Genomic DNA, 47,140 nt, shown 5'->3' with positions numbered 1-47,140 from the left:
CGGCCCACCCCGTAGGCCGGATGAGACGAGGAACGAGACGTTATCCGGCATTTGTGAACCACCAGCAACCATAAACACGTCCAGAAAAACATGCAGCCCATCGCCGTAGGCCGGATGAGACGAGGAACGAGGTGTTATCCGGCATTTGTAAACCACCAGCAAGCATACAACACGCCCAGAAAAACATGCAGCCCAACCCGTAGGCCGGATGAGACGAGGAACGAGACGTTATCCGGCATTTGTGAGCCACCAGAACCCATAAACACCCAGAAAAACATGCAGCCCAACGCCGTAGGCCGGATGAGACGAGGAACGAGGCGTTATCCGGCATTTATAAACCACCAGCGACCATAAACACGCCCAGAAAAACATGCAGCCCAACCCGTAGGCCGGATGAGACGAGGAACGAGACGTTATCCGGCATTTGTGAACCACCAGCAACCATAAACACGTCCAGAAAAACATGCAGCCCATCGCCGTAGGCCGGATGAGACGAGGAACGAGGTGTTATCCGGCATTTGTAAACCACCAGCAAGCATACAACACGCCCAGAAAAACATGCGGCCCATCGCCGGATAACGGTCGTGCCTCCCTCATCCGGCCTACAAAACGTCATGAAATCACTAACCACATTACCAAACACCAAATTCGCATGAACCACAATTTTCTACGGCACCACAACCTCACACTCTGGATGGGCCATTTCAATCAATCCCTTCAATGTCCGTTTGGCGTTATCATCTCCATGCACCAAATGTATTTTTTGGGGCTTTACTCGCATACATTTAATGAAATTCAATAAATCCCGTTGCCCTGCATGGGCGGAGTAGCCGCTGATTTGTTGTACCTTGGCGTTAATGACATAACGCTCCCCGTCAAACATCACATAACCATTTGGCTTATCATGAAACCGCAGAATGTCCCGTCCTGGTGTGCCTGCCGCCTGATAGCCCACAAACAACACATCGTTACGCTCACCGCCCAACAAAGCTTTTAAATAATTCACAATGCGTCCGCCAGCACACATGCCAGAAGCAGCAATAACAATGGCGGGGCGGGTTTGGCGTTGTAGGTAAGAAACAGTTTGTAAATGAGTGGCGTGATCATCAATTGTCGTGACTTGCTCAAAACTTAACGGATGGCGACCCGAACTCACGCGTCGTTTTGCTTCATCATCCCAATAATTCGCTAAAGATAGATACACCTTAGTAAAACGACTCGCCAAAGGTGAATCGATAATAATGTCAATATCTTCCCAATTTAACGAAACACCAGAACGCGTTTGGCTCACGGCTTTGTGTTTATTTTGATGAATAATATGCTCCAGCTCGTACAATAACTCCTGAGTGCGGCCGATGCTAAACGCTGGAATTAACACCGTACCTGAATCACTTAATGCATGTTCTAAACTTTGCTGTAAATGCTTGCGCCGAGTGGCGCGGTTTTCATGGTTTCTGTCGCCATAAGTACTTTCTAACACAAGCTGATCGGCGCGATAAGGTGACTGCGGTGTACATAGCAAAGGTGAATAGGGCGCGCCTAAATCCCCAGAAAACACCACATCGTGATAGCGTTTCCCTTGCGTTTTTACCTCGGAATTTTTCACCCGAAAAACCACATACGCCGAGCCCAAAATATGCCCCGCACGACACAAACGTAACTGAACGCTAGAACCTTTTCCTGCAAGCGGAATGCTCGTCCACTCTTTATATTCCAACGGCACCAACTGCGATGCCAAACGATCCAAACACGCCTTAATAATACTGGCATTGCGCGTCACGCCAACTTTTAACGCATCTTCAATCACCAAAGGCAACAACGCTGCACTCGGTTTAGAACAATAAATCGGCCCAGTAAAACCAGCCGCCAACAAATACGGCAAACGCCCAACGTGATCGATATGAACATGAGTAATAACCAAAGCCTGCACAGCAGAAAGATCAAAATCTATTTCTAAACTGTTTGAATCTGCCCCAGACCCAGACGTCTCCGCCCCCTGAAACAACCCAATATCCACCAACACAGATTGATCAGAATCAACAAACAACTCATGACAAGACCCAGTCACACCCTGCACAGCACCATGATGCTTAATATCTAACATACAAATCCTTATGTATCGTTTTAAAGAATAATCAAGATTAAACCACAACCCTCACCAGCATCAACCTAACTGTTCCTTTCCCCACTCACTTGTAGGCCAGATGAGCCGAGGCACGAGGCGTGATCTGGCGAATGATCATAACCAACATATCCTTATACCCAAAAATGCTTAAAAAACCTCCATTTTACAAACTCTTTTCAAACACATTCTTTGCATAATTGCTTTTGTTGAATTATTATCGTTCACCAAATGAACATGGTCAAATAAACAACGATCAATATCAAACGAGGCAAACGCATGGAAAGCTTACTCACACTACAATACACCACTTCTTTCCGTGCCTATTTCCCCTTGTTAACACGCATCGCCAAGGTGCAAACATGTTAACCGACGAATATCGCTACAAAATTTTAAAAGAATTACAGCAAGACCCAGACATCAGTCAGCGTGAGCTTGCCAAACGACTGGGAATCAGCCTAGGCAAAGCCAACTTTTGCCTAAAGGCCCTAATTGAAAAAGGCTCAATAAAAGCAGACAACTTTAAAAATAGCGCCAACAAAACCGGTTACTTATACCTACTTACCCCAAAAGGCATAGAAGAAAAAGTAACCCTGACGCAACGATTTTTACAAAGAAAACTAAGAGAACACGAAGCCCTAGAACAAGAAATAGAACAACTGCGCAAAGAAGTAAAAACATAACTCGTCTCGTGGGCTGCATGAACCAAAACACGAGGCGCAAGAACAACCCGCCCGTAGGCCGGATGAATCGAGGAACGAAGATGTAATCCGGCGTTGAAGGATTAGCCGAGGAACGAGGCGTGATCTGACGATAACAGGTAAAATAGACACGGCATAATGCCAAGCCTCAGAAAATTCTCTGCGAGTAGAGATAAATGTAATAAGCAGCAATAACAAAATTTAGTTAAATTATTGGATGAAAAATGAAAAAAATTGCAGTAATTGGTTTAGGTTACGTTGGTTTACCGCTCGCAGTAGAGTTTGGGAAAAAACAGCAAGTCGTTGGTTTTGATATTAATCAAGCGCGCGTGAGCGAGTTGTTGACTGGAGTTGACTCAACATTGGAAGTGACTCCTGAAGAGTTAAAAGAAGCAAGCTTTCTTAAGTTTTCTTCGGCTATTGAAGATATAAATGACTGCAATATTTATATCGTAACCGTACCTACTCCTATTGATGAAAGTAATGCGCCAGATTTAACACCACTTCGTAAAGCTTCGGCTATGTTGGCTGCAGTTATTAAACCAAATGATGTTGTGATTTATGAGTCTACGGTTTATCCAGGTGCCACCGAAGAAGTGTGCATCCCTATTATTGAAAAAGCCTCGGGCCTAAAATTTAATGTGGACTTTTTTGCAGGTTATAGCCCTGAGCGTATTAACCCTGGTGATAAGGTAAATACTCTTACAAAAATCAAAAAAATCACTTCTGGCTCTACACCTGGAATAGCAAAATTTGTTGACGATCTGTATGGCTCGATTATCACTGCTGGCACTCATTCAGCGAGTTCTATCAAGGTCGCTGAAGCGGCAAAGGTGATCGAAAATACTCAACGAGATTTGAATATTGCCATTATCAATGAGTTCGCCAAAATCTTTAATATCTTACAGATTGACACACAGGAAGTGCTTGATGCTGCCGGGACTAAGTGGAATTTCTTGCCGTTCAAACCAGGCTTAGTGGGCGGGCATTGCATCAGTGTTGATCCTTACTATCTGACGCACAAAGCTAAAGAAGTGGGTTACCAGCCGGAGGTCATCTTGGCTGGGCGACGTATTAATGATGGCATGGGGCAGTACACGGCAACACAACTCGTTAAAGCTGTTTCAAAGCAAAAAATACATGTTGATGAAGCTAAGGTCTTGGTGCTCGGCTTTACTTTTAAAGGGGATTGTCCGGACGTACGCAATACAAAAATAGTGGATATGGTAAAAGAATTAAAAAGCTTCAATATGCATGTGGGCGTGTATGATCAATGGGCGAGTTCTGAAGAAGTCAAACATGAATACGGTATTGAGCTGATAAGTGAGCTTAAAGAAGGGTACTACGACGCTATTGTTTTAGCTGTAGATCACTCTGACTATAAAAACTGGGGCGAAGAAAAGATTCGTAGTTTGGGGAAAGAAAAACACGTACTTTATGATGTTAAACATGTATTAAAAATATCAGAATCGGATATTAGGTTGTAATTTTATGAAAATAGTAACTGTTATAGGTGCGAGGCCGCAGTTTATAAAAGCAGCCGTTATAAGCCGTGCTATACGTAGGTATGATCAGATTGAAGAAATAATAATTCATACAGGTCAGCATTTTGATGCGAATATGAGTGATGTCTTCTTTGAGCAGATGGGTATTCCAAAACCACATTATCAGCTAGAAATCGCTTCGCTTAGCCATGGAGCTATGACAGGAAGAATGCTAGAGAAGATAGAGGAAGTATTAGTAAAGGAGCAGCCAGACTGGGTGCTAGTTTACGGTGATACCAATTCTACTTTAGCTGGGGCTCTAGCGGCCGCTAAGCTACATATTAAAGTTGCGCATGTTGAAGCCGGCTTACGCAGCTTTAATATGCGAATGCCGGAAGAACAGAATAGAGTTTTGACAGATAAAGTTAGTAAAATTTTATTTTGTCCAACGCAAGCAGCTAAGTGTAATCTTTTACAGGAAGGGTATGTTGATAATATTAATTACTTGCCAGTAGTTGGTGATGTAATGTTTGATGCCGCTAAATTCTACTCGCGACATAGTCAACGGCCTAGAGAGCTACCTTCGGATATAGAGATTGGTAATTTTATTTTAGGTACCATTCATCGTGCTGAAAACACTAATGACTTATCAAGATTGAGGTCTTTAGTTGAGGCGCTAAATGAAATTCATCAAACAGAGCCTGTGATCGTACCATTACATCCACGTACTAAATCTATTTTAGATAAAAATGGTATTGTTGTTGATTTTAAAGTATTAAAGCCTGTTGGTTATCTAGAAATGATCTACTTACTTAAGCATTGTAGTCTTGTTGTCTCAGATAGTGGTGGTGTTCAAAAAGAAGCTTATTTTTTTGAAAAATCCTGCTTAGTTACTCGTGATGAAACTGAGTGGACAGAGTTAGTTGAGCACGGAAGTAACTATTTAGTTGGAGTAGAAAAAGACAAGATACTAGCTGCTTATGATAAATCAAAGTCTGCAAAAATTGATTATTCAGTGCCATTTTACGGTAATGGTTATTGCGCTGAAGAAATTATTAGTTATTTGTTAAAAGATGGATGTAACTAGCATGAAAAAATTTGTATTAATAGGTGCAGCGGGCTATATCGCGCCTCGCCACTTTCGTGCGATTAAGGACACAGGTAATGATCTAGTTGCAGCAATGGACGTAAACGACTCTGTCGGTATCATGGACAGTCATTTTCCGAATGCGGAATTTTTTACTGAATTTGAAGAGTTCGAAGGATTTGTTGAAGATCAAAAATTGAAAGGCGAAACTATTGATTATGTTGCGATATGCTCGCCTAACTATCTACATCTACCTCATATGAAATATGCTCTAAAGAATGGCATTGATGTGATCTGTGAAAAACCATTGGTACTAAATGTAGAAGATTTAGATACACTCAAACTGTATGAAGAAAAATATGGTGCAAAAGTAAACTCTATTTTGCAGTTGCGTTTGCACCCTTCGATCTTAGCGCTCAAAGAAAAAGTGGCTAATGCACCCGCAGGTAAAATATTTGATGTGGAGCTCACTTATCTGACCTCGCGTGGAAAATGGTACATGAAGTCTTGGAAAGGTTTTGATCACAAGTCCGGTGGAGTAGCAACAAATATTGGTGTGCATTTCTACGATATGTTGCACTTCATCTTTGGCGATATTGTTAAAAACGAAGTGCATTATCGTGATGAGAAAACCACAGCAGGGTATTTGGAATATGAGCGCGCCCGCGTACGTTGGTTTCTGTCTATTGATGCCAATCATTTACCTGAAAATGCTGTACATGGTGAAAAATCAACTTTTCGTAACATTACGATAGAAGGTGAAGAGCTAGAGTTCTCAGGTGGCTTTACTGACCTACATACGCAAAGTTATCAGCGTGTACTGGAAGGCAAAGGGTATGGGGTAGAAGACAACCGTGCCGCGATTGAAACGGTTGCTGTAATTCGCAATAAACCAACTTCTGTTCCTGGTAAATACGCTCATCCTTATTTGTCTAAGGTGCTGTAAGCATGACCGACTATTTTAAACATGAAAGTGCCATTGTAGATGATGGCGCACAAATAGGCGCTGATTCACGTGTTTGGCATTTTGTACATGTGTGTGGTGGTGCCCAAATAGGTAAAGGTGTATCCCTAGGGCAAAACGTCTTTGTGGGGAATAAAGTCACGATAGGCGACCATTGCAAGATCCAAAATAATGTCTCGGTTTACGACAATGTCCATCTTGAAGAGGGCGTGTTTTGTGGTCCCAGCATGGTGTTTACCAATGTCTATAATCCTCGTTCATTGATCGAACGCAAAGATCAATACCTGGATACCCTAGTTAAAAAAGGCGCAACGCTTGGCGCAAACTGTACGGTTGTATGTGGTGTGACTATTGGTGAATTCGCCTTTGTTGGTGCGGGTGCTGTGATTAATAAAGATGTGCCTGCTTATGCCTTAATGGTTGGGGTGCCAGCAAAACAAATCGGCTGGATGAGTGAGTATGGCGAGCAACTTGATTTGCCGTTAGAAGGCAATGAAGAGGTGGTTTGTTCTCATACAGGTGAACATTATCAACTAACAGGAAAGTTATTGAGTAAAAAGTCATGATGCAATTTATCGATTTAGCAGCACAATATAAGCATTTAAAAAATAAAATCGATAAACGTATTCAGGCCGTTTTAGAACATGGTCACTACGTCATGGGGCCTGAGGTACAAGAATTAGAAGAGAAGCTCGCAGAGTATGTAGGTGTTAAACATGTAATTACTTGTGCAAATGGAACTGATGCTTTAACACTTACAATGATGGTTCTTGATATAAAGCCAGGTGATGCTGTTTTTTGTCCAACCTTTACTTTTTTTGCTACCGCAGAGGTAATTGCCTACGAAGGTGCAACCCCTATATTTGTAGATTCAGACGAGGCAACCTTTAATATTTGTCCAGCTGATTTAGAGAAGCGCATTCAGGCGACAATAGTGGAAGGTAAGCTAACACCCAAAGCAATCATTGCTGTGGATTTATTTGGACTGCCTGCTAATTACCCCGAACTTCAGAAAATTGCTGATAAATACAATTTAAAACTAGTTGAAGATGCCGCGCAAGGTTTTGGTGGCAGTATTAATGGTAAGCGAGCAGGAAGTTTTGGTGATATTGCGACAACCAGTTTTTTTCCTGCAAAGCCATTAGGTTGCTACGGTGATGGTGGTGCTATTTTTACCAATAATGATGAATATGCGGAACTTTTAAAGTCTTATAGAGTGCATGGTAAAGGTAAGGATAAATACGATAACGTTCGCATTGGTATAAATAGCCGTTTAGATACGATTCAAGCGGCTATTTTGCTTGAAAAGCTAGTTGAGTTCCCTGCTGAATTGATTAAACGAAACAAAGTTGCTGAAAATTACAACAAAACACTAGCTAAAAAGTATAAAACACCATCTGTACCATCTGGTTATGTTAGTTCTTGGGCACAATATACGGTATTGTCTGATAATCGTGATGCCGAAATGATGAAGTATAAAGAACAAGGTGTTCCTACTATGATTTATTATGGCACTTGCATGCATCAACAAACAGCTTTTAGATACTTGGCTTGTCAGAGGCTAACCTTTCCAATTGCAGAAATGCTGGCAAGCAATGTTTTTAGTTTACCAATACATGGTTATATTGAACTATGAATTTTTTTTTATTACTTTCAAAAAATTTCATAGCCCAATTTTTATTATTATTATCTTTACCTTTAATATCGCGATATTTTATACCTGAAAGTGTAGGTGCGTTAGGTGTTTTTACGGCAACAGTGTCAATTATATCTACAATCAGCACTTTAAGGTTGGAGTTGGTTTTGGCTAGGAAGCCTGAAAATATTAAAAGTAATTATGTGTTTTCATTGTTTCTGATTTTTATATCATTGCTTTTAAGTCTAGTGATGTCTATTTTATATCAGATGATTTCTAAATATATTGGCTTTAATTCAATAGAGTTCAAATGGCTTTTTTTATCTTCTTGGTTGTTTTCTGTTTCAAATGTATTTTTATATTATTATAATGGGAAAGGGCAGTTTGATATATCTGGTAATAGCAAGGTTATAAGGGTTTTAGCTTATTTGCTTTTTATTTGTTTCTTTATTTTTTTTGATCTATATAAATATGAGTATTCTTTGATTTATGCCTTTTCTTTTAGTTATTTGATTGTTGTTTTTTATTATATTAATTTCTTTGGCCTCTCTTTGTTTCTTTTAAGTGGTTTGAGGAGGGTTTCTTTTTTATATATTAAGAAGTATAAAAACTATATTAAATTTACGTTTCCGCATCATTTGATAAATGTTACAACATCTAATTTTCCAATTATATTATTAGGTTATTATTTCTCACTTGAGGAGGTTGGTTATTATACATTAGCACAAAAATTGATGCTAACACCTCTTGGTGTTATTAGTGCAACATGCTCCAGCTATTTAGCTAATAAGGTTTTTTCAAAAAAGATTAAAAGAGAAAAAAAAATAATAATATTTAACAACTTTTCAACTCTTTTGTTTTTGGTTGGTGCTATTGTTGTTGTATTTTGGGTTATATTTGGGAGGCCTTTAGTTATTATTATATTGGGCGAAAGTTGGGAAGGAGTATACCATATGGCGATTTATATGATACCTTGGATTATATTGCTTCCATTGGCTTCTAGTATGTCGGTTTTTCCAACACTTCTTAATCAAAACAAAAAAGCTTTAATCGTTGAGATAGTAAGCTTTTTATTGAGAGTAAGTTCATTGGCTATAGGAGTTTATAATGATAGCTTCAATTTATCTATCATGTTATTTTCAATTGCCTCTTTAGTTGTTATGTTGTATCAATATTTTTGGGTAAGAGGTATGGTTATTAAGGGAATTGAGCATGATAGAGTTTGACTTTATTTATAGTAATGGTGAAGTTTTAATAAAACTGGATGGGGTTGATAAAAAAGTCAAGGTTGGAGAGGTTGTTGAGATTATTAACACACCATTTAAAGATAGAAAGGTTAAAGAACTTATTGATGAGCGTTTACAATTTCAGTCTTTGTTTTTCTCTGAAAACACACTAGAAGTATGTACTGATATTTTTTCTACTTATGATACATTTATATATCACTCTGCTGATAGTGACTTTCTTATGGTATCTACCTCTCTTTTTCGTATTACTAAATACCTCTATGCGATTAATAAAAAAATTAGCATAGATATGGATGGTGTTAAAAGTATGATTTCAATAGGTTATATGATGAGTGATTTAACCTATGTGAAAGATATTAAGCGTTTGCCAGCGGCTTCAAAACTTTTTCTCGACCTTAGGAATTATGAGATAAAAAAAGAAGTTTATCACTTTTTTTCTTGGAACCCATCCAGTAATAATGTTCCTATCAGTACAGCCATTTCAGATGTAGATGATATTTTAATTGATGAAATAAAAAAACTAGAGGTTTTGTCTGGTGAGCAAGTTTATTCATATCTTAGTGGAGGATTAGATTCTCGAGTCACTACATATATGCTAAATGATGTTTGTGAACAAAAAAACTTAAACACAATAACTTTTTCTAATTCATATTCTTCAGATGAAATTATTGCTAGGAGAATAAGCAAGGATATTAGGAGTTGTCACATTCAAATACCTTTAACTGATGGTAATTTTATATCCCAATTGCTGGAAGAAGTGGTTTATAAAAATAGTGGTATGGTTAACCTAATGGGAGCTATAGCACAGCGTTATGCAATTTCCAAAATTAATATAAAGTCTTCAGTTATATTTTCTGGTCAAATTGGCGACCTTACTTTTGGTAGCTATGCTAATAATTCTAGTGCTTTCTCACTAAAAAATCATTTCTATTTTGATGATTTTTGTGATACTTCCTCTTACGAAACAATTAATAAGTTATATAATTCTGATTTTGAATATGGGATTAACGAAAAAACACCTCGAGCTGTTACAAATGGTGATAAATTGGTTCGCGATAGCGCTAAAGTACTTTCACCTTTTTATAATGCTGAACTAAATCATTACACTATGGGATTACCACATAAGTATATGAATAACTCTTTTCTTTATCGTGAATGGATGAAGAAGAGACACCCTGAGATGGTTAAATTCAAATGGGAGAAGACTGGCTTTAAACCTAGCGGTAATTTAAGGACAAAGTACGGATCCCTATATAAAAAATATAAAAATGGCGTGATGCATCGGCTGTCTTTACCCCATGATGATATGAATCCATTTCAGTATTGGTTCTCTAGTAATGAAAAGTTATCTATTTTTATAAAAAAGTCTTTTGAATATGAAATTCAAAAGATTGATGATGAATATTTGAAAAGACGTTTAACTCTTCTTTTTAATAGTCGAACTAAGCATTGGATGCTTGCCTATACTATTGCTAAAAGTATAAATTTGATATTTGGACGCTAGAATGATTTTAATTAAAGGGTTGCCTGTTTTTGCTAAAAGAGTATCAAAGCTTTTGAATCGTTATGATATTAAGGCTCAGGTTTTTGGATCGCGCTTTATTGATAAAGTGTGTTTTTTATTTAATATTCCATTCTCTCAAAGTGTGATAAGTGTTTCGGGTAATCACAAGTCATTTTTTTTACCCGTTTATTGTAAGGTGTTTAGGAAAAAATATATTGTTTTTTGGTGTGGTAGTGATGTTGATAGAGCTGTAGTTGACTACAAAAATGATAAGTTTACTTTGAAAAATAAAATTGCTCTGAAATGTAGTAAACATTATTGTGAGGTTCCTTGGATAAAGGAGAAATTAGAGTCAATAGGAATTGAAAGTGAAATCCTTATTAATGGTAACGTTATATTTCAAGAAGAAGAGTTCAGCATAAGCCCATTTCCGGAAAAGTTTAAGGTCTTTACATATTTAGGTAAAGGTAAAGAAGAGTTCTATGGCCTCGGTTGGTTAAAAAAACTAGCTAAAGATTTTTTTGATGTGGAATTTGTTGTTATCGGAACTGATAATTATTCTCTTTTCTGTGATGCCAAAAATATAACTTTATTAGGTTGGGTTGATGATGTTGATAGAGTTGTTAAGGATAATGTAATTTATTTGCGACTTACGCAACGCGATAGTATTGGTAATTTAGTTCTATTTTCTGCTATTAATGGGCGTTATGTTATAAGAACCAAATACATTGATAACATTTCTATAACAGTAAAAAGTTATGATGAGCTTTATCATGCTATAAATGAAAAAATTCAAAATTTTAATTTTAGCTCTCTTCCTCTTAATGATAAGTGTGCTGAATTAAAAAAGTATAGAGAAAAGAATGTTATAAGTAATATTTTGGAGGTGTTGTGAAAGTAATATTCATTTTTTACGGGAGGTGGCTAATAGCTAGTGATTGAGCTGTAAGATTTTTCAAAGATCAGTAACCCTGTTATATGTAAAATACCTGAATGTATGATTTTTTAACTTTATATAATTCCGAATTAAAAAATATTTTCTTTTTTTAATTTGGGTTGGAAAGGATAGGCCGATATTCTAGTGCTGTTCTGAAAGCATGATGATGAAAATTTTCATGGCGATATCTCGGATATTTTTTTAATGAGTTAAAACTTGTCCGCCCAAAGTATAACCTTGACGTTGATGAAGGATTCCGCGTAAAAAAACGCAGGTTTAATGATTAGTCGGATTGAAGAAATTATCTTGCTTCAGAAAACCACAAGTAGTCCTTTTATATGGTGATACAGATTCAGCATTAGCAGGCGATTTTTCATCAAGTGAAATTTTTGGAGGCAAGATAGCATATGTTAAATGAGGTGGGGTGGTCATTAAGTGGAAATATACCTAAATAAATAAATCTTATACTGATAGATGATGCTTCTAATATCTTGTTTCTACCTAAAGATGATGTATTGTAAATGTTGTTAGAGGGACTAGTGATTGGAGGTATCATGCAAAATAATTTATATCTCAGATCTTACTAATTAAAGAAGCTATTAATTGCTTTTGCACTGTTCACCTTACAGGAAAAGTCAATAACCTCGGTGTTGTTGGAGGTGACCATTTATCAGTTCAAAAGCGCGAGGTCGAAATTATCGTTTTTTTGTAGGCGTGCATCCTAGAGTTAAGGGTAGGCTTATTAAACAAGATATAGAAGTTGATTATCTGGATAAAAACGAAATCGCTTTCTTATTTTGATACATTAAAGCAAATCCAAGCATGTAGATAAGTTATCAGTGATAGTGGAAGGGCAACATGAAGAAGTATGCTTTGCTAATCGCCATTGATAACTATACGTGGCGAAACAGAATAGTCTGATCTAATTAGTGCTGGAGTTATTTTTTAATTCCACCATTCTTTGTTGGATTATATGAAAAAAGTTAGAGCTATAATTAACTCAATTATTTATTGTTCTATTATGAAAATGAAAAAGCATCTGAAAAGATTGCATTTATACTGAGTCCTGAATTATGAAAAACAAAATAATTATAGTTGGAGGTCTGGTGGACTTTCAGAAAAGTGGTAACCAAAGTATAAAACAGACAGTTAAGGGTTTTTTAGAAGAGTACGATGTCTGTTTTTTAAGTGCATTGCCTAAAAATAAAAAAGGCCTTGATAAGGAATTTTTAAAAAATCATAGTGATTTAACTGTTTATAGATTGCCACGATTTCTTGGCTTTTTCTTTTTTTTATTCGGAAGAATCTACAAAGCGAATCGTAAAAAAAATAAGGCTGGAGTAAAAACTATTTCCAGTGAATTACCACAATTTGAGGAAACGGTTGATTATTTTGATACAGTAAGTAGTGAAAGTATGAAAAAATATCGTTTTTTTCAGTTAATTTATGTGTTATTCGAGTCTATCAGGTTGATTGTTTTGTGTTCCTTGAGAAGACCTTTATTTTTATATGGTGTGGAAACATATGGTGGACTTGCCGCTAGTGTGGTTGGGCGATTATTAGGAATTCAAGTTATTAAGAGATTCCAAGGTACTCCTTTGGTGGTGACAAATCAAGGTATTCATAATCAAGAGTCTCTTTATTCATTTATATCTGTTTATAAAAAAAATAAAGAGAGGGATCTTGTTGTTATGGCAAATGATGGTACTAAAGGGGATCAGGTTTTGAGTTTTCTTGGTATAGATATATCCCGTACTTTCTTTCCTGTGAATGGGTTTACAATGGAGAATTTAAATCATGTTCATACCAAGTCTTTAGGGCCTGGGAAGCATGTAGTAATGTTAAGTAAGTTGAAGGTCTGGAAAAGGGTAGATCGTGGCCTGAGAGCCTTAGCTTCTTTACTTGAACTAGATAATGACATTACACTTCATATTATAGGTGATGGAGAAATGAGAGAGCAACTAATAAGTTTAGCTTCGAAATTAAATATAGAGAGTAAAGTTAATTTCTATGGGGCGATTAGTAATAAGAATGCCCTTGAGCTGTTAGCCTCATGTGATTTATTTTGGAGTTTTTATGATATTACTAACCTTGGAAATCCAATTCTTGAAGCTGCGTATTTTGAACGGCCAATTCAAACCCTTTACGAAAGCTCTATGGCGAAATTAGTTCCCAAGGAGTGTATGTATTCTCTTGATGATTTTGACACAATTGTTTCTGATGCTTTTATGATCCTGAACGATGACAAGAAAAGGTTGTGTCATATTGAAAGTTCAAAAAACCTAAAAAGTAAAATAATTACATGGCCAGAACGCATGAGTGAAGAAATCCAATGGATCAAATCGAAAATAGTTATTAAGGAAATATAAACCAATGTTGGTTGTAAGGTGTTTTTTTATACCTCTTTGTCTTATAGCTATAAGCTTTACTCTTATGAATCTATTAGGACCTAACGGAGTTGATTGGCCTGCCTACAGCACTGTGGGAATAAATTTCGATAGGTTTTATTTCTACAGGGAGCCTGTAGGTTGGGGTTTTATATTATTATTAAGAGACTACGGTCATATCTATCTCTCAGGACTCTTGTTATCTTTTTTATCTCTAAGTGCCTTCTGCTTCTCTTATGAAATAAGCCGCTCCGCAACTCTATCATTTTTATTGGTGATAATGCTTATGGGGTCGAGTTTGTTTCTATTGCTTTCAGTGAATGGGATGCGTCAAGGTCTGGCGCTCGTATTTATTATGTTGAAATTTTGGGCGTATTGTAAAAAAAATAAGTATGCTATTTTTTTATTTTATATACTTGCTATTTTAAGTCATAATTCAGCAGCAATTTTTGGTATTTTTTTTGCTTTTTATTTTTTTAGTTTTGTTTGGTTTCGGTATTTTATTTTAGTTTTTTATTTTTTTTCTAGTAGTCTTATAATAGAGGTTGCATCTAAAAATTCAAACCCTACTGTAAATAATAATACTTTTATTTTTTTTATGGCTTCTATTTTTGTGCTTGTTTTTTCTTTGTTTCCTAGGGGGGCTCTGCATAAGCGTGAGCTTAACTTTTTAAGCTTTTCAGTGTTTTTTCTTGCGAGTTCTTTTATGTGGTCATCTTCAGTTTACGAAAGGTTGATATATTATACTTTGCCAATAGCTATTGTTTTAAGTGGTAGTAAAATTATAGTTTATAAACCAAAAATGATTCGTTATATTTCCCTTTTTTTTGCTATATTAATAGTTTGGACTTACTCCATATCGCATCCATCAGTCATAAAGAATTTTTTATACGCAGGAGGTAATTTACATTGATTACAATTATCACTCCATTTTTTAACAGTAAGGAAACGTTTAATAGAACTTTTCTATCTGTTATCTCACAGAGTTATTCCGATTTTAAGTGGTTAATAGTGGACGATGGATCGAATAGTGATCAACATCAATGGCTGTTGAAACTTACGAGTCTGGATCCGAGAGTTGAAGTTATGAAAAATCAATGTGGTAAAGGGGCTGGAGGAGCAAGGAATACTGGACTAAAAGGCTGTAAAACTTCTTTTGTGACTTTTATAGATAGTGATGATACATGGGACAAGGATTTTTTAAATACTGTTGTTTCAGGTTTAGAGGCAGGATTTCCTGCTATCACAACAGGGTATAGACGGATGGATGAAAACGCCGCTTCCCGTGGAGAATTTCTTCCAAAACGCGTTGTGTATTTAGAGCAAATTGGTAGAGGATGTGACGTTTCTTGTTTATCGACAGCGTACAATTTGGATTATTGTAACGAATTACCCCTTTTCGGTGAGGTGAAAGCGCGAAACGATTTATATTTTGTTTTTAATTTCTTACGCCAAAATAATTACGTTGTACCAGTTCCAATAATATTGGCGACTTACTATGTTGGTCAGTCTTCCATATCATCTAATAAATTTAGATTAGTCAAATATATGTATCAATACTCAAGAAGCTTGGGTTTTGGGCCGTTTAGATCATGCTTTGAAGTTTTAATTTGGGCAATCTATGGTGTTAAAAAATATTGGCGGCGCTATTGGCCACTGAAATAGCTGATTGTATTTTTTTGTACTTTAGTTCTTACACATTATTATTTTTAATAAAAAGTGTAGAAACAACAAAAGGGGTTAGTTTTGGTGTCTATATCTAAAGATAGAGTGGTTTTATTGACGGGAGCTTCAGGCTTTGTTGGTTCAGTTTTATTATCCGCTTTACCGGCTAGTAGGATAAGTCTTTTCGGGCGAAGAGATTTGGGCATCCCTGATGCTCACTTTGTTAGGGGGGAAATACAACCAGACACTCAGTATTTAGGGGCGTTTAATAATGTAGATGTGGTTATCCACCTCGCCGCTCGCGTCCACATAATGAATGACTCTTCTTCTGATCCGCTTGCTGAGTTTCGAGCTGTCAATACAGAAGGTACGTTAAACCTTGCTCGCCAGGCCGCCGAGGCGGGTGTGAAACGCTTCATTTTTTTAAGTTCGATCAAGGTCAATGGTGAATCTACTTCACATTGTGCGGCATTTAATGCTTTTGATCAGCGTTTACCTGAAGACCCTTATGCTATATCTAAGTCCGAAGCCGAAGAACAGTTATTGGCGTTAGGCAAAGAGACAGGCATGGAGATCGTGATTATTCGCCCACCACTTGTTTACGGTGAAGGTGTAAAAGCCAATTTTGCCTCTTTGATGAAACTGGTTGGTAGAGGTTTCCCATTGCCGTTTCGTGCGATTAATCAGAATAAACGCAGTTTAGTTTCTGTGTATAACTTGGTGGATTTGATTAAGGTCTGTATTGATCACCCTAAAGCGGCGAATCAAGTGTTTTTAGTGTCAGATGATAATGATTTATCTACTGCTCAAATGGTCGCTCTGATGGCTAAAGTGCAAGGTAAAGTAAACTTGTCACTGCCTGTGCCTGTATGTTGTTTTAAACTGGCGGGTAAACTGTTTAAGAAAGATGATGTGGTAGATCGTTTGGTTGGGTCTTTGCAATTAGATATTGAGCATACGAAAAATACGTTAGACTGGGTTCCGCCTTATTCTGTTGAACATGGTTTTGCCTTGGCAGCGAAGAAAAAAGATTAAAAATTGGATAAAGTGAATGATTAGATTATTGGATTTGGTGTTTTCTCTGTTGGGCTTGGTGTGTGGCTCTCCTGTGTTGCTGGTGATTTATCTGGTTGGCTTATTTGATACGGGTTCACCTCTTTTCCGTCAAGAGCGCGTAGGGCGTAATAAAAAGCCCTTTGTGTTGGTTAAGTTTCGTACCATGCCGGTGGATACGGCTTCCGTGGCGAGTCATTTGGCGTCTACGGCTTCCATTACTAAGCTAGGTGGCTTTTTACGCCGTACCAAGCTAGATGAATTGCCGCAGCTTTGGAATGTTCTAAAAGGCGAAATGAGTTTAGTTGGCCCGCGTCCTGGTTTGTTTAATCAAACTGAGTTGACCCAAGCGCGTGATGCAAAAGGTGTGTTTGCTGTGCGTCCTGGTATTACTGGGTTGGCACAAATTTCGGACATTGATATGTCGACGCCTGAGCTGCTGGCGGAGACGGATGCGAAGATGATTCGAGATATGTCTTTGAAACACTACTTTGTTTATATCATCAAGACGGTAACGGGTAGCGGTTCTGGGGATAGAGTTAAGGGATAGTCATGATTTTCGCAAACCTTACATGCATATTGTTTGCAAAATTGGTGTAAAATGTTTTTACTTAGGTTTGTTGTGGGTTTTGCGTCAGATTATGCTTCGTTGCTCGGCTTGTTTTCATTGCCGGATAACGCCTCGGCTCGTTTTCGTTGCCGGATAACGCCTCGGCTCGTTTTCGTTGCCGGATAACGCCTCGTGCCTCGGCTCATCCGGCCTACGAGTGGTTGGGGGGGGCGCCGGATTACATCTTCGTGCCTCGGCCCATCAGGCCTACGGGTGGTTGGGGATTCGCCGGATAACGCCTCGTACCTCGATTCATCCGGCCTACGAGTGGTTGGGGATTCGCCGGATAACGCCTCGTGGCTCGGCTCATCCGGCCTACGGGTGGTTGGGGGGCGCCGGATTACATCTTCGTGCCTCGGCCCATCAGGCCTACGGGTGGTTGGGGATTCGCCGGATTACATCTTCGTGGCTCGGCTCATCCGGCCTACGGGTGGTTGGGGATTCGCCGGATTACATTTTCGTGCCTCGGCTCATCAGGCCTACGGGTGGTTGGGGATTCGCCGGATTACATCTTCGTGCCTCGGCTCATCCGGCCTACGAGTGGTTGGGGGGGGCGCCGGATAACGCCTCGTGCCTCGGCTCATCCGGCCTACGGGTGGTTGGGGGGCGCCGGATTACATCTTCGTGCCTCGGCCCATCAGGCCTACGGGTGGTTGGGGATTCGCCGGATTACATCTTCGTACCTCGGTTCATCCGGCCTACGGGTGGTTGGGGGGCGCCGGATTACATCTTCGTGCCTCGGCCCATCAGGCCTACGAGTGGTTGGGGATTCGCCGGATAACGCCTCGTGCCTCGATTTATCCGGCCTACGGGTGGTTGGGGATTCGCCGGATTACATCTTCGTTCCTCGGCCCATCTGGCCTACGGGGAGTGTTTTTTTAATGGATAGTTACATTACATGATGTTTGGTTTTAGTACATACAGGGTGTATAAGATGGTAAAAAAATTGGATTTTCTTTGGTCTCTCCCTCGTTTTTATAAGCGCCTTATTAGTTTGGCGGTTGATTCTGTTTTTGTATATTTAGCATTTGTTTTTGCCTACTGGGCTCGTTTGGGTGAGTTTAGTGCTTTTCAGGGGCATTCTGTTTGGCTTGTAGTGGCGGGTACTATTGCCGTTACTTTGTTGGTCAATGTTAAGCTTGGTTTATATCGGGCGATTCTGCGTTATTTAACTTTTCATGCTTTTAGTGCCATTTTAGTCGGTGCCGCTATTTCGGCATTGAGTATTACGTCTCTTGCGTATTTCTTTGAAGCCAATATTCCCCGTACTGTGCCGATTATTTATTTTCCTTTTTTGGTTATGTTGTGTGGTGGTTCTCGGGTTTTGATTCGCGGTTTATTGACTCAGGCGCCACAAAAAGGTTCTGAATCTGTATTGGTTTTTGGTGCTGGGTCTACTGGTCGTCAGCTTACTTTGGCGCTACGTCAGGCATCTAGTTATCGTGTGAAGGGTTTTATCGATCGTGATGAGTCTTTGGCCAATACGATTATTCAGGGTGTGCCTGTTTATAATGTCGATAAAGTCGATGATTTAATTGAGAAATATGACATTGAAAAGGTGTTGTTAGCTATTCCTAAGGCGAGTCGCTCTGAACGTAAAGAGGTTATTGAGCAGCTCATGCCTTATCCGGTAGAAGTGCTTACTGTGCCAGACTTTAACGACATAGTAACGGGCAAGGCTAAGGTAAGCGAGCTACAAGATGTGGCTGTCGATGATTTGCTAGGTCGTGATGTGGTAGAACCTGTTGCGCCGTTAATGCAGGCGAATATCTCTGGCAAAGTAGTCATGGTGACTGGGGCTGGCGGTTCGATAGGTTCGGAGTTATGTCGTCAGATTATAGCGCAGCAGCCTAGTACCTTGATTGTATTTGATGTGTCTGAATACGCTGTGTATCAGATCGATAAAGAGCTTAATGAGATTCTTGAACAAGAGTCTTTTAATGTCAAAATTGTGCCTTTGATTGGCTCTGTGCAGCGTATTAATCGCTTAGCTTCTACCATGAAGGCATTTGGGGTTAATACGGTTTACCACGCGGCGGCTTATAAACACGTGCCATTGGTTGAATACAATGTGGTTGAAGGCGTACGTAATAATGCTTTTGGGACCTATTATTGCGCCAAAGCAGCGATTGAAAGTGGTGTGGAATCCTTCGTATTAATCTCTACAGATAAAGCCGTTCGACCAACGAATGTCATGGGCGCAACAAAGCGCATGGCGGAGCTGGGGCTGCAGGCCTTGGCTGAAGCTGAAGCGAAAAAAGCGGCTAAGCAAGAAAAATTCACCCGTTTCTGTATGGTACGTTTTGGTAATGTGCTTGGCTCTTCTGGTTCGGTTATTCCTGTCTTTAAAAAACAAATTCTGGAAAACCAGCCTATTACGGTGACACACCCAGATATTATTCGTTATTTCATGACTATTCCAGAAGCCGCTCAGTTGGTGATTCAAGCAGGCGCTATGGGCAAGGGTGGGGATGTGTTTGTATTGGATATGGGGGAGCCGGTTAAGATTGTTGATTTGGCAAAAAATCTGATTCGTTTGTCTGGTTTGGAAGTGAAGTCCGATGCTAACCCAAATGGTGATATTGAAATCCAGTTTACTGGGTTGCGTCCTGGCGAGAAGCTTTTTGAAGAGTTGTTGATTGGCGATAATGTAAAACAAACTCAGCATAAACGTATTATGACCGCCAATGAGCGGTTTTTATCCTTACCTGATTTCGTTCAAACCATGGAGCAATTGGATAAAGCTTGCCATGATTTTGACCATGAAAAAGTGCGTGAGATCTTGATTACTGCTCCAACCGATTTCCAGCCAACCGATGGTATTGGCGATTTGGTTTGGAATGCGAAAAAAGCGTTAGATCAGCAAGTTGAAGATTCAAATGTTGTGCCGATGAAAAAACAAGTTTTGTAGCCTTGTAGGCCGGATGAGGGAGGTACGACCGTTATCCGGCGTTGGGTTGTGTGTATATGGTTTTGTGTCGGATAACGCCTCGAGGTTTTCTCCATCTTCATTGTCGCTATTGTTTTCAGATAAGCATCTTCGTTCCTCGATTCATCCTTTATCGCCGGATAACGTCTTCGTTGCTTGATTCATCCTTTATCGCCGCTATTGTTTTCAGATAAGCGCCTCGTGCCTCGTCTCATCCGGCCTACGGGTGGGCTGTCGTGGTTTGGTGTGATTTATGGTTGTGTGCCGGATAACGCCTCGAGGTTTTCTCCATCTTCATTGTCGCTATTGTTTTCAGATAAGCGCCTCGTGCCTCGTCTCATCCGGCCTACGGGTGGTTGGGGATTCGCCGGATAACGCCTCGTTCCTCGTCTCATCCGGCCTACGGGTGGGCTGTCGTGGTTTTGTGTGATTTATGGTTGTGTGCCGGATAACGCCTCGTGCCTCGGTTTATGCGGTTACGGGTGGTTGGGGATTCGCCGGATAACGCCTCGTGCCTCGTCTCATCCGGCCTACGGGTGGTTGTCGTGGTTTGGTGTGATTTATGGTTGTGTGCCGGATAACGCCTCGTGCCTCGTCTCATCCGGCCTACGGGTGGTTGGGGATTCGCCGGATAACGCCTCGTGCCTCGTCTCATCCGGCCTACGGGTGGTTGGGGATTCGCCGGATAACGCCTCGTGCCTCGGTTTATGCGGTTACGGGTGGTTGGGGATTCGCCGGATAACGCCTCGTGCCTCGGCTCATCCGGCCTACGGGTGGTTGGGGATTCGCCGGATAACGCCTCGTTCCTCGGCTCATCCGGCCTACGGGTGGGCTGTCGTGGTTTGGTGTGATTTATGGTTTTGTAGGCCGGATGAGGGAGGTACGACCGTTATCCGGCGTTGAGGTAAAGATGCTTTTGGTTAGGAGGATAAGGATGTCCCGATATATTAGAAGTAAGCGTTTTGGTGGTACGTTTTTCTTTACGGTAACGTTGAAGGATCGTGGGTCTTGTGTGTTGGTTGAGCATATTGATCTTTTGCGTGAATGTGTTCGTAAGGTTAAATCCAAGCGCCCGTTTGAGATTGTTGCGTGGGTAGTTTTGCCTGATCATATGCACGTTATTTGGCGCTTGCCAGAAGGTGATAATGATTTCTCGCGTCGGTGGCAGTTAATTAAAATATTGTTTACCAAGATATTAAAAGAGAAAACCCGTTATAAATCGAGTGTTTGGCAAGAGCGTTTTTGGGAGCATGAGATCAGGTCCGATGATGATTTAAAAAATCATATTCATTATTGTTATTTGAATCCCGTTAAGCATGGTTACGTTTCATCAACACGTGATTGGCCATATTCGAGTTTTCATCGCGATGTTAAATTGGGGTTATTCGATATTGGTTGGAACGGGTTGCTACACACCGAATGATTTCATCGGCGCTTTTGTTTTCAGATAAGCGCCTTCGTTCCTAGGCTCATTCTTCATTGCCGGATAACGGTCGTGCCTCATATCATCCGGTCTACGGGTGGTTGGGGGAGTGCCAGAGTATTGCAGGTGTTGGGCAGTGTGCAATAGGGAAGTAGCCAACGCAGCTTTGAATGCGCTGGGTGACGCTTTTGTGCCATTTAGGGGTTAGTAATATATTGGGCTGGTTGTTTTCTAAAACGCAGCAATGCCGTGGTGCGAGTGTTAGGTGGCGCCAGGTGTCTAAACGACGATCTTGGTAGTGTATTTTTCCTAAGTGGTTCGGCGCGATGGTAAGGAGCGGCTGCCAATGGGGAGGTTGAACTTTTGCGAGTCGCGTTATTTGGTAACAGTGTTGTTCGGTTTGCTGCTCAATCCAGTCGATTAAAATACGTAAAACCATGTCTCCTATCCCATCTTTGCGGTACCCACCGCCAATATCCGAATGTACACCTGGTAGCCAGATTTCAATTGCTCGATCGTCTTGGTTGATTAAGGTGGGTCGAAAGGCGAGGCGTTGTTCGTCCAGTGCGACAAAATGTAAGGCTCGCTGAACCCCTTCCGGTAATGTGTTCCCGTGTTCAAATACTACTTCTGTGCTCGGGCGTTTTGTTGAGTCTAGGTTCGGTAAACCAATAGAGGCGACAGTATCGATAACGGTTTCTATGATAATGGGTCGGTCAATGTGTGGGGTGATGAGTGCGGCGAAGCGCCTTGCTAAGGCGGCCCCTCGACTAAAGCCAATTAAGACGATCTGTTTGATGGATTGGTTGTAGTGGCGTTTGAAGTCGTTTAATGCTCGGTTTAGGATGTTGGCTACATGGCCGGATTCGATAGCGAAGGCTGCGTTGACTTTTTGTTCTAGCCAGCTGCCATAGGTGCCTATACCTGCGTAGTAAAAGCTGCGATGAGGTGAATGTGTGGGTGTGCTGTTTATGTGATTTTGTATGCGTCCACCTAGTAATAAATGGGATTTTAGTACGTTAGTGATACTGGAAAGGCTGTGCACTGGTGCGTAGGCATCGTTTGGGCTATTGTCTGTGCCATCGAAATGAAAGAATAACATCGACATATCGTGTCTCCTTGTTGTTTTATTGGCTCTCTTCCTGAGGGCTGCAGTTAGAATAACATGGTTTTTATTGTGTTTTGTAGGGAGAGTGTTTTTTTGATTCGCCGGATAACGCCTCGTGCCTCGGTTCATCCGGCCTACGTTGTTGGTTCATGCGGATTTGATGTTTTTTTACTATGATAGGGATGTTTTTTTATTTGGAGGGCGAGCGTGCGTCTAACTAAGCAGCAACTAGATGTCATTAAACAAGTGTTATTTAAGCATTTTGGCGAAGGTTCGGAGTTACGGCTTTTTGGCTCAAGAGCTGATGATAATGCGCGTGGCGGGGATATTGATTTGTATATAGAGCCTGACTTACATTCGGCTGATGACATAGTTGAGGCTAAACTAAATGCTTTGGTTGAACTTCATTTGCTGCTTGGTGATCAGAAAATTGATTTGGTGATTAATCGTAAGTCTGGAAGATTTTTGCCTATCTATAAAATCGCAAAAGAGAGTGGTATTCGCTTATGAATAAGGATGTATTTAAGGGGATCGTTGATATTTGCCAAACGCATGCAGAACGTTTGAATTGGTCTATGCAGCACTTGGCAGATAAACAACCCTACACCGCGGCTAGTTTGTCTGAACTTACGGAAATGGAACTTGCGGTATTTGATCAGTTTATCGTCCGGTTTTCAAAATTACAGGATGTGATGGGGGCAAAGTTATTGCCTGCAGTCATCGAGCTAACGCATGAAGAAGGTGAGCTTACTACATTTATTGATAAATTAAATCGGCTTGAAAAGATAGGCGCCCTGGATTCTGTTGAACAGTGGCTGAAGTTACGGGAAATGCGTAACCAATTTGCCCATGATTACCCCGATGATCCTGAAATACAATCGGCGTTATTGAATAAAGCGTTCGGTATGGCTGGTCAGTTGTTACGATGCCTAGAACATGTGGTTCTCTTTGCGGCTAAGTATCAATAGATATGTGTGTTTTCTCCGTGTTATTAGTTTTTTGTATGTAAGCGCCTCGTGCCTCGTGCCTCGGTTCATCCGGCCTACGAGTTTTTTTTGATTTAATGGATTTTTAATTTTTTTGGTTTATAGGGGGAAGGATGTTTGTTTTAGTAACGGGCGGTGCGGGTTACATTGGCTCACATACTTGTGTCGAGTTGATCAAGGCAGGCTTTGAACCGGTTATTATTGATAACCTTTCGAACAGTAAAGAGGTTGTTTTAGACCGTATTGAGACGATTTCTGGTAAGCGTCCCGTGTTTATGCAAGGCGATATTCGTGATTCGGCTTTTTTAAATAGTGTTTTCGAGAAGTATACCTTTGCCGCTGTGATTCATTTTGCTGGTTTGAAAGCGGTTGGCGAGTCTGTTCAAAAGCCTTTTTTGTATTATGAAAACAATGTTGCTGGGACTTTGAATCTTATTAAGGCTATGGAGTTGGCTGGACTCCGAAATTTGATTTTTAGCTCGTCTGCGACTGTTTATGGTATGCCTGAGACTGTTCCGATTCGTGAAGATTTTCCTACTTCAACGCAAAACCCATATGGGGCAAGTAAGTTGATGGTAGAAGGTATGTTGACCGATTTAGCCAAGGCCAATAGTGAGTGGAACATTGCTACTTTGCGTTACTTTAATCCGATCGGTGCTCATGAGTCTGGCTTGATTGGGGAAGATCCAAAAGGCATTCCGAATAATTTGTTGCCCTTTATCAGTCAAGTGGCTGTGGGTAAGTTGGCGTGTCTAAGTGTGTTTGGTGATGATTACGATACGCCAGATGGTACGGGTGTGCGTGATTATATTCATGTAGTGGATTTGGCTCGCGGCCATGTCTGTGCCTTGGAAAAGGTCCTTGCTCAGTCTGGTCATTTTGTTGTGAACCTTGGTACTGGCAATGGGTACTCTGTTCTTGAAATGGTCAAAGCCTTTGAAGTGGTCTCTAATAAATCTATTAGCTATAAGATTGTAGATCGACGCCCTGGCGATATTGCAACTTGTTATGCGGATCCTGAATTTGCTAAGAGGTTCCTTGGTTGGCAGGCGAAATTTGATCTTGCTCGTATGTGTGAGGATTCTTGGCGCTGGCAGTCGAACAACCCAAATGGGTTTGATGAATAAAAGTCAGACCACACCTTCGTTCCTTGATTCACCCGCCTTACGTGGGGCTAGAAACTTTATGTTGGGTTAATAATATATGAGTATTTCTAAGTTAAACCTTCCTGTAAATATCGCTGGGTATGGTTTTTGGCAGAAGCTGGCAGGGTTGCCTTTTGTGAAGGCTGTTTACTTATTTGGTTCAAGAGCACGTGGTGATGCAAGGCCTAAGTCGGATATTGATCTTGCGGTAAATTGCCCTGAGGCTTCTTTGAAGCAATGGCAGGAAGTTTTGGATATTGTAGAAGATGCCGATACGCTTTTAGCTATTAATGTAATTCGTTACGATCATCTAGGCGATAGCGTGTTTAGACATAAAATTGATCAAAGTAAGGTTGTCGTTTATGAAAGCAGAAACGCATGATGCAATGTCTTATTTCTCGAAGGCTTTGTTGCGCTTTGCTGAGGCGTTAGCAGAAGATGAATCCAATCCTTTAGCCATTGATGGGTCTATTCAGCGCTTTGAGTTTTGCTTTGAGCTGGGCTGGAAGTTGTTGAAGAAAATGTTGTTGGACATTGAGGGAATTGATGCGTTGTCGCCTAAGAAGTGTTTGCAATTTGCTTTTCAATTAGAGTGGATCGAAGATGAGCAAGCTTGGTTAAGCATGCTAAATGATAGAAACCTTATCTCACATACATATCGAGAAGAGTATGCGCGAGAGATTTACTCCCATTTACCGTTACATTTAAAAAGCATGCAACGTCTTCAGGAACGATTGATGGTCATTATCCAAGGCGCATAATATGGGGCCGTGGATGATATCATTTGGATGGTGTTGTATTTTTGTTTAATATATTGCGCATTTTGCTTTTCTATTATTGTATGTAAGGTATTTTAAACGAAATGAACTTTCAAGAGCTAGGGCAATTCGTTAAACACACACGTAAGGCGCAAGGCATTCGTCAGCAGCAGATGGCGGATGATTTGGGGTTGGCGCGTGCTACTTTAAGTGGTTTTGAAAGTGGTCGTGTTGCGGATATTGGTCTTCGTAAAGTGTTGAAGATGTTAGAGTATCTGCATTATGAAGTGACACCTCACGCGGTAAGCCGATTACCCACTTTTGAGTCTTTGTTAGCCGAGCGTGATGATGACTGAGTTAGAGGTTTGTGTTGGGGCTCAATCTGTTGCTTGCTTGTCGAAAGAGTCCGATGAGTTTTTACTGAACTACGTTTGTGACGATTCCCCCTCTTTTGTTTCTTTGACTATGCCTGTCCGCACTAAAAGTTATGTTTCTAATCGGCTTTTCCCTATTTTTGAAATGCATTTGCCAGAGGGCTATTTGCTGTCGGTGTTAAAAAAGCATTTTTCAAAACTGACGGCGACGGATGATTTTGGTTTGTTGGCTTTGCTGGCGGGGAAGGTGCAGGGCCGTTTGTCTTATGGGCCAATGTTGGGTGAAGATGAGTGTTTATCTTTGGATGAGGTGCTGCATTCTTCACAGCCGGATTTGTTTGCTCTGTTGGTGGGGCGTTTTGCTTTGTCTTCGCCTGTCAGTGGTGTGCAGCCTAAAGTGTTGGCGCTTTTAAAAGATAAAGCCATTTTGCGGATGGGTCATTATATTGTGAAGTCTTGGGGGGATGATTACCCTGATTTGGCGTTGAATGAATGGCTTTGTATGACGGTACTGAGCAAGGCGGGTCTTGATGTGCCTGAGTTTTATCTGTCGGACGATGAACGTTGTTTCGTGATGAAACGCTTTGATGTGACGGAGATTGGTTATTTAGGGTTTGAGGACTTTTGTGTTTTACAGGCCAGATCTCGTGATGATAAGTATGTAGGCAGCTACGAGCAGTTGGCGAAGAGTATTGCGATTTTTGTCAGCCCAAAATATCGCAATAAAGCGTTATTAGGTTACTTTAAGGCCATTGTGTTGAATCAATGGTTGCAAAATGGTGATGCGCATTTGAAGAATTTTGGTGTGTTGTACTCCTCTATTGAGGATATCCGTTTGGCGCCAATTTATGATGTGGTTTCAACAACGGCGTATATTTCACAAGATATCCAGGCATTAACCCTGTTGGGAAGTAAGCGTTGGCGTAGCATTGCGCATTTGGAAAGATTTGCTGTTGCACATTGTGAATTAACGCTTAAACAAGCCCGAAGCGCCATTGCGGAGTGTTTAGCAGGTATGGTTTGGCTGCAAGATGAGGTTAAATCATTGCAGAATCAGGCAACGGGTAAGAATTCTAGAAGTCGTTTGTTGGATCACTTTGCGGGGTTGGCAGAGAAGGCGTTGGGGTTGTAGGTTGCGCCTTCAGGCTGACTTCGAGTTGTTAGTTTTTTGTCGGTCGTGCTTTAGCGCGACAAGGTTTTGATTTGGTGTCATTAGTTTTTTGACGGCCTAAAGGCCGATCTACAGGTGATTGGGTGCGTTGATTTTCGTAGGGCATCATGAGCGTAGCGTAATGTGCCGTTTGGTGATGTTGGTTGGGAATGTGGGATCACGGCTTTTGCGTCAGATTACACCTCGTACCTCGTCTCATCTGACCTACGGGTGATTTGTTTTTTGGTTTTTTTATATTAAATAAGGTTTTTTATGAGTGTTGATATTCGTTGGCTGCAGCGTTTCGAACATTTTACACTGGCGCATGATCAATTGGCTGATGCTTTGCGTTTAATGGCTGAACGACCGCTGAGTAATCTTGAGAAGCAGGGTACTATTCAGGCGTTTGAGTTTACGTATGAGTTGGCTTGGAATGTGTTAAGGGATTACTTGGTTTGGCAGGGGATTGAGTCGGTTTCAGGATCACGAGACGCTATTCGTGAGTCGTTTAAGCGTGATCTTATTGCGGATGGTGGGGCTTGGCTGTCGATGTTGCAAGACCGTAACCGTACCGTTCACACTTATAATGAAGAAACGGCGAATCAAATACTCGGGCAGTTGCGGTTGGTTTATGCGGGGTTGTTTATGGCGTTTCGGTGTAAATTTCAGTCGTTAGCGGATGACACTCGTGGCTCAATGGAAAATGGCGATGTTTGACGTGGGAGGGTTGAGTCGCGCTGAATGTGACAGTATTAACGGTGTTTTTCAGTTATACCCTCAGATTAAGACGGTGATTTTGTATGGTTCTAGAGCGAAAGGTAACTTTCGTCCTAGTTCAGACATCGATTTAACGATTGTGGGCGATTTGGACTGGTCTACTTTCACAGAGGTTGAAAATGCCTTGGATGATTTGCTGTTGCCTTACAAAATTGATATGTCGATTTTTGACCATCTAGAAAACAGCAATTTGGTTGAACATATTGAGCGTGTTGGGCAGGTTTTTTATAGTCAGAAGTAACCGCTTTGCGCGTCACGGTTTTTTGTAGGTAAGCGCCTCGTTCCTCGGCTCATCTGGCCTACGAGGGGTTGTGTTCGGTTCATCCTTCATTGCCGGATAACGGTCGTGCCTCCCTCATCCGGCCTACGAGGGGTTGTGTTATCTGTGGCTCGGTTCATCCTTCATTGCCGGATAACGGTCGTGCCTCCCTCATCCGGCCTACGAGGGGTTGTGTTGCCTGTGGCTCGGCTAATTTGACCTACGGGTGATTTGGCGTGGTGTTGTTTTTGCTACGTTTGTCCTTTATTTCTCCATTCTTATATTTCTTGCTGTTGAGTTTTGGTAGACTTGCGGGATTATTTTTCCTATGCGAAGGGTCTGTTTTGAAAATTATTCCGGTTATTTTGGCTGGTGGTGTTGGCAGTCGTTTATGGCCGTTATCGCGCGAATTTTTTGCCAAACAGTGTTTGCCTTTGGTTGATAAAGAATACAGCTTGTTGCAGCAGACCATACTTCGCACTTTGTCTTTGGAAGTAGCTGATCCGATAGTGGTTTGTAATGAAGACCATCGTTTTTTGATCGCGCAACAATTGCAGTCTATTGGTGTTAAAAAATCCAGTATTATTTTGGAGCCTAAAGGTCGTAATACGGCGCCGGCTATTGCTCTGGCTGCGTTAGAAACAGTGCGAAGCCAGTCTGACGATGCGCTGATGTTGGTGTTGCCTGCGGATCATGTAATTCGTGATCTTGCCGCATTTGAAGCAACGATTAAGCAAGCGGTTGAACTGGCGAAAGACGATGCTTTGGTGACGTTTGGTGTGCAGCCAATGCGCCCAGAAACGGGTTATGGCTACATCCGTTCAGGCGAGAATTTCGCAGTCGCTGAGTTTGTAGAAAAGCCAAGTCTTGAAAAAGCTCAAGCTTATCTAGATTCTGGTGAATATCTATGGAACAGTGGTATGTTTTTGTTCCGCGCTAAAGCATTTTTGGGTGAGTTAGCGGCTCATCGAGATGATATTTATCAAGCGGTTAATCATGCTTATCAGCAACGTAGCGAAGACTTAGATTTTGTACGTATTGATGCAGAACTGTTTTCACAGTGCCCTGAGGAATCTATCGATTTTGCTGTGATGGAGCCAACCAAAAAGGCAAAAGTTGTGCCTTATGTGGGTGACTGGAGTGACATTGGTGCTTGGGATGCTTTATACGATTACGCTGATAAAGACGCTGACAATAATGTGCTGTTGGGCGATGTTATGGCTGAAGGCGCTAGTAATTGCTTTATTCGTTCTGAGTCGCGTTTAGTGGCTGCAGTAGGAGTAAGTGACCTTGTTATTGTTGAAACAGCCGATGCTGTTTTGGTGATGGATAAAAATAATTCACAAAATGTGAAGAAGATAGTTAAGCGTATTAAGACCGAAGGCCGTCAAGAGCACATGTATCACACCACAGTGCATCGCCCTTGGGGAAGTTACCAGACCGTTGATGTGGGGGAACGTCATCAAGTGAAACGCATCATGGTAAAACCAGGTGAGAAATTAAGTGTACAGATGCATCACCACAGAGCAGAGCATTGGGTGGTTGTGTCTGGTATGGCGAAGGTTCAAAATGGCGAACAGGAAATATTACTTGTTGAAAATGAATCGACCTATATCCCGATCGGTGTTATTCATTCGTTGGAAAATCCGGATGAAACTCTGTTGGAGCTGGTGGAAATTCAGTCTGGTAACTATTTAGGTGAAGACGATATTGTGCGTTTTAGTGATAAATATGGTCGTTGAAGGTTTGACTGTGCTGATGTTTGATATAAAACAGAAATTAATAAATGTATGAAATTTGGAACCCATAGATAATGAAGTTTCTTGTAACCGGAGCCGCAGGCTTCATTGGTATGAATGTTTGTAAACGCTTGTTAGAGGCCGGCTATAATGTAGTCGGCCTAGACAATTTAAATACTTACTATATACCTGAACTTAAACAACATCGTCTGGCGCAGCTGTTACCTTTTTCCAAATTTCGATTTGTAAAAATGGATCTTGCGAATCGTGATGGTATGGCTCAGTTATTTGCGGAAGAGAAATTTCAGCGTGTTATTCATTTAGCAGCACAGGCCGGTGTGCGCCATTCTATTGAGGCACCGTTTGATTATGTAGACAGTAACCTTGTCGGCATGATGACCATTCTAGAAGGTTGCCGTCAAACCAAGGTAGAGCATCTTGTCTATGCCTCATCCAGTTCGGTTTATGGTATGAACGCCAAAATTCCATTTAGTGAATCCGATACGGTTGATTACCCTGTTTCACTGTATGCAGCCACTAAAAAAGCCAATGAGCTGATGGCTCATTCATATTCACATCTTTATAACATCTCAACGACAGGACTACGCTTTTTTACGGTATATGGACCTGGCGGCCGCCCTGATATGGCTCCTTGGTTATTCACCGAAGCCATTCTGAACGATAAGCCGATTAAGGTATTCAATCACGGCAAAATGATGCGTGACTTTACCTATATCGACGATATTGTTGAAGGTGTGGTTCGTATCCAAGATGTGATACCTCAGAAAAAAGAGTTGGGTAGTGCAGACTCAGTGGCCCCTTATTCCATTTTTAATATTGGCAATAACCAACCAATACAACTGTCTGAATTTATTGAAGCGATTGAAACCGCCTGCGGCAAAACTGCCGAGAAAATCTACATGGACATGCAACCGGGTGATGTACCAAAAACCTACGCGGACACAGTCCAACTAGAAGCCGCCGTTGGATACAAACCTGCCACGACGATACAAGAAGGTATGGTGAATTTTGTGAAATGGTATAAAGCCTTTCAAGAAGAGCTGAAAAGTCAAATACCGTAGGTCGGATGAGAAAAGGTGCGCAAAATGAGATTAACAGATAGTCAGGTGCAAACCATAAAGCAAGTGGTTGTTATGCTTGCTGGTGAGGATGCAAAAGTGACCTTGTTTGGCTCCCGTGTAGATGATAATAAAAAAGGCGGAGATATAGATTTGCTTATTACGCTAAATCACGTGGTCGAACACCCTGCAGTATTATCATCAAAAATCAGCGCGCGGCTTATTCGGTTGTTCCAAGGTCGTAAAGTAGACGTCTTGTTGTCTGCACCTAATCTACAAAGTTTACCAATACATCAAATAGCGCAGAGTAAGGGGATTCTACTGTGAAACCCAAAAAATATGCCGCAGATAAGCTAGAGAGGTTACTATTTTTACGGCGAGTGGTTGATAGAGAAATTCATCATTTAAATTATTCAGCATCTAAAATATTTAATCAGCCATTTACTCTTGAATTGGCTAAACAGTTGAACAGTAACCAAGAGCTTGCGGAGCAGCTGGAGGCTTTTATAAGTCGATTTTGTCGTTTACAAGATACGCTAGGCGATAAGTTGCTGCCTGCATGGTTGGATATATTAGAAGAAAAGACAAACGTAGCGATTGAAAATTTAGATAAAGCGGAAAAAATTGGTGTATTGCCTTCAGTTGAATTGTGGCTAGAGCTACGACAACTGAGAAATCAAATGATTCATGAGTACATTGAAGATGTAAATCTACTGGTAGACGCATTACAAACAGCCTACGACAGTTTAGATTTTTTAATTGGTGTTGCAGAAGCTATAAATACTGACCTTAAGGGTAGAGGATTACAAGAATGAAAATCGCGATTGCCGGAACCGGCTATGTTGGCCTATCTAATGCCATGTTGCTGGCGCAACACAATGACGTCATTGCTGTCGATATCGTGCCTGAAAAAGTGGATATGCTAAATAACAAGCAATCCCCCATTGTTGATACGGAAATCGAAGACTTCTTGGCAAACAAAACGCTTAACTTTACTGCCACGCTAGACAAACAAGCGGCCTACAAAGACGCCGAATTCGTCATTATTGCTACGCCAACCGACTACGATCCAAGCACTAATTACTTCAACACCAAGTCGGTTGAAAGCGTTATTCAAGACGTACTAGCCATTAACCCAAATGCGGTTATGGTTATTAAATCTACCGTGCCAGTGGGTTACACCAAGAGCGTGAATGAAAAATTCAACACGTCGAATATCTTCTTTTCGCCTGAATTTTTACGGGAAGGGAAAGCCCTTCATGACAACTTGTATCCATCTCGCATCATTGTTGGTGAGCGCTCACCAAGAGCAGAAGTATTTGCTAGTTTGCTTAAGCAAGGCGCGATAAAAGGCGATATAGACATACTCTTCACCGATAGCACAGAAGCCGAAGCCGTTAAGTTATTTTCTAATACTTATTTAGCCCTTCGTGTTGCCTATTTCAACGAGCTAGATACTTACTGTGAATCTCACGGCTTAGACACCAAGCAAATCATCGACGGGGTATCACTAGACCCGCGCATTGGCAGCCACTACAACAACCCAAGCTTTGGCTACGGTGGTTACTGTTTGCCAAAAGATACTAAGCAGCTATTGGCCAATTACCAAGACGTGCCAAACAACCTTATTCGTGCGATTGTGGATTCCAACTCGACCCGCAAAGACTTTATCGCCGACTCTGTGCTTAAGCGCAATCCTAAGGTGGTGGGTATTTATCGACTGGTAATGAAAACAGGCAGTGATAACTTTAGAGCTTCAGCCATTCAGGGCATCATGAAGCGCATAAAAGCAAAAGGAATTGAGGTGGTCATCTACGAGCCTGTATTAGAGGAAAGCGAATTTTTCCGCTCTAAAGTGATAAAGGACTTAGAAGAATTTAAAAAAATAGCGGATGTGATTATTGCGAACCGAATGACAAGCGATTTGGATGGTGTGGCGGATAAAGTGTATACCCGTGATTTGTTTGGGAATGATTAGGTGATTCGTAGATTAATTAATTCAGAAGATAAGCGCAGGTTAGTAGGGAATTTCTTTTCTCTTATAGTGTTGCGAGGCTTTCAGTTCATAATACCATTAGTTACATTGCCATATTTAGTCCGTATTATAGGTTTGGAAAATTTTGGTATGGTCAACTTTGCTTTGTCATTAGCTATGTATTTTGGTGCCGTGATTCAGTTTGGTTTTCGTGTTACAGCAACTAGAGAAATAGCTAGAAATAGAGGTGATAAGGTTAAAGTAAGTCAAATATATTCTGTAACTTTAATGTCTTCGTTTCTTTTGGCTGTTATAAGTTTTATTGTTTTTTCTTTAATTGTAATGATTTTCGATAGGTTTAATCAGTATTTTTACTTATATCTATTTTCTATAATGTTTGTTGCTTTTCAGAGTTTGTTTCCTATTTGGTTTTTTCAAGGTATGGAAAAAATGAAATATATCACTTTTTTGAGTCTTGGTGCTAATGTCATATTTTTAATTAGCTTGTTTGTTTTTGTAAGGCAAGAAGATGATTTTTTATTGGTACCTTTGCTCAATGCTATTTCTGCACTTACTACCTTTCTTATCGCTATTTTTCTAGTGAGGAAGCAGTTTAAGGTCAACTTTGTACGCCCCAGAATTCAAGAGATAAAATCTACTTATCAAAATAGCCACCACGCTTTTGTTAGTCAGCTTGCTCCAAATCTTTATAATAATTCAGCTGTTTTTATATTGGGATTATTTACCAATAACTCCCTTGTGGGACTTTATACGGCTGCCACAAAAGTGATTGATGCTGTGATCTCATTTTCCTACATTTTGTCTAATACATTCTTACCTTATCTTTCGCGCAACTTGCAAAAACACAAATTATTTCAAAAGATCATGCTTGCATCAGGCCTAGTGTTAACTATCACCACCTTTATAATGGCGGAATGGATTACGATACAGTTATTTAGTGCAGATAATCTTGATGTCGCGACATATATTCAAGGGTTGGCAATTTGCATATTCCTGCTATTCAGTACTATGACATATGGCACTAACTTTTTAATGCTCATCGGCAAAGACAGAATTGTTAAAAACATTACGCTCTATACTTCATTAGCCTTTTTTGGAATCGCATTGCTCATTATTCCATTTTGGGGCATCTGGGGGGCTATCGCTACCTTGGTTGGTGCACGCTTTACAATGGCTATTTTCCAGTTTAGCTTTTACATTAAATATAGACACTTAGAGGGAAACTACATGGCACCCGACTGTCCATAACTAAGCAGCCATGCCTAGTGCTTGGATCTGATTTGACTGGCGAGTTCACGTTGTATATTTATTGGCCGCAATTAACTTAACCTTAGGTTAAATTTAGAAAGGATTAGAAAATGAATTCAGTAACTCAGGTAATAAATGAAGCACACCTTAGTGCAAACTCAACTTTGGGTAAATGTACAGAAATTGAGGTATATGGTGAACCTCTGAATCCGTCTATCAATTATTCTTCGGCTTATGCTTTTAAAACCATTGAGGAGCTAGGGGCATATCATGAGAATAAATTCGACTCCGTTCGCTATACGCGTGATTCAAGTCTAATCGTAAGGCAATTAGAGCATTACTTTGGTTTGATGCACAGTGATCATTCTGCCTTGATGTTCAATTCAGGTATGGGAGCAATTTCGGCCTGCTTTAGCGCCTTGGTGACATCAAAATCTCGAATAGTAACGTTTGGCTCTTTCTATCGCAAATCACTGTCTATTTTTTTGAGTTACCAAAAAAACTTTGGAATTGAATATATCAACGTTTTGGGTCTAGAAGAGTTAGAAAACCTCAACAGTAAAGATACGATTGTTTTGATTGAATCCCCATCAAATCCTTTTTTGGAACTGGTTGATATCAAAGCTGTGAGGTCAGCATTACCAGATGCTACCATTATTTTAGATACAACTTTTCAAGGTTTACTTAACTCTAAATCAGGCTATCAAGGTATAGATATAGTTCTTGGTTCTTGTACTAAGTATATTGGGGGGCATAACGACTTATTGGCAGGTTATGTGGTTTGTCAAAATAAATCATTGTATTCAAAGGTTTGGGATGAGCGTTCTATGCGCGGTGGTATTATTGACAATCAAAGTGCCTATCTACTTTTAAGGAGTTTAAGAACTTATGATTTAAGAGTGAATAAAACACTAGATAATATGTCTCATGTTCTAAAATTTTTGGCGGATAGTTCGGTTGTGGAAAGCATTTATTACCCCGGTCAATATGAAAATGCAGCGCAATCTGGATTGTTTGAATCTGAGCACTATCATGGTGGTGGAGTCGTTACGTTTCGTGTGAGTAAAAATGTGACATTAAATCAAAATTTAGAAACATTATGCTCTACAAAAATGGCACCAAGCTTTGGAGCGGTTGACTCACTTGTCGAAATTCCAATGTATATGAGTCACTGGGGCAAGTCCTTGGATGAAGTCAAGAAGCTAGGTTTGGATGAAAGAACAGTTCGTTTCTCTGTAGGAAATGAGCCAATTCAATATATTCTGAATGATTTGGTGAAGTTGTTAAAAATAAAATGATTAAAATCTTAAAAAGGTTGTTTTTAGAAATACTTATTTTAGTTGACAGGACTCTTTATTTTAAAATTACATTTTATAAGAGATCTAATTATTGGCCAAACATTAATTTTCCAAGGACCATTAACGAAAATATATTAAAATTAAAAATTGAGTCTCCTGAATGTTATAGTGTTTATGCAGATAAAGTGTTAGTCAGGGAGATTGTTGAAAATGCAATTTTTGAGCATAACTTAAATAAGCTGAAGCTTCCTGTAATGTTGTTTTATTCTGATGATGTAGAAGACTTTTTACGAAAATTTAAAGGAGAAGAGTCATTCGTTAAAGCTAATCATGGGTCAGGGATGTGTTTTTATTTTGATGGTAAAACTCAAAATAAATTAACTCCCAGTCAAATCAAAATGATGCGAGAATGGCTATGTACTGACTATTATAAGTTTTCGGGTGAGGCTTGTTATAAAAATATTAATCGTAAGGTTTTTGCTGAAAAACCATTAAGATGTAAAGATGGCTCATTACCAGATGATATTAAAGTTCATTGTTATTTTGGTAAGCCAGCTGTAATTCAAATTCTTAGAAGAACAACGGGTAAATTAGAAAGAAAAACATACGATGAAAACTGGATAGAGAGGCCATGGTTTAAAAACGAAGTTTTATCGCCTGATCTCAGCTTGATTCCAAAAGAAGAGGTGTTGCTGTATGCTAAAACTCTTTCTACTGGGTTTGAGTATGTGCGAGTTGATTTTTATCTCGTAGATGGTCTTCTTTATTTCAGTGAACTAACTTTTTATCCTGCCTCAGCAAGTCTCCCATTGACTTCTAAAAAAATTGATGAAGAATTGGGAGCTAAGTATAGAGAGTTTCGTAATGGTGGTGATACAGTTTAAAAATAAATGTCCATTATGGTTATCCATGTCTAAATCCAAAGCCTTCTATAATAAAATCACCGCCGTCGAAGATCATGATTTTATTATAGGGAATTGGGGGGGCTTGCAATACGTAGTTGAAGTTTGTAAGGGATAAAATCATTGACGTCGATTTTATTGCAAAGTGGGGTGGTAAAAAGGGGACTACATAGTGTACTCATTAAAAAAAACATAAATATAGCCGATGATCTCATTGAATATTACTGCTCGGCCAGCTTTAAAATCCTGAATTATTAACCCGGCGGCAAGAATTATCTGATATAATTACCAAATGAACGAAAAAATAGACACCCGAAAACTGACCACTTCAGAGCTTGCTAGACTACGAAAGCAAGTTGTTAAACTGCGTGATAAAGGTTTCTTGCTGAAAGAAATATCAGAAGTGACTGGAGTCCATGTCGACACCGTTGGTCGTTGGTATAGAGACTACTTAAAACGTGGAAAAGACAGCTTCGAGTATAAGAAGCGTGGCCGCGAAGAAGGGGCATTTCGTAGCTTAACCAAAGCGCAGGAAGCTCGCATCCAGCAAGAAATCACAGATAAAATGCCGGATCAGTGTAAGTTGAATTTTGCTTTGTGGACGCGGCGGGCAATCCAACAACTCATCAAGCAATTGTGGGGAAAGAATATGCCCATTAGAACGATAGGAGACTATATAAAACGCTGGGGTTTTACACCACAAAAACCATTGAAAAAGGCTTACGAGCAGAACCCACAAAAAGTCTCTAAATGGCTTGAACAAGAGTACCCTTTAATCAAGGAAAGAGCGGAGAATGAAGCCGCGGAGATACATTGGGGGGATGAAACAGGCATTCGTAATGACAGTCAGCATGGTCGTAGTTTTGCTCCCAAGGGCAAAACATCAGTCCAAGTGATTCCAGCGAAGCACTGCCGTCTCAATATGATTTCTTCTGTCACAAACCAAGGAACGGTTCGCTTTATGACCTATTCCGATACGATGACAGCTAAAGTATTAATTCGCTTCATGAAAAGACTCACTTCCTCGTCGAAGAAAAAGATTTTTCTGATACTCGATAACCTTCGAGTCCATCATGCAAAGTTAGTAAAAGAGTGGTTGGCTAAGCCAAAAATCAAAGAACAAATAGAAGTTTTTTATTTGCCAGCATACTCACCTGAACTTAACCCAGATGAATACCTAAATTGTGATCTAAAAGCAGGTGTCCATACTGGTGATGCGCCAAAGAATGAACAAGCTTTAAAAGGGAGAGTGGTCTCACATATGAGAATGTTACAGAAGCATCCAGATCGGGTTAAAAAGTACTTTAAGCATAGGTCAATCTGCTGTGCTGCTTAGAAGATATAAAAACCTGCCAGGTTAATAACGGAATTTTCTCTTGTGATTTGTGGGAGAAAAATAGTCTAGAGAAAATGATTTTTAGATTACGAAACTCTATAGATAAAGGCGGTTGGGTGGCTAAGTCTTCTCTTTCTTCGATATATAGAATATATCTCATATCAGCTTGGTTTAATCATAATGGCCACATTAAATAATTGCTACGTATATAGTGGGTGAAATGAAAAGAATTTTATATATTGTTAGTACTCTTGGTAAATCTGGACCAACTAATCAGCTTTATAATATCATAAGCAATCAAGATTTAAGTAATTTTAATATTACTATCTTAACCTTATCTGAAGAAAGAGAAAATAGTGATAAGCGTAAATTTGACTCTCTAAATATTAAAATAGAAACTTTAGCTCTTTCTAGAATAAAGAGTTTTTTTCTTGCTATTAGATACATAAAAAAAATGTTAAGAAAAATCAAACCTGATTTAATTCACTCTCAGGGACTTAGAGCTGATATTTTATTAAGCAAAATGAACCTTAAAATACCTTGGGTTATAACTGCTCGAAATTTTCCTCCAGAGGACTACATTTCAAAGTTCGGTAAAATAAAGGGACGTCTTCTAGTATGGCAGCATCTTTCAGCTTTGAAGAAATGTAAAAATGTCGTTTCATGCTCTCATAGTGTTGCCGGAAAGTTGAAAGGAATTGGAGTTCCGTACTATGTTATTCAGAATGGTGTTGATCTATCAAACATGGATAGTACTATAAATATTGATACTTCATGTTTTAAATCCCCTGTTTTTATTTCAATGGGAGCTTTAATTCCTAGAAAAAATATGGTTTTTCTTATTTCTATAATGAAAAAATACTTTGAAAATAATGACGGCTGTTTAATCATTCTTGGAGATGGTCCAGAAATGTTAGAGTGTAATAGCATTTCAAATGACAGGATACATTTATTAGGGAATGTAAATTCTGTTGGTAGTTACCTAAATATAACTGACTACTTTATATCTGCTTCTTTATCTGAAGGTTTACCCAATGCGGTTTTAGAGTCATTATCAGCTGGTGTTCCTGCTATTCTCTCTGACATTGATTCACATTTAGAAATATCTAATATTTGTCCTATGATTAGTAAGGTTTTTCTTCTCTCGTCTGAAAGTACTGAAATTCATAAGACTATAGAAATGATAGTTGAAGAGTTTAATGCGAATTTTGATCAAGCTTATTTTCAGAATGCTCGAGAACAGTTTTCTGCAAAGAGTATGTCTTCTAAATATACTGAAAAATACTTAGGATTAATTAATTGATTAATTGATTTAAGCTCTATTTTGGTTGTTTTATTATCAGGTGTAATTACATGAGATTAGAAAAACTTTTATTTGATAAAAAAGTTGTAGTGCTGATTGACGATTTTGAACGATATCTTTTTTTTAGGGATGTTTTAGGAAAGTGTAGAACTAAGAATGTTGTTTTTTTACATGCTACTTTGTATTCTTTTCTTTATGCTAAAAAAGATATTAAATTAAATGAACTTTCAGAAAATATTTTATTGAGAGGAGAAAGTTCACCCTTTATAAGTATGCTTTCTATAGATGAAGTAAAGCTTGGTTTTCGTATAGGGAAAAAAATAAGAAATAGAGGTTTGGATTCAGTTTTTTCTGATTATGATCATATATTAATTTTCAAAGGCTTTCAGTATGCTTTCTATAGGTTAAAGGAATTTTTAACAGAGGATAAAGCAGTTTTTTTTGAAATAGCCAATTTTCCAAAAAAATTTCAATGGAGTGTTACTGGAGTCAATGCTGATTCGGATCATACACTACGAGTATCAGAAGTAAATGAAAAAATCACCGATGAAAAAGTGGAATCACTGCGTAACTTATTGTTCTCTTATATTCCTCCACACGTATCTAAAAAAGTAAGCTCTAAAGCATTAGAATCTTTGCTGAATAAGTTCGGGCATATTCTCTTTAAAACAATTTATCCAGAACCTTCTTTTTTGGCTTATGCAAAAGTTGCACTATATGCACTTATTTCAAAAAGAATAATTAAAAAAATAGTCAAAAAATCTAGAAATAACATCACAGAGAATTATTGTTTATTCATTGCTCAGGTTGAGCATGATTCTCAGACAGTTTTTCAGTCACAAGAAGTCGGTGTTTCAGCCTTAAAAAAAGCTAAGAAAATCTCAGAAGAGCGAAATATTAAGCTTATCGTGCGATTGCATCCTGCAGAAAAGAACTTAAATAATCTTTTGCAAACTATTAATTATTGTAATTTAAATGGTATTGAAATTAATAATGCAGGATCTCTGCTTAACGTTGTTAAAGACTCTGAATTTGTTATGACAATAAATTCTACGGGAGGAGCCCACTCTATTTTGTTTGATAAAGAAGTTATTAATTTCGGTGATGCATTTTATCAAGGCTGGACGAAATATGATGTAGTGAAATATTATAACTATGTTCTTGAAAACTCAATTTACTGACTTAAAAAAGAGCAGGGGGATGCCGTATGCCTGCTCTTTTTTAATTATTTTGCATTTTTATTTATAAAACCTTTATAAAAAGTTAAGGATATTATTTTTAGATCTAGCCAAATTGACCAATGCTCTATGTAGTATAGGTCACACTCGATCCGTTTTTTTAGGTCCGTGTCGCCACGCCACCCGTTTACTTGAGCCCAGCCAGTAATCCCTGCTTTTACCATATGTTTTTGCATATAGCCGGGGATTTCATGTTTAAACTGATCTACAAATACTGTCCGCTCAGGTCTTGGTCCAACGATAGACATATCGCCTTTTAGTACGTTTATAAATTGCGGCAATTCATCTAAACTGGTCTTACGGATAAATGCCCCAAATTTAGTTACAGACATGCTTGTTGCTCCTCCCCATTTTATGCCCTCTTTTTCACTGTCTACAGTCATTGATCGAAACTTTAACATGCCAAAAGAACGGCCATTCCAACTTACTCTTTCTTGTCGGTAAAAAATGGGGCCAGGTGAAGATAATTTTACGCCAATGGCTAAGGCGATCATGATAGGGCTGATACCAAGCAATATGATGAACGAAAGTACTTTATCTTCCATAGATTTAAGAAAACGGTTTTTACCTTCGAGCATATGAGAAGTGGATAGGTTGATAACGGGCAATCCAGCTACTTCAGTCATAGATTGATTGAGTAATTGGAACCCAAAAATGTCTGGTACCATACGAATAGTAACGGCGCTTGTGGCAAGGGTTGTTTGAACTTGTTCCATTTGAGCTACTTCACTCATTGGTAAAGCAATCCAAACTTGGTCTATATGCAGGTTGTGTACCAATTGATCAATCTCTTCTAGGTTACCTAGAATCGGAAAGTTTTCTACATATTTGTCTTTTATGTTTGTTGTGGTTTTATTTGATATAAAACCCTTTACCACAAGCCCCATAGATGGATTCTGAGTAAGTCTGTGGGCAACATTTTGCCCAAGCTCACTGTCTCCAATAATAAGTACTCTGCGAATGTTGAAGCCTTTTTTGCGCAATGCACCTAGTGCTTGTCTAAGGAATAAACGATAGCCAAGGATAAGTATGGTTGAAGATGTTAGCCAAGTGGCTACCCATATCCTTGAGTATAAGTCTGAGGTCTGAGTAGCAAAGGCACTGAGAACTAGAAGTAAGAAGGTTCCAAATGTTGCACTAACTACACATCTGATTTCGCTGCCAAAAGAAGATCCCCGCCATGCTCTATACCCTCCAGAAGCAGACATCAACATGGCGCCAATAATCACACCAAGCAATAGGACGTTCTTGTATGCGGTATTTAGGTCCAAGTGTGAAAAACGTAACCAGAAACTAAATAGCCCCGTGGAAAGTAAGCACGTAATGTCTAAGATTCTATGACTTACAGCAATAGAAGCGCTGTGTTCTTTTAAGGTTAGTCCTTTTTTCACGTTATTCTCTATTAATCTGGTGTTGTTTAGTAAATACAGGTGTTTTTATTTGTTTCTTCTGAGGTGGTGGGTTGGAGTTTTACACGCCAGACTCTGGCTTGTATCCCTGTCACAAACACAGTGAAGTAAAAAACGCCAGTCCAGAAATTTTGATAAGCCTCAAAGCAGTTCATGATGCTCCAAAAACATAAAAAGCTCATGAAAAAATAGCCAATGTCTTTTTCAATAGTCCCTTTATGAATCTCTCTAAAAAGGCTTTTGGTTAGGTATACCCACATAAAAAGGTAAAAAGCTAAGCCAACGATACCGAAGTTAACGAGCATTTCAATATAGGTATTATGTAAATGGCCGAAATCTTCTTGTACCCAATCTGGCAGCCATTTGGTATGTTTCATTACTAGTGTTCTTCCATTGCTGCCCCAACCAAAAACAGGCTTTTCTTTTATAAAGTCAGTGGCGGCTACCCAGCTGTGCAAGCGGATGCCGAAGCTAGAATAAGGTACGTTATCAAAATTAAGTGAAGCAATAGCTGATAATGCTTCTTTTTCTTTCATAACTCTGTTTACGATTTTATCACTACTCAGTATTAAAGTTGCTGAGCTGAAAATACTAAGTACGAATACAGTTAATATTATAAGTTTTTGTTTTCCTGTTGCTTTCTTAAGACGCTTTACAGTGAAAAAGCTGGCCATGAAAAGAGCTGTGAGTAGTAAAGCTAGCCAAGCTTGACGAGAGGCGTTGATATAAACGATTAATAGGCAATATAGTAGTATGAGAAGTAACGGGATGGCTAACCATTGCTTCAGAGCCACAACTCTTTTGGTAAAACACAATAAACCAATTAAAATAATGCCAAAAAATAAGCTTGCATGCTGTTGCTGTCGAAGACCAAAGAAAACCCTTTCTCCATTTAACCCTCTGATGATTTCTGGAATACCTTCTCCAGTCACCCATGGTGAGATTAGTATTCCTAGTGCTGCACTTCCCCAAATAAGCCAGACTGCATTTTTACGTTGTGCGACCCACCAAGCAAGCGGAATGAAGGTAAACCAACGCGTAATTTTATCTAATTGCGGTGTTTCTCGCGCCCACTCTGGAGTGACATAGACAGACAATGCCCATGAAATGAACTGAAAGATAAGAGCTACCCAGATAAAGCGGAATAGAATATGGCTGTTAACTACTTTACCGTATTTATAAAGCCCCCAAAAACCGGTGAGGGTCGCTACGGCTGAACTAATTTCCGCCGCATCCATAAAGCCTGTTCGTGAGAAGGCGTAGACAGCAATAGAAGCAATTCCGAGCAGAATAAGCCAAGTTGGCTGCTCTTCTGGGGTTTTACGCTTAAAAAAGTTTTGTAAAGCTGAGGGTTGCATCTATTTTCTCGTTGTTGGTCAGTAATGTTTGAGGGTAGGAAGTGACATTATAATTTTACGTTGTAATGGTCACACAAAGCTTGCCACTGCTCTCGGTTTCCATCTTGTCTTACATTGGTTTTTTTCAAAGATATCTTCTGTGACCCTGCAATAGGGGTTGGTTTGGACGATGGTGTGGCGGCTCTTCTTACTTCTGTTCCTTGTAAGAAGGACATCATTCTAAACCAAAGGTCGTCTGCTTTTGGTGTGAGTTGTAAAAATAAGCTCTGGTTTGTCACATCGCCATGCAGTGAGTGAGCAGGATACAAGACGCCGCCATAACCTATTGGTAGTAATTTTTGATCTGCTAAATTGGCGTCTTTTTGCATTTTCCATTGTTTATAAGGCAGCAGTTTCCCTTCGGTATCATAAGAGATCATACGGCATTCGTTAGCAATAACGCTTTTGGGATGTTGCTGGTGTTCTTTATAAAGCGATTCTAACCAAGTGTTTGTATAAATAAGGTCATCGTCACAGGTTACTAAGGTTGTTTCTGGAAATTCGACTAATGAATAGATAAGTTTTCTGTGGGAACAGGTGAGTTCTGTTTGATAGCGAATTTCAAAAATATCGCCTTCCAGGTCGGTTAGTTTTTTTGGAATTTGGTTACGTAAATCTTCGTTTAACCAGAGTAATATTTTCTCGGGCTTAGCGGTTTGGTTTAATAAACTGCGAATGGTTAAGTCGATAATGCCTAATCGAGACGGAATGGAAGTGAGTGTGACTATTAAAGGTAGAAGCTTACCTGTGCTCGCTTTAAGCGTTGGCAAGGGTATTTTTTTCAGCCTGTAGGCGGCTTTCATCGCGGGGATATACTCTTTTAGCTTCAACGCTTTGTCCTTTTCAATTCATATTTTGCGTGCATTCACGATGCGGTATTGTCTATCAAGGGATATCTTACATCAATAGCTTTATATACTATGCTGAACCATGCAAATAAAAAAACCGCTTCAAAGTGTGCATTTGAAGCGGTTTTTCAGGGCGTGAGCTTGAATGATTTATTTAGAAGCTGACGGCTTAGCCGCTTCTGGCTTCTCAATATCATGTAGTTCCACAACAAACTTAAGTGCTGCATTTGGTGGAATAGGGCCAGTGCCACCAGGGCCGTAGGCTAGGTCAGCAGGAATATACAATTCGTATTTAGAGCCAACAGGCATAAGTTGTAGACCTTCAGTCCAGCCAGGGATAACACCATTTAGTGGGAAAGTGATTGCTTCGCCACGTTTGTATGAGCTATCAAACACTGTGCCATCCATTAGGCTGCCTTCGTAGTCTACTTTTACTGTGTCAGTGGCGCTTGGCTTATCGCCTTCGCCTGTTGTGATGACTTTATAAAGCAAACCTGAGTCGGTTTTCTTCACGCCATCTTCGGCTTCTTTTTCTTTCAGCCAAGCAGCAGAAGCGGCTTTTGCCTCTGCGGCAGCTTTTTCTTCTTCAAGCTGAGCTTTTTTCATTTGCTCTTGCTGGTAGTCTTGAATGGTTTTGGTCACTTCATCCATGCTCATTTTGCCTTCTTTGCCAGCAAATGAATCTTGAAAACCTGCCATAAATGTTTTCATGTCTAATTCAGAGAAATCCTGTGACATGCGCGAACCAAACATGGTTCCAATGCTGTAACCAAGGCGTTGTTCTTTCGTGTCCAGTTTAATTTCGCTATCTGCTGCGTACGCAAAAGAAACCGATGACATGACTAGCGCCGCAATAAGAGTTTTTTTCATAGCTATTTTTTTCATAAGGAAAGGTGTTCCATTATTTGTGGGTTTATCACTTTGTGATGTAAAGCATTAACATTTAAGACGGAGTTCGATTCACATTTTTTGGACCAGCATTTCATGGGGCGAAAACAAAGCAGGAACAATGATATACGCCTTGTGCTTTGCAAAATCAGATCCGTCGTTCTTTTGTAACATAGTGTTCTAACATAAGGTAGGCTGTATATGCCAGTTTATATGTTTTCACGTTACCAAAGCGACCCCTTCACCTGCACACTTTGTTTGAGTTCCAAAAGATCTTTCTTTCATTTCAACGACATTGATTTTCAAGAAAGGTTTTACAAAACACAAGGCGTGCAATGAGATTAATCCTCTGTTCTTTACCGAGACAATCGCTTTTACAAAAGCATGACAGAGTTTGCGAAAGCCGCTTTGTTTATTTGGCGGTCTTTACGGTTTGTTGACTCTTTTCGGGCAGATGAATGAGGCACGAGTGTGATCTGCCGTTGGGTTTTGTTGAAATGTCGGATCACGGTCGTTCCTCCCTCATGCCGACCTACGGTTTTGTGGGTGTGATGTCTTTGTTGGAAGGTCGGATCACGCCTCGTTCCTCGTCTCATTCGATCTACGGGTGAGGCGTTGGTATTATTCTAGACTCTCATAAATAAGGGAATCAGAATGGGCACTAGGATGCTCATAATAAAGCCGCTGGCGATACAGACTGGGATGATTTGCGCGCCGTGAAATTTACCTAGCATGGGCAGGGTAAAATCCATCGCCGTTGCGCCAGAATAGCCAACAGACATGTGGCTGTTTAGTCGAGCTAAGAATGGAATCAACATGAGTGCCAGAATCTCGCGACCGAGATCAAGTAAGAAGGCCGTGGTGCCAAGTACTGGATCGCCTAAGCCAGTAATAAGAATGCCAGACAAACTGTACCAGCCAAAGCCTGATACGACAGCGAGGCCTTGGTTCCAGTTTAACCCTAAAATTAAGCTACCAATCCAGCCAGCCAAGAGTGTGGTGAAGATAGTAACAAGAGCAATAATAACGCCTTGTGAGTTTAAAAAGAGTTTACGGAGTCGATGATTGCCTTGGCGAAGCTGACAACCGATTAAAAAGAGCAAAACATACAGTAGCCCCGTCACTAATTCGTCGACGCCTGTTAGCCAGTCTTTGGCAAATATGCCAGCAATAACGCCACCGATTACCCAAGCGATGGTTTTCGCTGCGTCCATCAATGCATGGGATTTGCTATCAGACGGACCTTGGGCGAGGTTATCAGCATGAGTACCACCAAAACGTAGGCCACTAAGATATAAACCACCTAGGCTTAATACGCTAATCAGTACAAAGAAAATAATCGCTTGGTAACCGGCGATAAAGAGCTTTTCGGCCAAGTTATCTAACGCCCCAAGGCTAAAGCCGATTAAGCCCAAGATAAGGTAAACCAGTTGCTCTAATCCTTTTGCCACGCGAGTAGGGGTGAATATCTTGATATTGACCCAGTAACCAAATAGAAGGGCGATTAATAGTGGGCCGAGGGTAGTGAGAATTGTCATGCGAAATGGTCGTCCTGAACGTGTCTAATGAATTCTGGTGCGGCATTTTCTCGGTATTGAGTTGTAAATACAAGCTTGGCTTTAGTGTTTCGGGTAAATGTCGGATCACGCCTCGTTCCTCGTCTCATCCAACCTACGGTTTGGTGGGTGTTGGGGGATGTGGTTGGTGGTTTCGTGGATTTGGTTGGGGATGTCGGATCACGCCTCGTTCCTCGTCTCATCCAACCTACGGTTTGGTGGGTGTTGGGGGATGTGGTTGGTGGTTTCGTGGACTTGGTTGGGGATGTCGGATCACGCCTCGTTCCTCGTCTCATCCAACCTACGGTTTGGTGGATGTTGGGGGATGTGGTTGGTGGTTTCGTGGACTTGGTTGGGGATGTTGGATCACGCCTCGTTCCTCGTCTCATCCAACCTACGGTTTGGTGGATGTTGGGGGATGTGGTTGGTGGTTTCGTGGACTTGGTTGGGGATGTCGGATCACGCCTCGTTCCTCGTCTCATCCAACCTACGGTTTGGTGGGTGTTGGGGGATGTGGTTGGTGGTTTCGTGGACTTGGTTGGGGATGTCGGATCACGCCTCGTTCCTCGTCTCATCCAACCTACGGTTTGGTGGGTG

General features: G+C 40.2%; 45 protein-coding genes. 38 read left to right on the top strand and 7 right to left on the bottom strand.

Annotated elements, in window-relative coordinates; translation table 11 throughout:
• Positions 1–667 precede the first annotated feature (667 nt).
• Positions 668–2,104: an MBL fold metallo-hydrolase RNA specificity domain-containing protein gene (locus DFP80_RS10905; protein ID WP_113916828.1), complete on the bottom strand. Its 1,437-nt coding sequence runs from the start codon at positions 2,102–2,104 to the stop codon at positions 668–670.
• A gap of 380 nt (positions 2,105–2,484) precedes the next feature.
• On the opposite strand from DFP80_RS10905, the gene DFP80_RS10900 reads away from it, so the two are divergent.
• The 16 genes from DFP80_RS10900 to DFP80_RS10825 all read left to right on the top strand — a co-directional run bounded on the left by DFP80_RS10900 (position 2,485) and on the right by DFP80_RS10825 (position 21,749).
• Positions 2,485–2,805: a MarR family EPS-associated transcriptional regulator gene (locus DFP80_RS10900; protein WP_113916827.1), complete on the top strand. Its 321-nt coding sequence runs from the start codon at positions 2,485–2,487 to the stop codon at positions 2,803–2,805.
• Positions 2,806–3,047: 242 nt separating this feature from the next.
• On the top strand, positions 3,048–4,310 hold the full coding sequence (gene tviB / locus DFP80_RS10895) for a Vi polysaccharide biosynthesis UDP-N-acetylglucosamine C-6 dehydrogenase TviB (RefSeq protein WP_113916826.1): 1,263 nt from the start codon (positions 3,048–3,050) through the stop codon (positions 4,308–4,310).
• A 4-nt stretch (positions 4,311–4,314) separates the two neighbouring features.
• On the top strand, positions 4,315–5,394 hold the full coding sequence (gene wecB, locus DFP80_RS10890) for a non-hydrolyzing UDP-N-acetylglucosamine 2-epimerase (protein ID WP_113916825.1): 1,080 nt from the start codon (positions 4,315–4,317) through the stop codon (positions 5,392–5,394).
• Position 5,395: 1 nt separating this feature from the next.
• The gene (locus DFP80_RS10885; RefSeq protein ID WP_113916824.1) at positions 5,396–6,340 is read left to right on the top strand and encodes a Gfo/Idh/MocA family protein; all 945 of its coding nucleotides are present in this window, start codon (positions 5,396–5,398) and stop codon (positions 6,338–6,340) included.
• Between the two features lie 2 nt (positions 6,341–6,342).
• Complete coding sequence (wbpD, locus tag DFP80_RS10880; protein WP_113916823.1) at positions 6,343–6,924, top strand: UDP-2-acetamido-3-amino-2,3-dideoxy-D-glucuronate N-acetyltransferase; 582 nt, start codon at positions 6,343–6,345, stop codon at positions 6,922–6,924.
• On the top strand, positions 6,921–7,994 hold the full coding sequence (locus DFP80_RS10875) for a DegT/DnrJ/EryC1/StrS family aminotransferase (protein ID WP_241560327.1): 1,074 nt from the start codon (positions 6,921–6,923) through the stop codon (positions 7,992–7,994). Before wbpD ends, DFP80_RS10875 begins: the two co-directional genes overlap by 4 nt.
• Positions 7,991–9,220: a lipopolysaccharide biosynthesis protein gene (locus DFP80_RS10870; RefSeq protein WP_113916822.1), complete on the top strand. Its 1,230-nt coding sequence runs from the start codon at positions 7,991–7,993 to the stop codon at positions 9,218–9,220. Before DFP80_RS10875 ends, DFP80_RS10870 begins: the two co-directional genes overlap by 4 nt.
• Positions 9,207–10,745, top strand: coding sequence for an asparagine synthase-related protein (locus DFP80_RS10865; RefSeq protein ID WP_113916821.1), 1,539 nt, complete (start codon positions 9,207–9,209; stop codon positions 10,743–10,745). Before DFP80_RS10870 ends, DFP80_RS10865 begins: the two co-directional genes overlap by 14 nt.
• Position 10,746: 1 nt before the next feature.
• On the top strand, positions 10,747–11,640 hold the full coding sequence (locus DFP80_RS10860; protein ID WP_113916820.1) for a hypothetical protein: 894 nt from the start codon (positions 10,747–10,749) through the stop codon (positions 11,638–11,640).
• A 1,115-nt stretch (positions 11,641–12,755) separates the two neighbouring features.
• Positions 12,756–14,051 (top strand): glycosyltransferase, encoded by a 1,296-nt coding sequence (locus tag DFP80_RS10855; RefSeq protein WP_113916819.1) that lies wholly within the window; start codon positions 12,756–12,758, stop codon positions 14,049–14,051.
• A gap of 64 nt (positions 14,052–14,115) precedes the next feature.
• Positions 14,116–14,982: an EpsG family protein gene (locus DFP80_RS10850; protein ID WP_158601386.1), complete on the top strand. Its 867-nt coding sequence runs from the start codon at positions 14,116–14,118 to the stop codon at positions 14,980–14,982.
• Entirely contained in the window at positions 14,979–15,734 is a 756-nt protein-coding gene (locus DFP80_RS10845; RefSeq protein WP_113916817.1) for a glycosyltransferase family 2 protein, read from the top strand. The genes DFP80_RS10850 and DFP80_RS10845 overlap by 4 nt, the downstream gene beginning before the upstream one ends.
• Before the next feature lie 84 nt (positions 15,735–15,818).
• Positions 15,819–16,769 carry a UDP-glucose 4-epimerase family protein gene (locus DFP80_RS10840; RefSeq protein WP_241560328.1) on the top strand — a complete coding sequence of 317 codons (951 nt, stop codon included), beginning with the start codon at positions 15,819–15,821 and terminating at the stop codon, positions 16,767–16,769.
• Positions 16,770–16,785: 16 nt separating this feature from the next.
• Positions 16,786–17,337: a sugar transferase gene (locus tag DFP80_RS10835; RefSeq protein WP_113916816.1), complete on the top strand. Its 552-nt coding sequence runs from the start codon at positions 16,786–16,788 to the stop codon at positions 17,335–17,337.
• Positions 17,338–18,331: 994 nt separating this feature from the next.
• Positions 18,332–20,308, top strand: coding sequence for a polysaccharide biosynthesis protein (locus DFP80_RS10830; RefSeq protein WP_113916815.1), 1,977 nt, complete (start codon positions 18,332–18,334; stop codon positions 20,306–20,308).
• Between the two features lie 952 nt (positions 20,309–21,260).
• Positions 21,261–21,749 (top strand): REP-associated tyrosine transposase, encoded by a 489-nt coding sequence (locus DFP80_RS10825; RefSeq protein WP_113916814.1) that lies wholly within the window; start codon positions 21,261–21,263, stop codon positions 21,747–21,749.
• 91 nt (positions 21,750–21,840) lie between these two features.
• On the opposite strand, the gene DFP80_RS10820 is transcribed toward DFP80_RS10825, so the two are convergent.
• On the bottom strand, positions 21,841–22,857 hold the full coding sequence (locus tag DFP80_RS10820) for a T6SS phospholipase effector Tle1-like catalytic domain-containing protein (RefSeq protein WP_158601387.1): 1,017 nt from the start codon (positions 22,855–22,857) through the stop codon (positions 21,841–21,843).
• Positions 22,858–23,064: 207 nt separating this feature from the next.
• Between DFP80_RS10820 and DFP80_RS10815 the strand changes: the two genes are divergently transcribed.
• From DFP80_RS10815 to DFP80_RS10720, 20 genes are all read left to right on the top strand, one after another.
• On the top strand, positions 23,065–23,367 hold the full coding sequence (locus tag DFP80_RS10815) for a nucleotidyltransferase domain-containing protein (protein WP_113916812.1): 303 nt from the start codon (positions 23,065–23,067) through the stop codon (positions 23,365–23,367).
• Complete coding sequence (locus tag DFP80_RS10810; RefSeq protein WP_113916811.1) at positions 23,364–23,825, top strand: hypothetical protein; 462 nt, start codon at positions 23,364–23,366, stop codon at positions 23,823–23,825. The genes DFP80_RS10815 and DFP80_RS10810 overlap by 4 nt, the downstream gene beginning before the upstream one ends.
• A 131-nt stretch (positions 23,826–23,956) precedes the next feature.
• Complete coding sequence (gene galE, locus DFP80_RS10805; RefSeq protein ID WP_113916810.1) at positions 23,957–24,970, top strand: UDP-glucose 4-epimerase GalE; 1,014 nt, start codon at positions 23,957–23,959, stop codon at positions 24,968–24,970.
• A 76-nt stretch (positions 24,971–25,046) separates the two neighbouring features.
• A complete protein-coding gene (locus tag DFP80_RS10800; RefSeq protein WP_113916809.1) occupies positions 25,047–25,370 on the top strand; it encodes a nucleotidyltransferase domain-containing protein in 324 nt (107 codons plus the stop codon).
• Entirely contained in the window at positions 25,351–25,749 is a 399-nt protein-coding gene (locus DFP80_RS10795) for an HI0074 family nucleotidyltransferase substrate-binding subunit (protein ID WP_113916808.1), read from the top strand. The genes DFP80_RS10800 and DFP80_RS10795 overlap by 20 nt, the downstream gene beginning before the upstream one ends.
• A 101-nt stretch (positions 25,750–25,850) precedes the next feature.
• The gene (locus DFP80_RS10790) at positions 25,851–26,102 is read left to right on the top strand and encodes a helix-turn-helix domain-containing protein (protein ID WP_113916807.1); all 252 of its coding nucleotides are present in this window, start codon (positions 25,851–25,853) and stop codon (positions 26,100–26,102) included.
• Positions 26,095–27,252, top strand: a complete 1,158-nt coding sequence (locus DFP80_RS10785) for a type II toxin-antitoxin system HipA family toxin (protein WP_220150920.1) — start codon at positions 26,095–26,097, stop codon at positions 27,250–27,252. Before DFP80_RS10790 ends, DFP80_RS10785 begins: the two co-directional genes overlap by 8 nt.
• A gap of 291 nt (positions 27,253–27,543) precedes the next feature.
• A complete protein-coding gene (locus tag DFP80_RS10780; protein WP_113916805.1) occupies positions 27,544–27,987 on the top strand; it encodes a nucleotidyltransferase substrate binding protein in 444 nt (147 codons plus the stop codon).
• Positions 27,980–28,288: a nucleotidyltransferase domain-containing protein gene (locus DFP80_RS10775; RefSeq protein WP_113916804.1), complete on the top strand. Its 309-nt coding sequence runs from the start codon at positions 27,980–27,982 to the stop codon at positions 28,286–28,288. Before DFP80_RS10780 ends, DFP80_RS10775 begins: the two co-directional genes overlap by 8 nt.
• Positions 28,289–28,650: 362 nt before the next feature.
• Positions 28,651–30,048: a mannose-1-phosphate guanylyltransferase/mannose-6-phosphate isomerase gene (locus tag DFP80_RS10770; RefSeq protein WP_113916863.1), complete on the top strand. Its 1,398-nt coding sequence runs from the start codon at positions 28,651–28,653 to the stop codon at positions 30,046–30,048.
• Positions 30,049–30,119: 71 nt separating this feature from the next.
• Positions 30,120–31,127: an NAD-dependent epimerase gene (locus DFP80_RS10765; protein ID WP_113916803.1), complete on the top strand. Its 1,008-nt coding sequence runs from the start codon at positions 30,120–30,122 to the stop codon at positions 31,125–31,127.
• Positions 31,128–31,151: 24 nt separating this feature from the next.
• The gene (locus DFP80_RS10760) at positions 31,152–31,451 is read left to right on the top strand and encodes a nucleotidyltransferase domain-containing protein (RefSeq protein WP_113916802.1); all 300 of its coding nucleotides are present in this window, start codon (positions 31,152–31,154) and stop codon (positions 31,449–31,451) included.
• Positions 31,448–31,939: a hypothetical protein gene (locus tag DFP80_RS10755; protein WP_113916801.1), complete on the top strand. Its 492-nt coding sequence runs from the start codon at positions 31,448–31,450 to the stop codon at positions 31,937–31,939. Before DFP80_RS10760 ends, DFP80_RS10755 begins: the two co-directional genes overlap by 4 nt.
• Positions 31,936–33,102 (top strand): nucleotide sugar dehydrogenase, encoded by a 1,167-nt coding sequence (locus DFP80_RS10750; RefSeq protein ID WP_113916800.1) that lies wholly within the window; start codon positions 31,936–31,938, stop codon positions 33,100–33,102. The genes DFP80_RS10755 and DFP80_RS10750 overlap by 4 nt, the downstream gene beginning before the upstream one ends.
• Positions 33,103–34,368 carry an oligosaccharide flippase family protein gene (locus tag DFP80_RS10745; protein WP_113916799.1) on the top strand — a complete coding sequence of 422 codons (1,266 nt, stop codon included), beginning with the start codon at positions 33,103–33,105 and terminating at the stop codon, positions 34,366–34,368.
• Positions 34,369–34,478: 110 nt separating this feature from the next.
• On the top strand, positions 34,479–35,666 hold the full coding sequence (locus tag DFP80_RS10740; protein ID WP_113916798.1) for a PLP-dependent transferase: 1,188 nt from the start codon (positions 34,479–34,481) through the stop codon (positions 35,664–35,666).
• A complete protein-coding gene (locus tag DFP80_RS10735; RefSeq protein ID WP_113916797.1) occupies positions 35,663–36,550 on the top strand; it encodes an ATP-grasp fold amidoligase family protein in 888 nt (295 codons plus the stop codon). The genes DFP80_RS10740 and DFP80_RS10735 overlap by 4 nt, the downstream gene beginning before the upstream one ends.
• A 310-nt stretch (positions 36,551–36,860) precedes the next feature.
• Positions 36,861–37,904, top strand: coding sequence for an IS630 family transposase (locus DFP80_RS10730; RefSeq protein ID WP_113916796.1), 1,044 nt, complete (start codon positions 36,861–36,863; stop codon positions 37,902–37,904).
• Positions 37,905–38,124: 220 nt separating this feature from the next.
• Positions 38,125–39,207 (top strand): glycosyltransferase, encoded by a 1,083-nt coding sequence (locus tag DFP80_RS10725; protein WP_113916795.1) that lies wholly within the window; start codon positions 38,125–38,127, stop codon positions 39,205–39,207.
• A gap of 50 nt (positions 39,208–39,257) precedes the next feature.
• Positions 39,258–40,388 (top strand): capsular polysaccharide export protein, LipB/KpsS family, encoded by a 1,131-nt coding sequence (locus tag DFP80_RS10720; protein ID WP_113916794.1) that lies wholly within the window; start codon positions 39,258–39,260, stop codon positions 40,386–40,388.
• A gap of 44 nt (positions 40,389–40,432) precedes the next feature.
• On the opposite strand, the gene DFP80_RS10715 is transcribed toward DFP80_RS10720, so the two are convergent.
• The 4 genes from DFP80_RS10715 to bamJ form a co-directional block, all read right to left on the bottom strand.
• A complete protein-coding gene (locus tag DFP80_RS10715; RefSeq protein WP_113916793.1) occupies positions 40,433–41,836 on the bottom strand; it encodes an undecaprenyl-phosphate glucose phosphotransferase in 1,404 nt (467 codons plus the stop codon).
• A 26-nt stretch (positions 41,837–41,862) separates the two neighbouring features.
• The gene (locus DFP80_RS10710) at positions 41,863–43,212 is read right to left on the bottom strand and encodes an O-antigen ligase family protein (protein ID WP_113916792.1); all 1,350 of its coding nucleotides are present in this window, start codon (positions 43,210–43,212) and stop codon (positions 41,863–41,865) included.
• Between the two features lie 47 nt (positions 43,213–43,259).
• Complete coding sequence (locus tag DFP80_RS10705) at positions 43,260–44,081, bottom strand: glycosyltransferase family 2 protein (protein ID WP_113916791.1); 822 nt, start codon at positions 44,079–44,081, stop codon at positions 43,260–43,262.
• Positions 44,082–44,249: 168 nt separating this feature from the next.
• Positions 44,250–44,984, bottom strand: a complete 735-nt coding sequence (gene bamJ / locus DFP80_RS10700; RefSeq protein ID WP_113916790.1) for a BamJ family beta-barrel-assembly machinery protein — start codon at positions 44,982–44,984, stop codon at positions 44,250–44,252.
• Positions 44,985–45,445: 461 nt separating this feature from the next.
• On the opposite strand from bamJ, the gene DFP80_RS20665 reads away from it, so the two are divergent.
• Positions 45,446–45,598, top strand: a complete 153-nt coding sequence (locus DFP80_RS20665) for a hypothetical protein (protein ID WP_158601388.1) — start codon at positions 45,446–45,448, stop codon at positions 45,596–45,598.
• Between the two features lie 15 nt (positions 45,599–45,613).
• Here DFP80_RS20665 and DFP80_RS10695 read toward each other — a convergent pair whose 3' ends face one another.
• The gene (locus tag DFP80_RS10695; protein WP_113916789.1) at positions 45,614–46,525 is read right to left on the bottom strand and encodes a LysO family transporter; all 912 of its coding nucleotides are present in this window, start codon (positions 46,523–46,525) and stop codon (positions 45,614–45,616) included.
• Between the two features lie 84 nt (positions 46,526–46,609).
• On the opposite strand from DFP80_RS10695, the gene DFP80_RS20660 reads away from it, so the two are divergent.
• The coding region (locus DFP80_RS20660) for a hypothetical protein (protein WP_220150919.1) at positions 46,610–47,140 on the top strand (531 nt) is incomplete at its 3' end.

Origin of the sequence: Marinomonas rhizomae (genome assembly GCF_003315485.1) — a bacterium.
Taxonomy (GTDB): Bacteria; Pseudomonadota; Gammaproteobacteria; order Pseudomonadales; family Marinomonadaceae; genus Marinomonas; species Marinomonas rhizomae.
This window is presented reverse-complemented; position numbering and strand designations above follow the sequence as displayed.

Coding starts and splice junctions, on each gene's coding strand:
- DFP80_RS10875 (WP_241560327.1), top strand. CDS start 6,921: ATGATGCAATTTATCGATTTAGCAGCACAATATAAGCATTTAAAAAAT.
- wecB (WP_113916825.1), top strand. CDS start 4,315: ATGAAAATAGTAACTGTTATAGGTGCGAGGCCGCAGTTTATAAAAGCA.
- DFP80_RS10735 (WP_113916797.1), top strand. CDS start 35,663: ATGATTAAAATCTTAAAAAGGTTGTTTTTAGAAATACTTATTTTAGTT.
- DFP80_RS10695 (WP_113916789.1), bottom strand. CDS start 46,525: ATGACAATTCTCACTACCCTCGGCCCACTATTAATCGCCCTTCTATTT.
- DFP80_RS10820 (WP_158601387.1), bottom strand. CDS start 22,857: ATGTCGATGTTATTCTTTCATTTCGATGGCACAGACAATAGCCCAAAC.
- DFP80_RS10865 (WP_113916821.1), top strand. CDS start 9,207: ATGATAGAGTTTGACTTTATTTATAGTAATGGTGAAGTTTTAATAAAA.
- DFP80_RS10885 (WP_113916824.1), top strand. CDS start 5,396: ATGAAAAAATTTGTATTAATAGGTGCAGCGGGCTATATCGCGCCTCGC.
- wbpD (WP_113916823.1), top strand. CDS start 6,343: ATGACCGACTATTTTAAACATGAAAGTGCCATTGTAGATGATGGCGCA.
- DFP80_RS10785 (WP_220150920.1), top strand. CDS start 26,095: ATGACTGAGTTAGAGGTTTGTGTTGGGGCTCAATCTGTTGCTTGCTTG.
- DFP80_RS10800 (WP_113916809.1), top strand. CDS start 25,047: ATGAGTATTTCTAAGTTAAACCTTCCTGTAAATATCGCTGGGTATGGT.
- DFP80_RS20665 (WP_158601388.1), top strand. CDS start 45,446: ATGAGGCACGAGTGTGATCTGCCGTTGGGTTTTGTTGAAATGTCGGAT.
- DFP80_RS10830 (WP_113916815.1), top strand. CDS start 18,332: ATGGTAAAAAAATTGGATTTTCTTTGGTCTCTCCCTCGTTTTTATAAG.
- DFP80_RS10855 (WP_113916819.1), top strand. CDS start 12,756: ATGAAAAACAAAATAATTATAGTTGGAGGTCTGGTGGACTTTCAGAAA.
- DFP80_RS10795 (WP_113916808.1), top strand. CDS start 25,351: ATGAAAGCAGAAACGCATGATGCAATGTCTTATTTCTCGAAGGCTTTG.
- tviB (WP_113916826.1), top strand. CDS start 3,048: ATGAAAAAAATTGCAGTAATTGGTTTAGGTTACGTTGGTTTACCGCTC.
- DFP80_RS10725 (WP_113916795.1), top strand. CDS start 38,125: ATGAAAAGAATTTTATATATTGTTAGTACTCTTGGTAAATCTGGACCA.
- DFP80_RS10780 (WP_113916805.1), top strand. CDS start 27,544: ATGAGTGTTGATATTCGTTGGCTGCAGCGTTTCGAACATTTTACACTG.
- DFP80_RS10850 (WP_158601386.1), top strand. CDS start 14,116: ATGAATCTATTAGGACCTAACGGAGTTGATTGGCCTGCCTACAGCACT.
- DFP80_RS10740 (WP_113916798.1), top strand. CDS start 34,479: ATGAATTCAGTAACTCAGGTAATAAATGAAGCACACCTTAGTGCAAAC.
- DFP80_RS10835 (WP_113916816.1), top strand. CDS start 16,786: ATGATTAGATTATTGGATTTGGTGTTTTCTCTGTTGGGCTTGGTGTGT.
- DFP80_RS10870 (WP_113916822.1), top strand. CDS start 7,991: ATGAATTTTTTTTTATTACTTTCAAAAAATTTCATAGCCCAATTTTTA.
- DFP80_RS10765 (WP_113916803.1), top strand. CDS start 30,120: ATGAAGTTTCTTGTAACCGGAGCCGCAGGCTTCATTGGTATGAATGTT.
- DFP80_RS10750 (WP_113916800.1), top strand. CDS start 31,936: ATGAAAATCGCGATTGCCGGAACCGGCTATGTTGGCCTATCTAATGCC.
- DFP80_RS10900 (WP_113916827.1), top strand. CDS start 2,485: ATGTTAACCGACGAATATCGCTACAAAATTTTAAAAGAATTACAGCAA.
- DFP80_RS10710 (WP_113916792.1), bottom strand. CDS start 43,212: ATGCAACCCTCAGCTTTACAAAACTTTTTTAAGCGTAAAACCCCAGAA.
- bamJ (WP_113916790.1), bottom strand. CDS start 44,984: ATGAAAAAAATAGCTATGAAAAAAACTCTTATTGCGGCGCTAGTCATG.
- DFP80_RS10790 (WP_113916807.1), top strand. CDS start 25,851: ATGAACTTTCAAGAGCTAGGGCAATTCGTTAAACACACACGTAAGGCG.
- DFP80_RS10860 (WP_113916820.1), top strand. CDS start 10,747: ATGATTTTAATTAAAGGGTTGCCTGTTTTTGCTAAAAGAGTATCAAAG.
- DFP80_RS10810 (WP_113916811.1), top strand. CDS start 23,364: ATGAATAAGGATGTATTTAAGGGGATCGTTGATATTTGCCAAACGCAT.
- DFP80_RS10905 (WP_113916828.1), bottom strand. CDS start 2,104: ATGTTAGATATTAAGCATCATGGTGCTGTGCAGGGTGTGACTGGGTCT.
- DFP80_RS10825 (WP_113916814.1), top strand. CDS start 21,261: ATGTCCCGATATATTAGAAGTAAGCGTTTTGGTGGTACGTTTTTCTTT.
- DFP80_RS10775 (WP_113916804.1), top strand. CDS start 27,980: ATGTTTGACGTGGGAGGGTTGAGTCGCGCTGAATGTGACAGTATTAAC.
- DFP80_RS10760 (WP_113916802.1), top strand. CDS start 31,152: ATGAGATTAACAGATAGTCAGGTGCAAACCATAAAGCAAGTGGTTGTT.
- DFP80_RS10720 (WP_113916794.1), top strand. CDS start 39,258: ATGAGATTAGAAAAACTTTTATTTGATAAAAAAGTTGTAGTGCTGATT.
- galE (WP_113916810.1), top strand. CDS start 23,957: ATGTTTGTTTTAGTAACGGGCGGTGCGGGTTACATTGGCTCACATACT.
- DFP80_RS10730 (WP_113916796.1), top strand. CDS start 36,861: ATGAACGAAAAAATAGACACCCGAAAACTGACCACTTCAGAGCTTGCT.